Origin of the sequence: Streptomyces sp. MMG1121 (assembly GCF_001280015.1) — a bacterium.
Lineage (GTDB): Bacteria > Actinomycetota > Actinomycetes > Streptomycetales > Streptomycetaceae > Streptomyces.
Genome location: NZ_LGDV01000226.1, coordinates 57,672 through 114,762 on the forward strand (window position 1 = coordinate 57,672; position 57,091 = coordinate 114,762).

At 71.0% G+C, this 57,091-nt stretch carries 50 protein-coding genes, 1 tRNA gene and 1 pseudogene (2 of these 52 only partly in view); 37 read left to right on the plus strand and 15 right to left on the minus strand.

Features of this window, described 5'->3' with window-relative positions; genetic code table 11:
* Both ADK64_RS33370 and ADK64_RS33375 read left to right on the plus strand, forming a co-directional pair.
* A protein-coding gene (locus ADK64_RS33370; protein WP_053665283.1) for a nitrate/nitrite transporter crosses the window boundary here: on the plus strand, positions 1–1,370 show its 3' portion. It extends 1 nt beyond the left edge of the window; the window shows 1,370 of its 1,371 coding nt (coding positions 2–1,371); the start codon is cut by the window's left edge — 2 of its three bases fall inside, at positions 1–2; it ends in the stop codon at positions 1,368–1,370.
* Between the two features lie 124 nt (positions 1,371–1,494).
* On the plus strand, positions 1,495–2,646 hold the full coding sequence (locus tag ADK64_RS33375) for a uroporphyrinogen-III synthase (protein ID WP_053665285.1): 1,152 nt from the start codon (positions 1,495–1,497) through the stop codon (positions 2,644–2,646).
* An 11-nt stretch (positions 2,647–2,657) separates the two neighbouring features.
* On the opposite strand, the gene ADK64_RS48780 is transcribed toward ADK64_RS33375, so the two are convergent.
* Entirely contained in the window at positions 2,658–2,912 is a 255-nt protein-coding gene (locus ADK64_RS48780) for a hypothetical protein (protein ID WP_324614477.1), read from the minus strand.
* 247 nt (positions 2,913–3,159) lie between these two features.
* Here ADK64_RS48780 and ADK64_RS33380 point away from each other — a divergent pair, with 247 nt between their 5' ends.
* From ADK64_RS33380 to ADK64_RS33405, 6 genes are all read left to right on the plus strand, one after another.
* Complete coding sequence (locus tag ADK64_RS33380) at positions 3,160–3,753, plus strand: CGNR zinc finger domain-containing protein (RefSeq protein WP_053665287.1); 594 nt, start codon at positions 3,160–3,162, stop codon at positions 3,751–3,753.
* Between the two features lie 258 nt (positions 3,754–4,011).
* Positions 4,012–4,596 carry a sigma-70 family RNA polymerase sigma factor gene (locus ADK64_RS33385; RefSeq protein WP_030167252.1) on the plus strand — a complete coding sequence of 195 codons (585 nt, stop codon included), beginning with the start codon at positions 4,012–4,014 and terminating at the stop codon, positions 4,594–4,596.
* A gap of 62 nt (positions 4,597–4,658) precedes the next feature.
* Positions 4,659–5,429 carry an anti-sigma factor family protein gene (locus ADK64_RS33390; RefSeq protein WP_234384804.1) on the plus strand — a complete coding sequence of 257 codons (771 nt, stop codon included), beginning with the start codon at positions 4,659–4,661 and terminating at the stop codon, positions 5,427–5,429.
* Positions 5,430–5,489: 60 nt separating this feature from the next.
* Positions 5,490–7,844: a HelD family protein gene (locus tag ADK64_RS33395; protein ID WP_053665290.1), complete on the plus strand. Its 2,355-nt coding sequence runs from the start codon at positions 5,490–5,492 to the stop codon at positions 7,842–7,844.
* 356 nt (positions 7,845–8,200) lie between these two features.
* Entirely contained in the window at positions 8,201–9,616 is a 1,416-nt protein-coding gene (locus ADK64_RS33400; protein WP_053665292.1) for an NAD-dependent malic enzyme, read from the plus strand.
* A gap of 369 nt (positions 9,617–9,985) precedes the next feature.
* Positions 9,986–10,267, plus strand: coding sequence for an HU family DNA-binding protein (locus tag ADK64_RS33405; protein WP_014673024.1), 282 nt, complete (start codon positions 9,986–9,988; stop codon positions 10,265–10,267).
* A gap of 209 nt (positions 10,268–10,476) precedes the next feature.
* Here the strand turns inward: ADK64_RS33405 and murA are convergent, their stop codons facing one another.
* Positions 10,477–11,817 (minus strand): UDP-N-acetylglucosamine 1-carboxyvinyltransferase, encoded by a 1,341-nt coding sequence (murA, locus tag ADK64_RS33410; protein ID WP_053665294.1) that lies wholly within the window; start codon positions 11,815–11,817, stop codon positions 10,477–10,479.
* A 268-nt stretch (positions 11,818–12,085) separates the two neighbouring features.
* Between murA and ADK64_RS33415 the strand changes: the two genes are divergently transcribed.
* The 12 genes from ADK64_RS33415 (at position 12,086) to ADK64_RS33470 (ending at position 26,628) form a co-directional block, all read left to right on the plus strand.
* Positions 12,086–12,658, plus strand: a complete 573-nt coding sequence (locus tag ADK64_RS33415) for a YqgE/AlgH family protein (protein WP_053665297.1) — start codon at positions 12,086–12,088, stop codon at positions 12,656–12,658.
* Between the two features lie 29 nt (positions 12,659–12,687).
* Positions 12,688–12,975, plus strand: coding sequence for a DUF3039 domain-containing protein (locus tag ADK64_RS33420; RefSeq protein WP_053665779.1), 288 nt, complete (start codon positions 12,688–12,690; stop codon positions 12,973–12,975).
* A 180-nt stretch (positions 12,976–13,155) separates the two neighbouring features.
* The gene (locus ADK64_RS33425; protein ID WP_053665298.1) at positions 13,156–14,448 is read left to right on the plus strand and encodes an extracellular solute-binding protein; all 1,293 of its coding nucleotides are present in this window, start codon (positions 13,156–13,158) and stop codon (positions 14,446–14,448) included.
* On the plus strand, positions 14,445–15,335 hold the full coding sequence (locus ADK64_RS33430; protein ID WP_053665300.1) for a carbohydrate ABC transporter permease: 891 nt from the start codon (positions 14,445–14,447) through the stop codon (positions 15,333–15,335). Before ADK64_RS33425 ends, ADK64_RS33430 begins: the two co-directional genes overlap by 4 nt.
* Complete coding sequence (locus ADK64_RS33435; RefSeq protein WP_053665302.1) at positions 15,332–16,156, plus strand: carbohydrate ABC transporter permease; 825 nt, start codon at positions 15,332–15,334, stop codon at positions 16,154–16,156. Before ADK64_RS33430 ends, ADK64_RS33435 begins: the two co-directional genes overlap by 4 nt.
* 1 nt (position 16,157) lies before the next feature.
* The gene (locus ADK64_RS33440) at positions 16,158–17,873 is read left to right on the plus strand and encodes a beta-N-acetylhexosaminidase (RefSeq protein ID WP_107093160.1); all 1,716 of its coding nucleotides are present in this window, start codon (positions 16,158–16,160) and stop codon (positions 17,871–17,873) included.
* Positions 17,874–18,113: 240 nt separating this feature from the next.
* Positions 18,114–19,007: an FAD binding domain-containing protein gene (locus ADK64_RS33445; protein WP_053665304.1), complete on the plus strand. Its 894-nt coding sequence runs from the start codon at positions 18,114–18,116 to the stop codon at positions 19,005–19,007.
* Positions 19,004–20,854 carry a 2Fe-2S iron-sulfur cluster-binding protein gene (locus ADK64_RS33450; protein ID WP_053665306.1) on the plus strand — a complete coding sequence of 617 codons (1,851 nt, stop codon included), beginning with the start codon at positions 19,004–19,006 and terminating at the stop codon, positions 20,852–20,854. The genes ADK64_RS33445 and ADK64_RS33450 overlap by 4 nt, the downstream gene beginning before the upstream one ends.
* Positions 20,851–23,160, plus strand: a complete 2,310-nt coding sequence (locus ADK64_RS33455; protein WP_053665307.1) for a xanthine dehydrogenase family protein molybdopterin-binding subunit — start codon at positions 20,851–20,853, stop codon at positions 23,158–23,160. Before ADK64_RS33450 ends, ADK64_RS33455 begins: the two co-directional genes overlap by 4 nt.
* 270 nt (positions 23,161–23,430) lie before the next feature.
* Positions 23,431–24,591, plus strand: coding sequence for an SUKH-4 family immunity protein (locus ADK64_RS33460; protein WP_053665309.1), 1,161 nt, complete (start codon positions 23,431–23,433; stop codon positions 24,589–24,591).
* A gap of 168 nt (positions 24,592–24,759) precedes the next feature.
* Complete coding sequence (locus tag ADK64_RS43905; protein ID WP_078993003.1) at positions 24,760–25,200, plus strand: biotin/lipoyl-containing protein; 441 nt, start codon at positions 24,760–24,762, stop codon at positions 25,198–25,200.
* A gap of 411 nt (positions 25,201–25,611) precedes the next feature.
* Positions 25,612–26,628 (plus strand): HNH endonuclease, encoded by a 1,017-nt coding sequence (locus ADK64_RS33470; protein WP_078993004.1) that lies wholly within the window; start codon positions 25,612–25,614, stop codon positions 26,626–26,628.
* Between the two features lie 269 nt (positions 26,629–26,897).
* Here ADK64_RS33470 and ADK64_RS33475 read toward each other — a convergent pair whose 3' ends face one another.
* Positions 26,898–27,134 carry a hypothetical protein gene (locus ADK64_RS33475; RefSeq protein ID WP_159046397.1) on the minus strand — a complete coding sequence of 79 codons (237 nt, stop codon included), beginning with the start codon at positions 27,132–27,134 and terminating at the stop codon, positions 26,898–26,900.
* Positions 27,135–27,388: 254 nt separating this feature from the next.
* On the opposite strand from ADK64_RS33475, the gene ADK64_RS33480 reads away from it, so the two are divergent.
* Both ADK64_RS33480 and ADK64_RS33485 read left to right on the plus strand, forming a co-directional pair.
* The gene (locus ADK64_RS33480) at positions 27,389–27,880 is read left to right on the plus strand and encodes an HAD family hydrolase (RefSeq protein WP_234384805.1); all 492 of its coding nucleotides are present in this window, start codon (positions 27,389–27,391) and stop codon (positions 27,878–27,880) included.
* 93 nt (positions 27,881–27,973) lie between these two features.
* Positions 27,974–28,213, plus strand: coding sequence for a hypothetical protein (locus ADK64_RS33485; protein WP_053665315.1), 240 nt, complete (start codon positions 27,974–27,976; stop codon positions 28,211–28,213).
* A gap of 625 nt (positions 28,214–28,838) precedes the next feature.
* Here ADK64_RS33485 and ADK64_RS33490 read toward each other — a convergent pair.
* Positions 28,839–29,345 (minus strand): RICIN domain-containing protein, encoded by a 507-nt coding sequence (locus ADK64_RS33490; protein WP_053665317.1) that lies wholly within the window; start codon positions 29,343–29,345, stop codon positions 28,839–28,841.
* 311 nt (positions 29,346–29,656) lie between these two features.
* Here ADK64_RS33490 and ADK64_RS33500 point away from each other — a divergent pair.
* The 3 genes and pseudogenes from ADK64_RS33500 (at position 29,657) to ADK64_RS33510 (ending at position 32,222) form a co-directional block, all read left to right on the plus strand.
* A protein-coding gene (locus tag ADK64_RS33500) for an IS5 family transposase (RefSeq protein ID WP_107093161.1) occupies positions 29,657–30,465 on the plus strand; the annotation gives its coding sequence in 2 pieces (ribosomal slippage) (positions 29,657–30,004 and positions 30,007–30,465; 807 coding nt in all).
* A gap of 7 nt (positions 30,466–30,472) precedes the next feature.
* A pseudogene (locus tag ADK64_RS33505) lies at positions 30,473–31,564 on the plus strand (tyrosine-type recombinase/integrase); the annotation flags it as partial.
* A 109-nt stretch (positions 31,565–31,673) separates the two neighbouring features.
* On the plus strand, positions 31,674–32,222 hold the full coding sequence (locus ADK64_RS33510) for a hypothetical protein (protein ID WP_053665322.1): 549 nt from the start codon (positions 31,674–31,676) through the stop codon (positions 32,220–32,222).
* Between the two features lie 125 nt (positions 32,223–32,347).
* Here ADK64_RS33510 and ADK64_RS33515 read toward each other — a convergent pair.
* Positions 32,348–32,419 (minus strand) — tRNA-Cys (locus tag ADK64_RS33515).
* A gap of 174 nt (positions 32,420–32,593) precedes the next feature.
* On the opposite strand from ADK64_RS33515, the gene ADK64_RS33520 reads away from it, so the two are divergent.
* The 3 genes from ADK64_RS33520 (at position 32,594) to ADK64_RS33530 (ending at position 37,107) form a co-directional block, all read left to right on the plus strand.
* Entirely contained in the window at positions 32,594–34,033 is a 1,440-nt protein-coding gene (locus ADK64_RS33520) for an MFS transporter (RefSeq protein WP_053665324.1), read from the plus strand.
* Positions 34,034–34,236: 203 nt separating this feature from the next.
* Complete coding sequence (locus ADK64_RS33525) at positions 34,237–36,036, plus strand: DEAD/DEAH box helicase (protein WP_053665326.1); 1,800 nt, start codon at positions 34,237–34,239, stop codon at positions 36,034–36,036.
* 429 nt (positions 36,037–36,465) lie between these two features.
* A complete protein-coding gene (locus tag ADK64_RS33530) occupies positions 36,466–37,107 on the plus strand; it encodes an IclR family transcriptional regulator (RefSeq protein WP_053665329.1) in 642 nt (213 codons plus the stop codon).
* 38 nt (positions 37,108–37,145) lie between these two features.
* Here the strand turns inward: ADK64_RS33530 and ADK64_RS33535 are convergent, their stop codons facing one another.
* On the minus strand, positions 37,146–38,693 hold the full coding sequence (locus ADK64_RS33535; protein ID WP_053665785.1) for a PucR family transcriptional regulator: 1,548 nt from the start codon (positions 38,691–38,693) through the stop codon (positions 37,146–37,148).
* 104 nt (positions 38,694–38,797) lie between these two features.
* Between ADK64_RS33535 and ADK64_RS33540 the strand changes: the two genes are divergently transcribed.
* Genes ADK64_RS33540 through ADK64_RS33550 form a run of 3 tightly spaced genes read left to right on the plus strand, consistent with a single transcriptional unit; the run spans position 38,798 to position 41,483 of the window.
* Positions 38,798–39,553: a chorismate synthase gene (locus tag ADK64_RS33540; protein ID WP_053665331.1), complete on the plus strand. Its 756-nt coding sequence runs from the start codon at positions 38,798–38,800 to the stop codon at positions 39,551–39,553.
* Positions 39,550–40,659 (plus strand): o-succinylbenzoate synthase, encoded by a 1,110-nt coding sequence (gene menC / locus ADK64_RS33545; RefSeq protein WP_053665332.1) that lies wholly within the window; start codon positions 39,550–39,552, stop codon positions 40,657–40,659. The genes ADK64_RS33540 and menC overlap by 4 nt, the downstream gene beginning before the upstream one ends.
* 32 nt (positions 40,660–40,691) lie before the next feature.
* Entirely contained in the window at positions 40,692–41,483 is a 792-nt protein-coding gene (locus ADK64_RS33550) for a S16 family serine protease (protein WP_053665334.1), read from the plus strand.
* Between the two features lie 16 nt (positions 41,484–41,499).
* On the opposite strand, the gene ADK64_RS33555 is transcribed toward ADK64_RS33550, so the two are convergent.
* From ADK64_RS33555 to ADK64_RS33575, 5 genes are read right to left on the minus strand one after another with little or no spacing between them, the layout of a single operon-like run.
* Entirely contained in the window at positions 41,500–42,456 is a 957-nt protein-coding gene (locus tag ADK64_RS33555) for a glycine betaine ABC transporter substrate-binding protein (protein WP_053665336.1), read from the minus strand.
* Positions 42,453–43,301, minus strand: a complete 849-nt coding sequence (locus ADK64_RS33560) for an ABC transporter permease (protein ID WP_053665338.1) — start codon at positions 43,299–43,301, stop codon at positions 42,453–42,455. The genes ADK64_RS33555 and ADK64_RS33560 overlap by 4 nt, the downstream gene beginning before the upstream one ends.
* Positions 43,298–44,545 carry a betaine/proline/choline family ABC transporter ATP-binding protein gene (locus tag ADK64_RS33565; RefSeq protein WP_053665340.1) on the minus strand — a complete coding sequence of 416 codons (1,248 nt, stop codon included), beginning with the start codon at positions 44,543–44,545 and terminating at the stop codon, positions 43,298–43,300. Before ADK64_RS33565 ends, ADK64_RS33560 begins: the two co-directional genes overlap by 4 nt.
* Positions 44,538–45,185 carry an ABC transporter permease gene (locus ADK64_RS33570; RefSeq protein ID WP_053665341.1) on the minus strand — a complete coding sequence of 216 codons (648 nt, stop codon included), beginning with the start codon at positions 45,183–45,185 and terminating at the stop codon, positions 44,538–44,540. Before ADK64_RS33570 ends, ADK64_RS33565 begins: the two co-directional genes overlap by 8 nt.
* A gap of 6 nt (positions 45,186–45,191) precedes the next feature.
* Positions 45,192–45,707, minus strand: coding sequence for an Lrp/AsnC family transcriptional regulator (locus ADK64_RS33575; protein WP_053665343.1), 516 nt, complete (start codon positions 45,705–45,707; stop codon positions 45,192–45,194).
* Positions 45,708–45,830: 123 nt separating this feature from the next.
* Here ADK64_RS33575 and hppD point away from each other — a divergent pair, with 123 nt between their 5' ends.
* Complete coding sequence (hppD, locus tag ADK64_RS33580; protein ID WP_053665345.1) at positions 45,831–46,976, plus strand: 4-hydroxyphenylpyruvate dioxygenase; 1,146 nt, start codon at positions 45,831–45,833, stop codon at positions 46,974–46,976.
* 12 nt (positions 46,977–46,988) lie between these two features.
* On the opposite strand, the gene ADK64_RS33585 is transcribed toward hppD, so the two are convergent.
* Complete coding sequence (locus ADK64_RS33585; RefSeq protein WP_053665347.1) at positions 46,989–48,458, minus strand: tetratricopeptide repeat protein; 1,470 nt, start codon at positions 48,456–48,458, stop codon at positions 46,989–46,991.
* Positions 48,459–48,550: 92 nt separating this feature from the next.
* Here ADK64_RS33585 and ADK64_RS33590 point away from each other — a divergent pair, with 92 nt between their 5' ends.
* Entirely contained in the window at positions 48,551–49,957 is a 1,407-nt protein-coding gene (locus tag ADK64_RS33590) for an FAD-linked oxidase C-terminal domain-containing protein (protein ID WP_053665349.1), read from the plus strand.
* A gap of 26 nt (positions 49,958–49,983) precedes the next feature.
* Here ADK64_RS33590 and ADK64_RS33595 read toward each other — a convergent pair whose 3' ends face one another.
* Complete coding sequence (locus ADK64_RS33595; RefSeq protein ID WP_053665351.1) at positions 49,984–50,397, minus strand: SsgA family sporulation/cell division regulator; 414 nt, start codon at positions 50,395–50,397, stop codon at positions 49,984–49,986.
* A 244-nt stretch (positions 50,398–50,641) separates the two neighbouring features.
* On the opposite strand from ADK64_RS33595, the gene ADK64_RS33600 reads away from it, so the two are divergent.
* Positions 50,642–52,219, plus strand: a complete 1,578-nt coding sequence (locus ADK64_RS33600; protein ID WP_053665353.1) for an RDD family protein — start codon at positions 50,642–50,644, stop codon at positions 52,217–52,219.
* Positions 52,220–52,293: 74 nt separating this feature from the next.
* Positions 52,294–53,055, plus strand: coding sequence for an RDD family protein (locus ADK64_RS43910; protein WP_078993006.1), 762 nt, complete (start codon positions 52,294–52,296; stop codon positions 53,053–53,055).
* Between the two features lie 98 nt (positions 53,056–53,153).
* Here the strand turns inward: ADK64_RS43910 and ADK64_RS33610 are convergent, their stop codons facing one another.
* On the minus strand, positions 53,154–53,399 hold the full coding sequence (locus ADK64_RS33610; RefSeq protein WP_053665357.1) for a hypothetical protein: 246 nt from the start codon (positions 53,397–53,399) through the stop codon (positions 53,154–53,156).
* 300 nt (positions 53,400–53,699) lie between these two features.
* On the opposite strand from ADK64_RS33610, the gene ADK64_RS33615 reads away from it, so the two are divergent.
* Positions 53,700–56,063: an immune inhibitor A domain-containing protein gene (locus ADK64_RS33615; protein ID WP_053665359.1), complete on the plus strand. Its 2,364-nt coding sequence runs from the start codon at positions 53,700–53,702 to the stop codon at positions 56,061–56,063.
* 121 nt (positions 56,064–56,184) lie between these two features.
* Positions 56,185–56,502: a hypothetical protein gene (locus ADK64_RS33620; protein WP_053665361.1), complete on the plus strand. Its 318-nt coding sequence runs from the start codon at positions 56,185–56,187 to the stop codon at positions 56,500–56,502.
* A 19-nt stretch (positions 56,503–56,521) separates the two neighbouring features.
* Here ADK64_RS33620 and ADK64_RS33625 read toward each other — a convergent pair whose 3' ends face one another.
* On the minus strand, positions 56,522–57,091 hold the 3' portion of the coding sequence (locus tag ADK64_RS33625) for a nicotinamidase (protein WP_053665362.1). Its footprint extends 24 nt past the window's final position; only the last 570 of its 594 coding nucleotides appear in the window; its start codon lies beyond the right edge, outside the window; its stop codon occupies positions 56,522–56,524.

Below are 57,091 nucleotides of genomic sequence, written 5' to 3' on the forward strand. Positions count from 1 at the left end.
TGACAGCCCCAGCCGTAACCCGTCGCCGTGGCCGCTGGATCGAGCGGTGGGATCCGGAGGACGAGCGATTCTGGCAGGCGACAGGGGAGGGGATCGCCAACCGGAACCTCTGGTTCTCGGTGCTCTCGGAACACATCGGCTTCTCGGTGTGGACCCTCTGGTCGGTCCTGGTCCTCTTCATGGGCCCGGAGTACGGCCTCACGCCCGCCGACAAGTTCCTGCTGACCTCGATGGTCACGCTGGTCGGCGCCGTGGTCCGGGTCCCGTACACCTTCGCCGTGGCCGTCTTCGGCGGCCGCAACTGGACGATCATCTCGGCGAGCCTGCTGCTGGTGCCGACGGTGGCGGCCTTCGCGGTGATGAGGCCGGGCACGTCCTTCACGACGTTCCTGCTGGTCGGCCTGCTGGCCGGCATCGGCGGCGGCAACTTCGCCTCCTCCATGACCAACATCAACGCCTTCTTCCCGCTGCGGAAGAAGGGCTGGGCGCTCGGGCTGAACGCGGGCGGCGGCAACATCGGCGTGCCGGTCATCCAGCTCGTCGCGCTGGCCATCATCGGCGCGCACGGCGGCCCGCGGCTGCTGCTGGGGATCTACATCCCGCTGATCGTCGTGGCCGCCGCGCTGGCCGCTGTCTTCATGGACAACCTGGCGACGGTGCGGAACGACACCGGCGCGGCGAAGGACGCGGCCAGGGACGCCCACACGTGGATCATGTCCTTCCTCTACGTCGGCACGTTCGGCTCCTTCATCGGCTACAGCTTCGCCTTCGGCCAGGTCCTGACGAACCAGTTCGGCCGCACCCCGCTCCAGGCGGCCTACCTCACCTTCATCGGCCCGCTGCTCGGCTCCCTGATCCGCCCGGTCGGCGGCCGGCTCGCCGACCGCTACGGAGGCGCCCGCATCACCCTGTGGAACTACGTGGGCATGGCGGCGGCGACGGCCGTCCTGGTCATGGCGAGCATGCGGAAGTCGCTGCCGCTGTTCGTGTCGGTCTTCGTGGTGCTGTTCGTGCTGAGCGGTCTGGGCAACGGCTCGACGTACAAGATGATCCCCGGCATCTTCCAGACGAAGGCGCTGGCCAAGGGCCTGACGGGAGAGGAGGCGGTGGCGTACGGCCGCCGCTTGTCCGGAGCCTCGATGGGCCTGATCGGCGCGGTGGGCGCGCTCGGCGGGGTCGGGATCAACCTGGCCTTCCGCCAGTCCTTCCTCTCCTACGGCTCCGGGACGGGCGCGTTCGTGGCCTTCCTCGCCTTCTACGCGGCCTGCTTCGCCCTGACGTGGGCCGTATACCTTCGCCGCCCGGTGCGGCAGGCTGTAACGGAGGCCACGGCCGGGACGAACTCGCAGCTCAGCTATGCCGAGGTGTGACAAGGGACGGTTGGCGAGGTAGGACGTAACACCGGTGACATCACCCCGAACCGAGCCTGTCACGCGCCGTTGACAGGCTCGAACGGCGTACCGGTCAGGGGCGTGCCGGTCAGCGAGGAGAGCCATGTACGACGAAGAGCAGCAACCCGAGCACGGACCGCTCGCGGGATTCACCGTGGGCGTCACCGCCGCGCGCCGGGCCGACGAGCTGGGCGCGCTGCTCCAGCGGCGCGGCGCCGCCGTCCTGCACGCGCCCGCCCTGCGGATCGTGCCGCTCGCCGACGACGGGGAACTCCTCGCTGCGACGAAGGAGATCATCGACCAGGTCCCGGACGTGGTCGTGGCCACGACGGCCATCGGCTTCCGGGGCTGGGTGGAGGCGGCCGAGGGCTGGGGCCTCGGCGATCCTCTCCTCGGCCGGCTCCGGGAGGCGGAACTGCTGGCCAGGGGCCCGAAGGTCAAGGGTGCGATCCGCGCTGCAGGTCTGACGGAAGAGTGGTCCCCCTCCTCGGAGTCCATGGCGGAGGTCCTGGACCGGCTCCTGGAGGAGGGCGTCGAAGGCCGCCGTGTCGCGGTCCAACTGCACGGCGAACCGCTGCCGGGCTTCGTCGAGTCCCTCCGCGCCGGGGGAGCGGACGTGGTCCCGGTGCCGGTGTACCGCTGGATGCCCCCGGAGGACGTCACCCCGCTGGACCGCCTGCTGGACGCGACGATCGCCCGGTCGGTGGACGCGCTGACGTTCACCAGCGCCCCGGCGGCGGCGTCGCTCCTGGCCCGGGCGGAGGACACAGGCGTGCTCCCGGACCTGCTGTCGGCCCTGTCCCACGACGTGCTGCCGGCCTGCGTGGGCCCGGTGACGGCACTTCCGCTCCAGGCCCATGGAGTGGACACGGTCCAGCCGGAACGCTTCCGCCTGGGCCCCCTGGTCCAGCTGCTGTGCCAGGAACTCCCGGCCCGGGCCAGGTCGTTGCCGATCGCCGGGCACCGGGTGGAGATCCGGGGCCATGCGGTCCTGGTGGACGGCGCCCTGAAGCCGATCCCCCCGGCGGGCATGTCCCTGCTGCGGTCCCTGGCCCGTCGCCCGGGCTGGGTGGTACCCCGCTCCGACCTCCTGAGGGCCCTGCCGGGCGCGGGCCGGGACGAACACGCGGTGGAGACGGCGATGGCCCGGCTGCGCACGGCCCTGGGCTCGCCCAAGCTGATCCAGACGGTGGTGAAGAGGGGGTACCGGCTGGCGCTGGACCCGGCGGCCGATTCGAAGTACGCGGACGCGTAGCCGGCGGAGCGTCAGCGGGGCAGGTCACAAGGCGTCCGCTCGTTCTGCCGGACACGGCCGCCGTACACCGTCAGCGCCCGGCACGAGAAGCCCGGCGCCACCGTCGAGCCCACCGCCCGCACCACGTTCCATGCCACCCACGGGCCCTCGAAGTGTTCCCGGAGCGGGGCGGGTTCGCCCCTCGCCGCCAGCGCGTCGTGCAGCGGGATGCTGAACGCCGGCGTGATCAGGAGGACCAGCGCGTACGACAGCAGCGGCGCCCCCAGGAGCCGGCATCACCGCGCAGGCGAAGATGTGGAAGACCCCGGTGTCCAGGCCCGTGGTGATCGTCGCCGCCGCCGGGAACGCGGTCCCCTTGCGGGTACTCGTCGTGTCCGTCGCCGTCATCGCGTTCATCGTCCTCGTCATGTCTCCAGCATGTCTCCAGCCGGTACGAGGGGTTCCGGCCCGGCGTCCGGGAGGGCACTGTGAAGAGAAGAGCCCCACGCTTCCTGCCTAGGCGGTGACAGGCACATGGCACTGGGTACGGCCATACCCGCGTACGAGTCGCGGTTCGATGCCGGACGGATCTGTCTCGATCTCCTCGCCACCTCGCATCCCGGCGAACGGCTGGACGACGTAGGGGCGTTGCGCGCCTGGATCGGAGGAGCCGGACTCGTGCCGGACGGGACCTCGCTCGTCCGGGCCGAGGGTGCGTGGGTGGTCCGCTTCCATGAACTCCGCTCCTTCGTAGGGCAGTTGGTGCGGGATCCGCAGGTGTCGGATGCCTCCTCGTACGCGCGTGCCCTCGGGCGGGTCAACGACGTCGCCCGGGCCGCGCCTCCCGCCCTCCGTGCCGTACCGGGTGAAGGCGGCCGTCTGGTCCGGGAGTTGGCGGAACCGCCCGGCTGTGCGGAACTGCTCGCCCTCGTTGCCCGGGATGCCGTCGAGCTGCTCACCGACCCCGTCGCGCGGGCCGCCGTACGGGAGTGCGAGGGGGACGACTGTCCGCTCGTCTATCTCGACACCTCCCGGGGGCGGCGTCGGCGCTGGTGTTCCAGCGAGGTCTGCGGGAACCGGGAGCGGGTGGCCCGGCATCGGCGGCGGGCGGCTCTCGCCCGGGCCTGAGCGGCCTGTTTCCGCCCCGGCGGCCAGTGATGTGCGTAACACTCCGTTTCCCGGGCGCCCCGGCCGGTCAACTCCGCCGTCTCCGCGTGCCCCCTGGCGATGTGTCGGAAATGCAAAGATCGGGCGGGGGGAATGTGCGCGCATGTCCCTGTCGTCACGCCGCCCCCAAGAAAACTGTCACCCCGGTTTGAACACCTCACCGCTGCTTTCCGTACGGGTGGGCGAGCGACCGACTGGGGGAACCCCCGGACACCGGAGGTGGGCGTGCGCAAGGATGCGGCCGTGGCCAATGAACGTGGATCGAGGGCCCGACATCGCATGTCCTCACAGCCCTCGGAGCCCGATGAGGAGCTGATGCGTGCGCTGTACCGAGAGCACGCCGGACCTCTGCTCGCGTATGTCCTGCGGCTGGTCGCCGGTGATCGGCAGCGCGCCGAGGACGTCGTGCAGGAAACGCTCATCCGTGCCTGGAAGAACGCCGGTCAGCTCAATCGGGCGACCGGATCGGTACGCCCCTGGCTGGTGACGGTCGCGCGCCGCATCGTCATCGACGGCCACCGCAGCCGGCAGGCCCGGCCGCAGGAGGTCGATCCGTCGCCGCTGGAGGTCATCCCCGCGGAGGACGAGATCGACAAGGCGCTGTGGCTGATGACGCTGTCGGACGCGCTCGACGACCTGACCCCGGCCCACCGGGAGGTTCTGGTCGAGACGTACTTCAAGGGGCGTACGGTCAATGAGGCGGCCGAGACGCTGGGCATACCCAGTGGCACGGTGCGTTCCCGGGTGTTCTACGCCCTGCGATCGATGAAGCTGGCACTGGAGGAGCGGGGGGTGACGGCGTGATGAGCAGTGGTTACGGGGGAATGCAGGGATTCGGTGCGGGTGGTCCGGGTATGTCTGGGCCCATGAGCCCCAGTTCGGGATCTTCGGTGCCGAGCGAACACGAGACCGTCGGCGCTTACGCCCTCGGGATTCTCGACGACGCCGAGGCAACCGCTTTCGAAGCACATCTGGCCGGTTGCGAGTGGTGCGCCCAGCAGCTGGACGAGCTGGCCGGGATGGAGCCCATGCTGGCCGCGCTCGCGGATCTGCCGGGCTCCGGCAGCACACCCTCGATCGGCGAGTCGCTGTCCGCCAGGCCCGGCCCGCGGCTGGCGGAGAGGCTCGTCGACGAGGTCGCCGAGCGCCGGGCGCAGAAGCGGCGCCGCAGCTTCTACATGATCGCCGCGGCCGCCGCGCTGATCATCGCCGGGCCGCTGGCCGCCATCGCGGCCAACAGCGGCTCGTCCGGCGGCAGCGGTCAGGTCACCGCCTCGTCCGCGCAGACCACCTTCAACGCGATGCCGGACAAGAAGTCGGCCACGGACCCGTCGTCCGCGGTCAGCGCGACCGTCGGCATGACGCAGAAGGACTGGGGCACCCAGGCGGTCCTGGAGCTGAAGAACGTCAAGGGCCCGCTCAAGTGCTCGCTGGTCGTCGTGGCGAAGAACGGGCAGCGCGTGACGATGTCCTCCTGGTCCGTGCCGGACTGGGGTTACGGCGTCCCGAACGCGAAGACCGAGGAGTCCAAGAAGCCGCTCTACATCGGCGGTGCGGCGGCCTTCAAGCCGAACGAGATCGACCACTTCGAGGTCGTGACCTTCGAGGGCAAGAAGCTGGTGCAAGTGGACGCGTAGCTTCGCAGGGCCCCCTTCGCGTACGGTTGACGGCTGCCCAGCACGTCAGAAGGGGGCCCGGTGGCCGCTCAGGTTCAGCAGTCCGCGGTCGGCTCGGTACACGGCGCACACGATTCCGTCCGTGACCGCGAGATCGGCGTCGAACAGGAACACCTGGACCGGGTGTACCAGCGGCTCGAGGAGAAGATCCACGAGGCCGAGTTCCTGATGAACGACGCGGCCAAGCGCGGTCAGGTCGGCACGCCGGGCGCGCTGGCCGAGCGCGACGCGCAGGTATTCCGCGCAGGTATCCACCTGAACCGGCTCAACAACGAGTTCGAGGACTTCCTCTTCGGGCGGATCGACCTGCTCCTCGGCAAGGACGGGAAGAAGGGCCCGGACGGGGCCTACACCGCCGTCGAGCCGGCGGAGGGTGCCGTGCGGGACGACAACACCGCCGACATCGCCGAGACCCTGCACATCGGCCGTATCGGCGTCCTCGACGCGGACTACGCGCCGCTGGTCATCGACTGGCGGGCGCCCGCGGCCGCGCCGTTCTACCGGGCCACGCCGGTCGACCCCGGCCGGGTCGTACGGCGCCGGGTCATCCGGTCCAAGGGGCGCCGGGTGCTGGGGGTCGAGGACGACCTGATGCGGCCCGAGCTGACCGCCCGCCTGGACGGCCGCACGCTGCCCGTCATCGGCGACGGCGCCCTCATGGCCGCCCTCGGCCAGGCCCGCACCCACACCATGCGGGACATCGTCTCCTCCATCCAGGCCGAGCAGGACCTGGTCATCCGCGCCCCCGCCGCCTCCGTCACCTACGTGGAGGGCGGGCCGGGGACCGGAAAGACCGCCGTCGCCCTGCACCGCGCCGCCTACCTGCTCTACCAGGACCGGCGGCGCTACGCCGGCGGCATCCTCATCGTCTCGCCGACCCCGCTGCTCGTCGCCTACACCGAGGGCGTGCTGCCCTCGCTCGGCGAGGAGGGCCAGGTGGCGATCCGCGCGATCGGTTCGCTCGTCGACGGCGTGGAGGCCACGCTCTACGACTCCCCGTCCGCGGCCCGCGCCAAGGGCTCGTACCGGATGCTGAAGGTGCTGCGCAAGGCGGCCCGAAGCGCTCTGGAACTGGGGCCCACCGCACCGGCGGGCGGGGACGAGGGCACCGGGCGGGAAGTCCTCGACGGTCCGCCGTCCCGCCTCCGCGTCGTCGCCTTCGGCCGCCGGCTGGAGCTGGAGGCCGCCGAGCTGGAACGTATCCGCCGCACCGCCCTCGGCGGCACCGCGCCCGTCAACCTGCTCCGCCCGCGCGCCCGCAGGCTGCTCCTGGACGCCCTGTGGGCCCAGTCCGGCGCGGCCGGCCGGCACACCGACCCGGAGCTGGCAGCCGAGCTGCGCTCCTCCTTCGACGAGGACGTCACCGGTGAGGACACCTTCCTGGCGTTCCTCGACGCCTGGTGGCCCGAGCTGACCCCCGGGCACGTCCTGGCGGCCATGGCGGACGAGAGGCGGCTCGGCCGCTGGGCGCGCCGGGTCCTCAACCCCGGCGAGGTCCGCAAGGTCGCCCGCTCCCTGAAGCGCGACGGGTACTCCGTGCACGACATCGCCATGCTCGACGAACTCCAGGCGATCCTCGGCGTCCCGGCCCGGCCTCGCAAGAAGCGCGAACTGGATCCGCTGGACCAGCTCACCGGGCTGGAGGAGCTGATGCCGGTGCGCGAGGAGAGCCAGCGGGAGCGGGCCGAGCGGCTCGCGCAGGAGCGCACCGAGTACGCGCACGTCATCGTGGACGAGGCGCAGGACCTCACGCCGATGCAGTGGCGCATGGTCGGCCGCCGCGGCCGGCACGCCACGTGGACGGTCGTGGGCGACCCCGCCCAGTCCTCCTGGTCCGACCCGGACGAGGCGGCCGAGGCCCGCGACGAGGCCCTCGGCACCCGCCCGCGGCGCCGCTTCCGGCTCACCGTGAACTACCGCAACCCGGCCGAGATCGCCGAGCTGGCCGCGAAGGTGCTGGCGCTCGCCATGCCCGGTTCCGAGTCCCCGTCCGCCGTACGGTCCACGGGGGTCGAGCCGCGCTTCACGGTCGTGGAGGACTCGCTCGGGCAGGCCGTGCGCGCCGAGGCCGGGCGGCTGCTGGACCTCGTCGACGGCACGGTCGGCGTGGTCGTCGCGATGAACCGGCGCGAGGAGGCCCGGCGCTGGCTGGCCGGGCTCGGCGACCGGGTGGTGGCGCTCGGCAGCCTGGAGGCCAAGGGGCTGGAGTACGACGCGACGGTCGTCGTGTCGCCGGCGGAGATCGCGGACGAGTCCCCGGCCGGGCTGCGGGTGCTGTACGTGGCGCTGACCAGGGCCACCCAGCAGCTGACGGTGGTCTCCGGCGAGCGGGACGAGCCGGACGCGGCCGGGGTGCCGGATCTGCTGAGAGACTGACTTTCCTGTGAACTCCCCGCAGGAGGAATGGCCCTGGGCATCCGTTTGTTAGCCTGGGTACGGCACCGGCCCGATCCAAGCCCCCGGGCCCAACCTTCGTCGCTACGAGCGACCACTTGCCGCGAGGCGAGCATGGCGGGTCGGTGTCATGAACGTGTGGGAGGCCCACGTCACCATGTGACGTGGGCCTCTTTCTTTGTCTGATCGAATCTCGTATGGTGGAAGTGGTTTTCCGAAACCATGCACCGCTCATGAACAAAACGTCCGCAATCCAGGGCGACTACCACGTACTCCGCGGTAGGTGCGACGATCGGACGGCACAACTCGCGACACGGTGAAAGCAGAGGAAGTCGGCCATGGCAACGGCGCCCAGCGTCTCCTACTCGATGACCATCCGGCTGGAGGTGCCCGCGAGCGGAACCGCCGTCTCGCAGCTCACCACCGCGGTGGAGTCCTCCGGAGGCTCGGTGACCGGCCTCGACGTCACCGCGTCCGGGCACGAGAAGCTCCGAATCGACGTCACCATCGCGGCCACCTCCACGGCCCACGCCGAGGAGATCGTCGAGGAGCTGCGCGGCATCGAGGGCGTCACCCTCGGCAAGGTCTCCGACCGTACGTTCCTGATGCACCTCGGCGGCAAGATCGAGATGCAGTCCAAGCACCCCATCCGCAACCGTGACGATCTCTCGATGATCTACACGCCGGGTGTGGCCCGCGTCTGCATGGCGATCGCCCAGAACCCCGAGGACGCCCGCCGCCTCACCATCAAGCGCAACTCCGTTGCGGTCGTGACGGACGGCTCCGCCGTGCTCGGCCTCGGCAATATCGGCCCCAAGGCCGCGCTGCCCGTCATGGAGGGCAAGGCGGCCCTCTTCAAGCGCTTCGCCGGCATCGACGCCTGGCCGCTGTGCCTGGACACCCAGGACACCGACGCGATCGTCGAGATCGTCAAGGCGATCGCCCCCGGCTTCGCCGGCATCAACCTCGAGGACATCTCCGCGCCGCGCTGCTTCGAGATCGAGGCCCGCCTGCGCGAGGCCCTCGACATCCCCGTCTTCCACGACGACCAGCACGGCACCGCCATCGTCGTCCTCGCCGCCCTGACCAACGCCCTGCGCGTCGCGGACAAGGCCATCGAGAACATCCGGGTCGTCATGTCCGGCGCCGGCGCGGCCGGTACGGCGATCCTGAAGCTGCTGCTCGCCGCGGGCGTGAAGAACGCCGTCGTCGCCGACATCCACGGTGTCGTGCACTCCGGCCGCGCGGACCTGGTGGACGCCCCGGCCGACTCGGCGCTGCGCTGGATCGCCGACAACACCAACCCCGAGGGCCTGACCGGCACCCTGAAGGAGGCCGTGCGCGGCGCCGACGTCTTCATCGGCGTCTCCGCCCCGAACGTCCTCGACGGCCACGACGTGGCCGCCATGGCCGACGGCGCCATCGTGTTCGCGCTTGCGAACCCCGACCCCGAGGTGGACCCGGCGATCGCCCGTCAGACGGCCGCCGTCGTGGCCACTGGCCGCTCCGACTTCCCGAACCAGATCAACAACGTGCTGGTCTTTCCGGGTGTCTTCCGCGGCCTGCTGGACGCCCAGTCCCGCACCGTCAACACCGAGATGATGCTCGCCGCCGCGCACGCCCTCGCCGACGTGGTCAGCAAGGACGAGCTGAACCCGAACTACATCATCCCGAGCGTCTTCAACGACAAGGTCGCCGGCGCGGTGGCGGGCGCGGTCCGCGAGGCCGCGAAGGCCGCTAGCGCGACGGCCTGAGGGCCCCAGCGCACCCTGGAGCCGGGCGCCACTGCGCCCGGCCGGGTGAAGGCGGAAAGACGCCCGGGCGTCGGCCCGGTGACGGCGTGTCGTACTGTGCAGGGGCTGTGAGGATCAACACGGCGGCCCCCGCACCGGCGCGTCGTGGAACCACCACATGCCGGGCGCGCTCTAGGGTGACGCCGATCAGGCGCTTTTCGTGTGACTCCCCTGGGTGTTCTCACGACTCCTACGGGTGCCGGATTGGCTTTCCCGCCGCAGGTAGGGGCAGGATGCGTCCCTGGGCGCGAGCGCATCGGCATCGCAGTGCCTCGGGCGGCTCCGCCGCGTGGCACGACCCAACGGCAAGAAAAACACGGGAGTAACAACATGAACCGCAGTGAGCTGGTGGCCGCGCTGGCCGACCGCGCCGAGGTGACCCGCAAGGACGCCGACGCTGTGCTGGCCGCGTTCGCCGAGACCGTCGGCGAGATCGTCGCCAAGGGCGACGAGAAGGTCACCATCCCCGGCTTCCTGACCTTCGAGCGCACCCACCGTGCCGCTCGTACCGCGCGCAACCCGCAGACCGGCGAGCCCATCAACATCCCCGCCGGCTTCAGCGTGAAGGTCACCGCGGGCAGCAAGCTCAAGGAAGCGGCCAAGGGCAAGTAAGCGCTCCGCTTCGAGCGCCGGTCCGCCGGAGCGCCGTTCGACCGGAGCGCCGCGGGTGACCGCCGGCCCGTCGTGGCTGGTCGCGCCCACGCGGCGGGGTCGCAGGTTACTGCGGCCCCGCGCCCCTTTCGGGGTGCGCCCCGGCTGAAGACGTCAGAAAGGGCGGCCCCCCTTCCGAGGGGGGCCGCCCTTTCTGACGTCCGTGGCGTCTAGCCGAGTGCCTTGCCGGGCAGTTCGACCTTCGCGCCCAGTTCCACGAGCTTCTCCATGAAGTTCTCGTAGCCGCGGTTGATGAGGTCGATGCCGTGGACGCGGGACGTGCCCTCGGCCGCCAGGGCCGCGATGAGGTACGAGAAGCCGCCGCGCAGGTCGGGGATGACCAGGTCGGCGCCCTGGAGCTTGGTGGGGCCGGAGACGACCGCGGAGTGCAGGAAGTTGCGCTGGCCGAAGCGGCAGTCCGAGCCGCCCAGGCACTCGCGGTAGAGCTGGATGTGGGCGCCCATCTGGTTGAGGGCCGACGTGAAGCCCAGGCGGGACTCGTAGACCGTCTCGTGGATGATGGACAGGCCCGTGGCCTGCGTCAGGGCCACCACCAGCGGCTGCTGCCAGTCGGTCTGGAAACCGGGGTGCACGTCCGTCTCCAGCGCGATGGACTTCAGCTGGCCGCCCGGGTGCCAGAAGCGGATGCCCTCGTCGTCGATCTCGAAGGCACCGCCCACCTTCCGGTAGGTGTTCAGGAACGTCATCATCGAGCGCTGCTGGGCGCCGCGGATGTAGATGTTGCCGTTGGTCGCGAGCGCCGCCGAGGCCCAGGAGGCGGCCTCCAGGCGGTCCGGCAGGGCCGCGTGGGTGTAACCGCCGAGCTTGTCCACACCGGTGATGCGGATCGTGCGGTCGGTGTCCATCGCGATGATCGCGCCCATCTTCTGCAGTACGCAGATGAGGTCCTCGATCTCCGGCTCGACGGCCGCGTTGGACAACTCGGTGACACCCTCGGCGAGTACGGCCGTCAGCAGCACCTGCTCGGTCGCGCCGACGGACGGGTAGGGAAGGCGGATCTTCGTGCCGCGCAGCCGCTGAGGCGCTTCCAGGTACTGCCCGTCCGCGCGCTTCTCGATGGTCGCGCCGAACTGCCGCAGCACGTCGAAGTGGAAGTCGATGGGCCGGCCGCCGATGTCGCAGCCGCCCAGACCCGGGATGAACGCGTGGCCCAGGCGGTGCAGCAGGGGCCCGCAGAACAGGATCGGGATACGGCTGGAACCGGCGTGCGCGTCGATGTCGGCGACGTTGGCGCTCTCGACGTGCGTCGGGTCCAGGACCAGCTCGCCGGGCTCGTCGCCCGGACGGACCGTCACCCCGTGCAGTTGCAGCAGACCGCGTACGACGCGCACGTCACGGATGTCCGGAACATTGCGCAGTCGGCTCGGGCCGCTGCCCAGCAGGGCGGCGACCATGGCCTTCGGTACGAGGTTCTTCGCACCGCGGACACGGATCTCGCCCTCGAGCGGGGTTCCGCCGTGGACAAGCAGGACATCGTCGTTGACGGTCATGAATCTCGCGTTCCGATGAGTTGGGCAGGGGGCGGCCGGACACTGTTGCGCGGGGGCCGGAGGGACAGCGTAGTCGCCGATCACCCCCCGCCAGTAAGCCCAAGGACCGCCAAGCCGCGTCATAGCTGTGTCACAACACGAACCGTTCCCAATCGGGCACATGGGGTCACCGCACGTGGGCGTGCGCCGGGCTCGCTCCCCTACGCCCTGAGCTGCGTCCCCCCGATTGGCTCCCCACACCGGGGAAAGATGCGGGATCATGTCTGGCATGACCGAGGTGTCCTCGCTCACAGGGCGGCTGCTCGTGGCAACACCGGCCCTGGCGGACCCGAACTTCGACCGTGCGGTGGTGCTCCTTCTCGACCACGACGAGGAGGGCTCCCTCGGTGTCGTCCTCAACCGTCCCACCCCGGTGGACGTCGGCGACATCCTGGAGGGCTGGGCCGACCTCGCCGGCGAGCCGGGGGTGGTCTTCCAGGGGGGTCCGGTCTCGCTGGACTCGGCGCTCGGCGTCGCGGTCGTCCCGGGCGGCGCGCACGGCGACATCGCTCCGCTCGGCTGGCGCCGGGTGCACGGCGCGATCGGCCTGATCGACCTGGAGGCCCCGCCGGAGCTGCTCGCCGCGGCCCTCGGCAGCCTGCGCATCTTCGCCGGATACGCCGGCTGGGGCCCCGGCCAGCTGGAGGACGAGCTGGTCGAGGGCGCGTGGTACGTGGTCGAGTCCGAGCCCGGTGACGTCTCCTCGCCGGCGCCCGAGCGGCTGTGGCGCGAAGTGCTGCGCCGTCAGCGCAACGAGCTGGCGATGGTGGCCACGTATCCGGACGACCCTTCGCTCAACTGATGCGTGTGCGCTTCAGTACCCTGGGCGGTATGAGCACTCTTGAGCCCGAGCGCGGGACTGGTACGGGGACCCTCGTAGAGCCGACGCCACAGGTGTCCCACGGCGACGGCGACCACGAGCGCTTCGCCCACTACGTCCAGAAGGACAAGATCATGGCGAGCGCCCTCGACGGCACCCCCGTCGTGGCGCTGTGCGGCAAGGTCTGGGTGCCGGGCCGCGACCCGAAGAAGTACCCCGTGTGCCCCATGTGCAAGGAGATCTACGAGTCCATGGGCAGCGGCGGCGACGACAAGGGCAAGGGCGGGGACAAGAAGTAGTCCCCTCCGCCTGAGGTCTGCAAGGCCCTCGAGGTGCGTTCCGGCGCGCCGCGAGGGCCTTTCGCATGTCACGAAGTGGTTGAGACCTCTTGTCGGCATGTTCATGTTGTCCATAGCCTCCGTGGTGTTGTGCAGAGTGAAACAGTCATTGCATATGCTGCAACGCAGGAGGAACGCTGCATGAAGCCGTACGTCTCCCTCGCCGCACTGCTCACCCTCGCCGTCGCCACCGGCTGCGCCCCGCAGACCTCCGCCAACTCCGCGTCCGACCGGGACGACAAGAGCGGCACCCTGCGGGTGTGGCTCTTCCAGGAGGTCGGCAACGAGCCGAAGCAGAAGGTCGTCGACTCGGTCGTCGCCGCCTTCGAGAAGGCCCACAAGGGTACGAAGGCCGACGTCGAGTACATCCCCGTCGAGACCCGCGCCCAGCGTGTCAAGGCGGCGTTCAACGACCCGAAGTCCGCGCCGGACGTCATCGAGTACGGCAACACCGACACCGCCGGCTACGTCCACGACGGCGGACTCCTCGACGTCACCCGGGAGTTCTCCGCCTGGAGCGAGACCAAGGACACCGACCCGACCGCCCGGCAGTCGGTCACCGTGGCCGACAAGGTCTACGGCGCACCCTTCTACGTCGGCGTCCGCGCCCTGTACTACCGCACCGACGTCTTCCGTGAACTCGGCCTGAAACCGCCCAGGTCCCTGGCCGAGCTGGCCACCACGGCCCGTACGATCCGCTCCGCGCGCCCCGATCTGTACGGCCTGGCCGTCGGCGGCGCCTACACCTACGGCGCCCTGCCCTTCCTGTGGGCGAACGGCGGCGAACTGGCCACCGGCAAGGACGGTTCGTACGCCGCCGCGATCGACACCGGCGCCGCCCGCAAGGGGATCAAGGCCTACACGGACCTCTTCACCGACGCCAACTGCCCGCCCGCCACCTGCGCGGGCATGGGCGGCAACGACACGGTGACCGCGTTCGCCGCCGGCAAGGCGGGCATGGCCATCGGCGGCGACTTCAGCCACGCGGCCGTCGAGGCCGGGAAGGCCAAGGGCAAGTACGCCGTCGTACCGCTGCCCGGTGCGGCCCCCGGCTCGATCGCCCCGGCGTTCGCGGGCGGCAACAACATCGGTGTGCTGAAGAGCACCACGCACCGCACACTCGCCGTGGACCTCATGGAGCGGCTGGCGTCGAAGAAGACACAGGCGCAGATGTTCGACGCGATGGGCTTCCTGCCGACGTTCTCGGACGTCCGTGACCGGGCGGCCGCGAAGGAGCCGTTCGTGCGGCCCTTCGTGGCGACCCTGGCCGCCGGCACCAAGTTCGTGCCCGCATCGCCCGCGTGGGCGCAGATCGACTCGTCGCTGGTGCTGCCGACGATGTTCCAGGAGGTCGTCAGCGGCAAGAAGAGCGTGGACGCGGCCTCGCGGGAAGCCGCCGGGAAGATGGACGACGCGTTCGGCTCCGCGGGATGAGGACCCCGAGCCGGCGGAACACCGCCGTCCCCTGGCTCTTTCTCGCCCCCGCCCTCGTCGTGCTCGCCGCCCTCCTCGCCTACCCCGTGTACCAACTCGGCCTGATCTCGGTCTTCCGGTACACCCAGGCCCAGGTCAGCGGGGGTGAGCCGACCAGCTTCCGGGGGTTCGGGAACTACGCCGACCTGTTCTCCGACGGGCAGTTCTGGCAGGTGCTGCTGGCCACCGTGGTGTTCGCGGCGGCCTGTGTCGGGTGCACGCTCGCCGTCGGGTGCGCGCTCGCCGTGCTGCTCACACGCGTGCGTGCCGTGCCCCGGCTGGCGCTGATGCTGGCCGCGCTGGGCGCGTGGGCGACACCGGCGGTCACCGGGTCCACGGTGTGGCTGTTCCTGTTCGACCCCGACTCCGGGCCGGTGAACCGGGTCCTCGGGCTCGGGGACCACTCGTGGACCTACGGCCGGTACAGCGCGTTCCTGCTGGTCCTGCTCGAAGTGGTCTGGTGCTCCTTCCCGTTCGTGATGATCACCGTCTACGCCGGGATCCGCGCCGTACCCGCCGAGGTGCTGGAGGCCGCGGCGCTCGACGGCGCCTCGCCGTGGCGGATCTGGCGTTCCGTGCTCGCACCGATGCTGCGGCCGATCCTCACCGTCGTCACCATCCAGTCGGTCATCTGGGACTTCAAGGTGTTCACACAGATCTACGTCATGACGAACGGCGGCGGCATCGCGGGCCAGAACCTGGTGCTGAACGTGTACGCCTACCAGAAGGCGTTCGCCTCCTCGCAGTACGGCCTCGGCTCGGCGATCGGCGTGGTGATGCTGCTGATCCTGCTCGCCGTGACCCTGCTGTATCTGCGCATGCTGCGCCGGCAGGGGGAGGAGCTGTGAGGCGGCCCTGGAGACTGTGTGCGGAGGGGGTGGCGCTGCTCGTCGCCGTCGTCGTGGCGTTCCCCCTGTACTGGATGGTGCTCAGCGCCTTCAAACCGGCCGGGGAGATCCGTTCGGCCGAGCCGCGGCCGTGGACCTGGGCGCCCTCCCTGGACTCGTTCCGGCGGGTGTTCGGACAGCAGGAATTCGGCCGGTACTTCGTCAACAGCCTGGTGGTGGCGTGCAGTGTGGTGATCGCCTCGGCGCTCATCGCGTTTCTCGCCGCGACCGCCGTCACACGATTCCGTTTCCGCTTCCGGACGACCCTGCTGATCATGTTCCTGGTGGCCCAGATGGTGCCCGTGGAAGCCCTCACGATCCCGCTGTTCTTCCTCATGCGGGACTTCGGTCAGTTGAACACGCTCGGCTCGCTGATCCTGCCCCACATCGCCTTCTCGCTGCCCTTCGCGATCTGGATGCTGAGGGGGTTCGTGAAAGCGGTTCCGGAGGCCCTGGAGGAGGCCGCCCACCTCGACGGGGCGAGCCGTGCGCGATTCCTGTGGCAGATCCTTTTCCCGCTCGTCCTGCCCGGTCTGGTGGCCACGAGCGTGTTTTCCTTCATCTCGGCCTGGAACGACTTCCTGTTCGCCAAGTCCTTCATCATCAGCGACACCTCACAGTCGACCCTGCCGATGGCCCTGCTGGTGTTCTACAAACCGGACGACCCGGACTGGGGCGGGGTCATGGCCGCGTCCACGGTGATGACGATTCCGGTGCTGGTCTTCTTCGTACTCGTACAGCGACGTCTGGTCTCCGGACTGGGCGGAGCGGTAAAGGACTGACATGAGCGACGACACGAACGACGACAAGCGGTTCCTCTTCCCGGACCCCGATGTGGCGCTGGTCCCGGCGCCGAGCCGGGTGTCCGCCTCGCTGCCCGGCGGTGGCACCGGGCACGTCATCGACGCCGATACGGAGATCGACGCCGCCGAGGGCACCGAGCGGGTGGCGCAGTGGCTGCGCGCGACCGTCGGCGCGGCGACCGGATTCCCGCTGCGCCCGCACCGCCGCAACGTGAACCGCGTCCTGCTGCGGATCGTGCCCTCGCTCGCCGGGGAACTCGGCAGTCCCGAGGCCTATCGGCTGTGCGCCGACGGCTCCCTCATCGCGATCGACGGCGCGAGCGAGACAGGCCTGTTCTGGGGTGCGCAGACCTTCCGTCAACTGCTGGGCCCGGAGGCCTTCCGGCGCGCCCCGGTCGCCCGCCGGCAGCAGTGGGAGTTCCCCGCGGTCACCATCCACGACGCGCCCCGATTCCGCTGGCGAGGTCTTCTCCTCGACGTCGCCCGGCACTTCATGCCCAAGGAAGACGTGCTGCGCTACCTCGACCTGATGGCCGCGCACAAACTCAACGTCTTCCACTTCCATCTGACCGACGACCAGGGCTGGCGCATCGAGATCAAGCGCTACCCGAAGCTCACCGAGACCGCCTCCTGGCGGGCACGGTCGAAATTCGGTCACCGGGCCTCCCCGCGGTGGGAGGAGAAGCCGCACGGGGGTTACTACACCCAGGACGACATCCGCGAGATCGTCGCCTACGCCGCCGAGCGGCATATCGCCGTCGTCCCGGAAATCGACGTACCGGGCCACTCGCAGGCCGCCATCGCCGCGTACCCGGAACTCGGCAACACCGACGTCATCGACACCACCGCCCTCACCGTCTGGGACAACTGGGGGATCTCCGCCAACGTACTCGCCCCCACCGACACCACCCTGCGTTTCTACGAGGGGGTGTTCGAGGAGGTCCTGGAGCTGTTCCCGGCGGACGCCGTTCAGTCCTCGCCGTTCTCCTCGTTCGTGCACGTCGGCGGTGACGAATGCCGCAAGGAGCAGTGGACCGAGTCGGTGACCGCGAAGACCCGGATCGCGGATCTCGGTCTCACCGACGAGGACGCGTTGCAGTCGTGGTTCATCGGGCACTTCGACGCGTGGCTCTCCGCGCGCGGGCGCCGGCTCATCGGCTGGGACGAGATCCTGGAGGGCGGCCTCGCCGAGGGGGCCGCGGTGTCGTCCTGGCGCGGCTACGGCGGCGGGATCGCGGCCGCGCGGGCCGGTCACGACGTCGTCATGTGCCCGGAGCAGTACGTGTATCTGGACCACCGTCAGGCCCCGGGCGAGGACGAGCCGGTGCCGATCGGCTTCGTGCGCACCCTGGAGGACGTCTACCGGTTCGAACCCGTTCCGGACGGGCTCACCGAGGCGGAGGCCCGGCAGGTGCTGGGCACCCAGGCCAACGTCTGGACCGAGGTGCTGGAGGACACCGCGCGCGTGGACTACCAGACCTTCCCCCGGCTCGCGGCCTTCGCGGAGGTCGCCTGGAGCCGGCTGCCCGCCCCCGCGGAACGGGACTTCGCCGGCTTCGAACGCCGGATGGCCGCCCACTACGGTCGACTTGACGCCCTCGGGGTCGCCTACCGGCCACCCGCCGGACCCCGGCCGTGGCAGCGGCGGCCCGGTGTCCTCGGCCGACCCCTCGAGGGGCCGCCGCCGAACAAGTGACCGCCCCGAACGCGTGGTGAAAAACGCGCCAAGAGTCACCGAAGAGTGTCAATCGGTGCGCACGGGTGATGCCGTATGAAAACGGACCATCTCCGCGATGAAGTGGGCGAATGCCTCCTAGCGGACCCCCGCGTTCGGTCGTTGCGAAGATGTGCCAGAGTTGCCACGTCCGCCCTGTGTGCACGTACCGTACGGCCACACAGGTGGGACCAGGTGGGGCAGCGGGAAGGGGCAGCCGGTTTGACCACGCACGCACCGCAGGCGGCGCAGGCCGTCACGCTGCCCACGACGCTGGACGAGGCGGTGGCGGCCCTCGGCGCCGTGCCCACTGCCGTGCCCGTCGCGGGCGGCACCGATCTGATGGCCGCCGTCAACTCCGGCCAGCTCAGGCCCGCCGCCCTGGTGGGCCTCGGGCGGATCAGCGAGATCCGCGGCTGGCAGTACCAGGACGGCCACGCGCTGCTCGGCGCGGGCCTCACGCATGCGCGCATGGGCCGCCCCGACTTCGCGGCCCTGATCCCGGCGCTCGCCGCCGCCGCGCGTGCCGCGGGCCCGCCGCACATCCGCAACGCGGGCACCCTGGGCGGCAACATCGCCTCGGCCGCGCCGACGGGCGACGCGCTGCCGGTCCTCGCCGCCCTGGAGGCGACACTGATCATCGCGGGCCCGGGCGGAGCCCGCCGGGAGATCCCCGTGTCGCACCTGCTGGCCGGCATGGAGATGCTGCGCGGCGGCGAACTCATCGGCTACGTGCGCGTACCGCTGCTGCACGCCCCGCAGGTCTTCCTGAAGGCGACCGGACGCACCGGCCCGGGCCGCGCGCTGGCCTCCGTGGCCCTCGTCCTCGACCCCGCCCGGCGCGGAGTGCGGTGCGCCGTCGGCGCCATAGCGCCGATGCCGCTCAGGCCCCTGGAGGCCGAGCAGTGGGTCTCGCAGCTGATCGACTGGGACAACGACCGCGCGCTCGTACCGGAGGCGCTGAGCGCCTTCGGCGAGTACGTCGCCGCGGCCTGCATCCCGGACCCGGCACCGGAGCCCGACGGCTCGGTGCCCGCGCTTCCGCCCGCCGTACTGCACCTGCGGCGCAGCGTCGCCGCACTGGCCCGACGAGCACTGGGGAGGGCGCTGTCGTGACCGACGACCAGCACGGAGAGGGTACGTCCCAGGGCGGCGGCCGCTGGGACCCGCTGCCCCAGGGCGACTACGACGACGGCGCCACCGCCTTCGTCAAGCTCCCCGAGGGCGGCATCGACGCCCTGCTGTCCGGCGACAGCCCGCTGGCCGCGCCCGGTCACGGCTATGTGCCGCCGCGCATAACGGTCGCCCCCGGCACCGGCGACCCCGCCGCGACCGGCACCTGGGCCGCGCCCGCGGGCGGCACCGAGTGGCCGGACCCGAACGCGGCGCCCCCGGCGCAGGCCGTGGACGACCGGTTCACCTACCAGCCCGGCGCGACCCAGCAGTGGACCTTCGAGGAGCCCGCCGCCCCGGCCGCCGGGCACGACGTCACCGGACAGTGGTCCATCCCCGTCGCCGGTGGCGATCTTCCGGACGAATCGGGTGAGTTCACCACGTCCGCCCTGGTCGAGCAGTGGGGCGGCACCCCGCCTGCGACCCTGCCGGGCGGCGCGTCCGCACCCTGGGCGCCGCAGGACACCGGCCGGCCCTGGGACCACCCCGAGGAGCAGCGGACCCCGGGGCACCCCCTGCCCGACCACACCGGCGCACACCCGGCGGGCGACCCGGCGGCACAGGCGTACGCGGAGGAGGAGCGGTACGGCCACGAGCCGGTCGGCCAGGAACACGCCGGTCACGAGTCGGCCGGTCAGGGTCCGGCCGAGCACGGTGCCGCCGGTCACCGGGGCACCGGGCACGCGGAGCCCGACCGGGCGGACGCCGGTCACGTGGAGGCCGGTCACACCGGCGAGTTCGGCGAGTTCGGCGACTTGGCCGAGCCCGTCGAACCGGAAGCCGTGCGACCGGCGGACGGCCACGCCCCCGCAAACGCCCCTGAGCGCCTCGCTGACGGCCCTGCGGGCCACGAGGAACCCATGAGCCCGGCGGCGGCCCCGCAGGCCGCCGCACCGCCCGCCACGGCCGACGCGGGGGACGCCACCGCCCCGGACCCGGCCGCCGACGCGCCCGGGGCCGTCGTACCGGCGGCGGACGACACACCCGGGAGCGGCACCGAAGAGGCCGGCGAGGAGCCCGCGCCCGCGCGCGAGTCGGCCGCCGCCGAGGAGCACGCCGCGCCGCTCCCGCCGAACGACGACCACCCCCTCGCCTCCTACGTCCTGCGCGTCAACGGCGCCGACCGCCCGGTCACGGACGCCTGGATCGGCGAGTCGCTGCTGTACGTCCTGCGCGAACGGCTCGGCCTCGCGGGCGCCAAGGACGGCTGCTCGCAGGGCGAGTGCGGCGCCTGCAACGTCCAGGTCGACGGCCGTCTGGTCGCCTCCTGCCTGGTCCCGGCGGTCACCGCGGCCGGCAGCGAGGTGCGCACCGTCGAGGGCCTCGCCGCCGACGGGCAGCCCTCCGACGTGCAGCGCGCGCTCGCCCGGTGCGGTGCCGTGCAGTGCGGCTTCTGCGTGCCGGGCATGGCGATGACCGTGCACGACCTGCTGGAGGGCAACCCCGCGCCGACCGAGCTGGAGACCCGGCAGGCGCTGTGCGGCAACCTGTGCCGCTGCTCCGGCTACCGGGGCGTCGTGGACGCCGTCCAGGAGGTCGTGGCCGAACGCGAGGCCGCGCACGCGGGCGGCGGTGAGACCGGCGCGGACGAGGCACGTATCCCGCACCAGGCGGGCCCCGGCTCCGGCGGCGTCCACCCGTCGGCGTTCGAGGCGCCCGGCGCGTTCGACACCCCGCAGGCCGCCTCCGGCGGCTACGGCGACGCACCGGATCCCTACGGCGCGCCCGACCCGTACGGCACTCCGGGACCGCACGACCAGCACTACGGCCAGGACGGAGGCCAGGCGTGAGCAACGAAGCCGCCACGGCGACGACCGCCGCGGAACCCGCCCCCGAGGCCGAGCCGTTGCCGCACGGCATCGGCTCGGCCCTGACACACGCCGACGCCCGCGCCAAGACCGAGGGCACCTTCCCGTACGCGGCCGACCTGTGGGCCGAGGGCCTGCTGTGGGCGGCCGTCCTGCGCTCCCCGCACGCGCACGCGCGCATCGTGTCCATCGACACCACGCACGCGCGTGAGATGCCCGGCGTCCGCGCGGTCATCACCCACGAGGACGTGCCCGGCACGCCCCGCCACGGCCGCGGCACCCCCGACCGCCCGGTGTTCGCCTCCGAGGTCGTACGCCACCACGGCGAGCCCATCGCCGCCGTCGCCGCCGACCACCCGGACACCGCGCGGATGGCCGCCGCCGCCGTCATCGTCGAGTACGAGGTACTCGATCCGGTCACCGACCCGGAGCAGGCCTTCGAGGCCGAACCCCTGCACCCCGACGGCAACCTGATCCGGCACATCCCGCTGCACCACGGCGACCCGTCGGCGGTCGGCGAGGTCGTGGTGGAGGGCCAGTACCGCATCGGCCGCCAGGACCCGGCCCCCATCGGCGCCGAGGCCGGTCTCGCCGTGCCCCGCCCCGACGGCGGCGTGGAGCTGTACCTGGGCTCCACCGACCCGCACGCCGACCGCAACACGGCCGCCGCCTGCTACGGGCTGTCCCCGGATCGGGTGAAGATCGTCGTCACCGGGGTGCCCGGCGCCACCGCCGACCGCGAGGACCAGGGCTTCCAGCTCCCGCTCGGCCTGCTCGCGCTCAGGACCGGCTGCCCGGTGAAGCTCACGGCCACGCGCGAGGAGTCCTTCCTCGGCCACACCCACCGCCACCCCACCCTGCTGCGCTACCGCCACCACGCGGACGCCGAGGGCAGGCTGGTGAAGGTCGAGGCGCAGATCCTGCTCGACGCGGGCGCGTACGCCGACACCTCCGCCGACGCCCTGGCCGCCGCCGTCTCCTTCGCGTGCGGCCCGTACGTCGTCCCGAACGCCTTCATCGAGGGCTGGGCCGTACGCACCAACAACCCGCCCTCCGGCCATGTGCGCGGTGAGGGCGCCCTCCAGGTGTGCGCGGCCTACGAGGCGCAGATGGACAAGCTGGCGAAGAAGGTCGGCCTGGACCCGGCCGAGCTGCGCCTGCGCAACGCGCTCGCGACGGGCGACGTCCTGCCGATCGGCCAGACGGTGACGTGCCCGGCCCCGGTGGCCGAACTCCTGCAGGCGGTACGGGACTTCCCGCTCCCCGCCCTGCCGAAGGACACCCCCGAGGAGGACTGGCTGCTGCCCGGCGGCCCCGAGGGAGCGGGCGAGCCCGACGCGGTGCGCCGGGGCGTCGGCTACGGCCTGGGCATGGTGCACATGCTCGGCGCGGAGGGCGCCGACGAGGTGTCCACGGCGACGGTGAAGGTCCACGACGGCGTGGCGACGGTGCTCTGCGCGGCCGTCGAGACCGGCCAGGGCTTCACCACCCTCGCCCGGCAGATCGTGCAGGAGACCCTCGGCATCGAGGAAGTCCACGTGGCCCCGGTCGACACCGACCAGCCGCCGGCCGGCGCGGGCTGCCGGGGCCGGCACACCTGGGTGTCGGGCGGCGCGGTGGAGCGCGCGGCGAAGATGGTCCGCACCCAGCTCCTGCAGCCGCTGGCGCACAAGTTCGGCATGTCCACCGAGCTGCTCCAGATCACCGACGGCAAGATCACCTCGTACGACGGCGTCCTGTCGACCACCGTCACGGAGGCGATGGAGGGCAAGGAACTGTGGGCCACCGCGCAGTGCCGCCCGCATCCCACCGAGCCGCTCGACGCCTCCGGCCAGGGTGACGCGTTCGTGGGCCTCGCGTTCTGCGCGATCCGCGCGGTGGTGGACGTCGACATCGAGCTGGGCTCGGTGCGCGTGGTGGAGCTGGCGGTCGCCCAGGACGTCGGAAGGGTGCTGAACCCCGCCCAGCTGGCCGCCCGGATCGAGGCGGGCGTCACGCAGGGCGTCGGCATCGCCCTGACGGAGAACCTCCGTACGCCGCGCGGTCTGGTCCGCCACCCCGACCTGACCGGATACGCCCTGCCGACCGCCCTGGACGCGCCGGACATCCGGATCGTCAAACTGGTCGAGGAACGGGACGTGGTCGCCCCCTTCGGCGCCAAGTCCGTCAGCGCGGTCCCGGTCGTCACGGCACCGGCGGCGATCGCCTCCGCCGTCCGCGCGGCCACCGGCCGCCCCGTCAACCGGCTGCCGATACGGCCACAGGCGGCGGTGGTGACGGGCCAGTGAGCCGCTGTCCCGGGTGAGCGACGGGACGGTCGCCGGCACCGGCGCCAGGACGCCCGGCACGTCACGGGAGCGGGGAGGGCGGGACACGGGACGGCGTGGCCGGTGGCGCAGCCGGACGGGGAACCACGCCGGCGCGGAACGTGCGCGGGTCGTCCGACGTCCTTTCCGGCGGGGGCCGTTGTCAGTGGGGCGGCGTAGTCTGCGGAGCAGTGGGGGCAGTCGCGCTCACGGACGTTCGCGGGCATCGACGGGGAAGATCGCGGGGGAGCGATGAGCACGACCGACACCGGGTTCACGGCGATCACGCTGACCGAGGCGGAGCTGGACCGCTATGTCACGCACGCGCCGACGCGCGGCCTGCTCGGCGGCCCCGGACTGCCCGCGGACACCGACCTGCTGACCTTCTCCCCGCTGCGCACCCACGGTCTGCGCACGCTCGCCGACGCCGCCGACGGCCCCTTCCGGCTGGCGGAGGAGCTGCGCGGCCGTCTGGTCATAGGCGAACTGCTCAACCCGGCCGGCATGGAGCGCGAGTCGATCCTGCTCGACGGAGCCACGGGCGAGGTCACGACGGCCTACCTCTTCGACCCCTCCGTCCCCCGCCCCTTCGCCCCCTCCCTCGCCACGCTCCTGCGCTTCGCCGCGGTGACCGAGGAACTGGCGGGCCTGCGCGGCCGTTTCGCGTCCCTCGCGGGCCGGTACGGCCCCGGGACGGCGGCCGAGGCGACCCGCCGGCTGCTCTCGCTCTTCGCGGAGGGCGCGGACGGCGAGGTCCCGCCGTACTGGAAGGCGGCGGCCCTGATCCGCCCGCTCGCCCTGGTGGCCGGCCCCGGCACGGCGTCCGGCCTCACCCTGGACGTCCCCGCGCGTGTCCTGGACCAGGAGTTCGGGCACGGCCGGGTGACCCGCTTCGAAGAGGTCGACTTCCCCACGACGCTCACGCACGAGCCGACGCGCCGCTTCCTGCGCGAGACGGGCCTGCCCGAGGAGACGGTCCTGTTCAGCGCCGACACGGACGTCCCCCTCCCGACCCTGTGGGAGTACTACGCCGAGGAGTGCCCGGGCGACTTCCCGCCGGACGAACTCCCCGCCCACGCCGACCACTTGATCCGCCTCGGCGCTCTGGTCGAGGACAACAGTCTGGTGGTCGACGGCAGAACGGGCGCGGTGCTGACCTTCAGCGAGCCGGACGCGGCGCTCCACCCTCTGAACACGGACGTCTCCACCCTCGCCTTCACGCTCTGGCTGCTGCACCACGAACGCACCATCAGCAGTCACCTGCACCACGAGCTGACGACCCCGGCCTACGAACAACTGGCCGCCGCCATGATCCACACCCTGGCGGCCGTCGACCCCACGGGCGCATCACCCGGCACCGACTGGCACTACTGGACGGAACTCTTCCAGGACGAAGCGGGCGGAGTGCTCTGAGGCACCCCGCCCGAAGTCCGGCAGGGGCGCCGACATGCGATCACCAGTGGATCAACCTACGGTTGCTTTCGAGGCGTCAGGGGTGGGTTCCGTTGTCGCCCGCTCCTCGAAACAGGGATCTGCTCATTGTCTGTCCTCCCGGGTCTGCCCTCCCGGCAAGGAGTGATCATGTCCAGTGCCGCCCGACGGCGAGTTCCCCGCATCATCGGCGAATCGTGCCTGGTCGCAACGCTTGCTCTTTTCCCGGGTGTTGCTTCTCCCGGTGCGCAGGCGCATTCGCTGGCTCCGGCGAACGACCAAGCCCAGACCCTGGAACGCGGCACGCTCCCGCCCCTGGAACAGGGGCAGAGTACGAACGTCGTGATGCCCTCGCTCGGGGAGTCCGTCACCGAAGCCACTGTTGGTTCCTGGCAGAAGAAGGTGGGCGACACCGTCGTGGCCGGCGAGTCGCTGGGCTCGGTCTACACGGACAAGGCGGAAGTGGAGATCGAAGCGCCGGTCTCCGGTGTCCTGCGCGAGATCGTCGTCGGTGAGAACGAGACCGCCAAGGTCGGTGACACGCTGGCCGTCATAGGCCCTCCAGAAGCCTCCAGCCGCAGCGGAGAATGAAGGTCGAACGACCGGAAGGGCGGCACCCCGCACGGGTGCCGCCCTTCCGTTTCGCCTGGCCAAGGCGTCGGAGGCCGTGGCGGGAATCGAACCCACGTAACTCGCTTTGCAGGTTTGTCTGTGCTGGTCAGGGCATGGTCCGGGGTCGTTCAGAGGGGTTCAATCCCGTGCGGACGGCACGGTCGGCGATGCTGAGTGGACGGTCATGAACGACCGCGTACGGCTGCGAACGAGACGGAAACTGAGACGGGCGCGCGGTGCCAGGCCCGCATGGATGGGCAACCGCGAGACGGGTTGCGGCCGGTCGGATGCCGCGGTAGGTAGCGCAACTCCGAGGACGCTGTCACAGCCGAACCGTAGGCTTCTGCCATGGAAAAGTGAGCCATATCGCGGGACGACGTTCTGAAGACCATGCAGGAGTACGACGCGTTGGGGGGACCAGAGTTCCTCAACTTGTACGGCTTCAAAGCAGCCAGGAAGTTCCTCATCCTGCACGACGGCAAGGAGTACGACTCCAAGGCCATCGCGGCCGTCGCTCACAAGCACCAGCACGGCAGGCCCCTCACCTGGCAGGAGCTAAGTGGAGGCGTAGGCCACGCCGTTGACTGGCTCAAGCGCGAGGGGTTCAAGATCGGTGTATCGCGCAGCCCGAAGTGGACTCGCGACGAACTGATCCTGGCTTGTGACGTCGTCGCGCGGAACGGCTGGCAGGGCTTGTCTGCCTCCGATCCGCGCATTGCGGAGCTGTCCGAACTCCTTCAGCTTCTGGGCGCCTATCCTCCCGAGGAGCGAGCGGCTGAGTACCGCAACCGCAACGGTGCCGCCTTGAAGACGATGAACATCGCCAGCTTTCATCCGGACTACCCGGGCACCCCGACGAACGGCGGGCAGCTGGACCGCGAGGTATTGCAGGATTTTCTTGCACGCCCGGAGGAGATGGCGCGGGCCGCGGTGCTGCTGCGTGAGGGGCTGCGCTCTGGGACTCTTCAGCCCGTGTTGCCCGAGGACGACGGAGCTGATGACGATGACGTCAGCGCACCGGAAGGCCGCGTGCTCTACCGCCGCCACCTCACACGCGAACGGAACAAGAGGCTCCGCCTGAAGAAGATCACTGCTGTCCTGAAAAAGGGCGGCATCCTGGCCTGCGAGGTATGTGCCTTCGACTTCAGCGCGGTCTACGGTGAGCGTGGGCAGGGCTACATCGAGTGCCACCACGTGGTGCCGCTTCACGAGGCAGGAGAGGGCACGACGAGGCTCGCAGACCTTGCCCTGATCTGTTCGAACTGCCACCGCATGATTCACCGCTGCGCGCCGTGGCCCACGCCGGCAGAGCTGCGTGAGTTGGTGCAGGAGCAAGCCCGTGTAGTGGCAGCGGCCGTACCGAAGCCGCGGCTGACGCCGACCGACACGCACCTCCTTGCCACCTGAGCGATGCCCAGTGCGCGTTCCTGTCCCACCCGGAGCACTGAATCCGGCACGGACAGACGGACAAACCCAGAGGGCCGGACCACTCTTGCCGTCCGGCTCTCTGGGCTGGCGGAACTAGTTAGGGGGTGTCCCCCAACACGCTTTCCAACTGTCCGCGTGGCTGTACGGGGGCGTACGCACGGGTTCGCGAGGCAGGTCAGAGGGGGTGCGCGTACGGCGGTGAACGGTGGCGGCCGTCAGCGCACTGGACAAAGACCAGGACAACGAGATCAGGTACGGGCGACTACCCCGACGAACTCGGCCCCTTTGTGGTTGCTCACGACGAAGTCGAAGCCGTGACCTGCCGCGCAGGTCAGTTCCACGCTGAGGTATCCGCCTCTGGTACCGAGCGGGCTTCCGCCGCTGTCGCGGTCGGGATGCACTGTGACCGCCTCGTGGTCGGCGCCGACCTCCCCCTGTTCCACTTCCGCGATCCCGCACGCAGGGCAATTGAGCTGCCACTGCATGCTCCACCTTCCTACGTCCCGCTGCACTGGAACGAGGATTCCGTCGTGACTCTGAGGCACGTTTCCCTCCAAACGGGTGCGGTCCGTTCCATGACAGCTGACCGTTGATCCCCGCGCATGGCTTTTGCTGATCTGGCTCAGTAGTCGTCGCGTAGCGTCCGTTGTGTGCTGGCACTCTTCGACCTCGACAACACCCTGATTGACCGACAGGGCGGCTTGGACGCATGGGCGGGTGCCTTCGCTCGCTCCCGTGGATGCCGGATCAGGCCGCGGCGCTCGTGACTGCCAGGCTGCGAGACCGGGCGTACCCCGAAGACTTCGATTACCTGCGAGACGTCCTACGGCTCGCGGAGGGCACTGAGGACCTGTGGCGTGAGTACGTCGACGGAGTGACTCGGTCGGTGCGCTGCTTTCCCGGGGTCCTGGACGGTCTCCAAGGGCTCCGCCGCGAGGGATGGACACTGGGGATTGCGACAAATGGGGCGGTCGATATCCAGCGCGCCAAGCTTGACGTGACCGGGCTCACCGGGCTCTTCGACGGAGTCACTATCTCGGAAGGCGTCGGAGCACGGAAGCCAGAGCGCGCCCTCTTTGATGCCGCAGCCGCGGCCTGTGGCGTCCCGCTGAGCGCCGGAGGGTGGCTGGTGGGTGACAACCCCACGACGGACATAGCGGGTGCACAGGCGGCCGGACTGCGGGCCGCCTGGGTGGCCGGCGGCCGTGAATGGACCGACGGCCCCCCGTGAGCCCGACCTCATCGTGTCGAGTGCCGCGGAGGCCATCGCGATGTTGCGGAGCTAGGTCGTGCCGCAACCAGGACACTCGCCTAACTTCAGTGCATGGACTTCAACATCACCGCGGAAGAGGAGGCCTTGGTATTCCATGTGGCCTCCCTCCTTCAGTCTGGCCTCTCCCCCACGGATGATGACCTGGTGGAGGAGCTGGGCGATGAGGTCCGCCCTCTCCTCCAGTCCCTCGTGGATAAGGGCTGGCTCGTCATCGACAAGGAGCGAGAGCTGACGTTGTCGGTGATCGCGCGGGCTGCGGTGTCCAGCCGGAAGGATGTGGAGGGACCTTAAGCCGTGCCCGACACCCGCTGTCCGCGCTGCGGCGGCCCGCTCGGTGAACGGCCCGCACGTTCCCGGCTGACCGTTGATCGAGAGGTGTTCATCTGCACCACGTGCGGGACGGAGGAAGCCGTGCGCGAGGCCCAGGGCCAGGCGCCCGTGCCGTTCGGCGAATGGACCCTGAACTCATAGCCACCGGCGGAGAAGCCATACGTCGTACATGGGAAGGTCCCCGCTCCATTCGGAGCGGGGACCTTCCCATGTCACCAGGCACTGACAGGTCGGCAGGGCCCAATCAAGACCGCGCGACCCGACAGCAGAGCGACGGATCTACGACTACCGCCTCTCCGCCGGCCGGGGGCCCGTTCCGCCCCCTGGCCGCCCACCCGCGTCCGGGGGCAGAGACTCATGTCCCAGCCCGGACCGACGTTCCGCGTCGGGCCCGTACGCCGGGAGTTCGAGACCATCCAGTACGGGCCCGACTCTCGGCGACGCCTGAATTCTGGTCGGGTAGTCCGGGGTTGAGATACCCCGGGCTACCCGACCGCTCTTTGGCCGCCACTCGTCACTCTGAGTTAGGCCGCCAGGGGTGGGCGGGCAGGAGTTGTCAACTCGTTCAGGCTGAGCTGCGGCCTGGTTACGCTCCACCCCACGTCTGTATGTTCCAACTCTGGCCGCTCACGCCGGCCATGCTCCACTGCTGGGCGCGGGCGCCGTTCCCAAAGCTGGAGTTCTCGATTTCCAGAACCTTGCCGCTGTTCTTGTTCTGCAGGTACTCGCCGCCGTCAGGAAACGTGATCGTGCGCCAGAGCTGGGTGTCGACGCCTTGGGTGCATTGCCACTGCTGGGCCGGGGCGCCGTTGTCCATGCGGGAGTCGGCGATCTCCAGACATTTGCCGCTGGAATTCACGATCCAGAACCATTCAGAGGACCCTCCGTTCGAGCCGTTCCAGATGAAGGCCCACTTGGCGCCCTGCTGCCCCGAACATCCCCAGCCCTGCGCACGGGCGCCGTTGTCCTGGCTGGAGTTCTCAATTTCCAGGCATTGCGTACCGCGCGAGAGGCTCGCGTTCGTCCAGTTGCTGGCGGCACTGGGCGTAGCCGAGGCCACGACCACCAAGGTGGCAGCGGCGGCGAGTGTCATGGCTTGTGGGACAAAGTTACGCACAGGTTCTCCCCGTTACATTCCGTGTACGGCACACGGTAACGGTCATGATCATAGTTCGCTACCCAGGCAGAGAGCCCGCCAAGGCCTGCTGATCCCTCAAGCCGGGCTGCCGCAGGCCGAATCGTGTGCTGTCGCCCGGCAGCGGCACCGGTCTAACGACCTCACCCGCGATTGACCGTGGCTGCACCGAACTCGTCCTCGTCCGCACCATGGCCTGCTGAATCACCCACCAGCCGAACCCCGCTAAGACATCGTTTCCTTTGGCGTGATCGCTCGTTGAGCCGTGCATGACGGATCTGGTGGAGCGGTTGGTGCCGGACGAGTTGTGGATGCTGTTTCGGCGGGTGGTCCCGCCGACGGAGGTCACACGCCCGCAAGGCGGCGGGCGACGGCGGGCCGGTGACCGCGAATGCCTGGCGGCGATCATCTTCGTGGCCACCTCGGGCTGCACTTGGCGGCAGCTGCCGCCGGTGTTCGGTCCGGCCTGGCCCACGGTCTACCGGCGCTTCGCCCAGTGGAGCCGGAACCGGGTCTGGGCCCGGCTGCACCGCGTCATCCTCGACGAACTCGGAGCCCGAGGCGAGCTGGACTGGTCGCGGTGCGCGATCGACTCCGTCAGCCTGCGGGCGGCAAAAGGGGGCCACTGACCGGACCGAATCCGACCGACCGCGGCAAGCCGGGATCAAAAATCCACCTCATCACCGACCGAAACGGCGTCCCGCTGTCACTGGGCATCTCCGGCGCCAACCTGCACGACAGCCTCGGCCTGCAGCCGCTGGTGCGTGGGATCCCGCCCATCCGCTCCCGCCGCGGACCCCGCCGCCGGCGTCCGGCCAAGCTCCATGCCGACAAGGGCTACGACTACGATCACCTGCGGAAATGGCTCCGCGAGCGTCGCATCCGCCACCGCATCGCCCGCAAGGGCATCGAGTCCTCCACGCGGCTCGGCCGTCACCGCTGGGTCGTCGAGAGGACGGTCTCCTGGCTGGCCGGCTGCCGCCGCCTGCACCGCCGCTACGAGCGAAAGGCCGAGCACTTCCTGGCCTTCGTCGGCATCGTCGCAGCTCTCATCAGCTACCGCCGACTCACCAACTGAAACGACGTCTAAGACCGTGAAGAAGCCCGGCAAGGCGTGGACGGTCAAGGCGTGGCTGACACACTGGGTTGAGAACGTCGCCCCCCTCGCCGTCAACGACAACACGATGGTCGGGTACGGCGTTGCGGTCCGGAAGCACCTCATCCCCGGCTTGGGCGCTCACCGTCTCGACAGGCTCAAGCCCGAGCACATTGAGGCGTTCTACGCCAAGATCCAGGCCAACGGCAGCAAGCCCGCGACTGCTCACCAGGTACATCGAACCTTCCGTACCGCCCTCAATGAGGCCGTACGGCGTGGCCATCTCGGCAAGAACCCCGTTCAGTTGGCCAAGGCCCCGAAGACGGGGGAGTACGAGGTGGAGCCCTACAGCGTCCAAGAGGTGCAGCGATTGCTGAAGGCCGCTGACCAGCATCGCAACTCCGCACGGTGGGCCGTCGCGCTCGCCCTCGGATTGCGTCAAGGGGAGGTGCTGGGGCTGAAGTGGGACGACGTGGACCTTGAGGGTGGATTCCTCGTTGTCCGCCGTAGTCGCCACCGGCCGCAGTACGCCCACGGGTGCGCGGAGCCTTGCGGACGCAAGGCCGCCGGGTACTGCCCGCAGAGGCGACGAACCAACCCTGAGTTGTCCACCACCAAGTCGCGTGCCGGCCGTCGCGCGGTCGGTCTCCCCGAACAGCTCGTTGACCTACTCCGTGCGCACCTCAAGGCGCAGGAAGCGGAGCGAACGGAGGCCGGGAAGTGCTGGGAGGGCAACGGTTTGGTCTTCCCGGATGAGCACGGCCGTAGCCCGTCCCACCGCCGGGACTGGGCTGTGTGGAAGGCTCTTCTGACAGAGGCGAAGGTCCGCGACGCGCGGTTGCACGACGCGCGCCACACGGCTGCGACGGTTCTTCTGATCCTTGGTGTCCCTGAGCGGGCCGTCATGGGCCTCATGGGTTGGTCGACCACGGCTATGGCCGCGAGGTATCAGCACATGGTCGACGCGGTGCGGACCGACATCGCGAGGCAGGTGGACGGTCTGATCTGGAAGACCGAGACGGACAGGCCGGATGATGACGGCGACGGCGACGGCGCGGGTGCGCTCGTGTCGGCTGAGTGATCCAGAAAGTGAACCAAAGCAGTGAGTGGTGAATCACGGGTCCACTGCTCACTGTCTTGCCCAGCACCTGTCGTGCTGCAACGCCCTGCGTCCAGGTTGGGGGGAGGGCATGATCGCACTCATGGATCAGGGGATAGCAGCCGTACTGGGGGCGGGAGTTGGCATCGCAGGGACCCTCGGGTCGGCGTTGCTTGGCTACGCCACGGCTAGGCACCAGGCACGAGACCAGGGGCGTGTTGACCACGGGTTCAGGCTGCGTGACGAGCGTAAGGAGGCGTACCTGGCGTTCCTAGAAGTAGAGGAGAGATTGGCAATCCTGTTTCGCGAGATCAGGTTCGCTCTCTGCGCAGACGAAGACTCGATACCGGATTGGCTCTACATAGAGACGCGTGAGGACGCTGTTTCCGCAGATCTAGTGGAGCTGTCGCGACGTCGCACGCGCGTCACCCTCGCTGGCCCAAGGGGCGTCGATGCAGGTGCGGCAGCCCTATGTGCCGTGTTCTCTTCTGCGGCGCGTTACGTAGGTGGGTTGTCCGGTGACGATGAACTGATCGCTCGCAGTCAGCCGCGGTTGGATGCCCTCTCGTGTGAGATCGAAACCGCCCGACAGGAGTTCGCGGATGCGGTGCAACTGGTTCTAGCGAAGCCACCCCTGTAATCGGTTAAGGGTGCCCTTGCAGAGCCTCTACTTGGCCGACTGAGACGGCAACTGAGACGGATAGCCGAAAGGGAGGCACCCCGTTTGGGGCGCCTCCCTTTCGTTTTGCCTGGTCAGGCAGTCAGAGGCCGTGGCGGGAATCGAACCCACGTAACTCGCTTTGCAGGCGAGTCCCTAAACCACTCGGGCACACGGCCGTGTGCGTGGGAATGAACCTACGGGCGGTCGTGGAGCGGGTTCAAGGGAAACGCCGGGGCTGCAACGGTACTGCCACACCGCGTTCATGAAACGGGGGCGTACGACCAAGGTCGCAGGCCGGACGGGACTCGCGACAGGGGTCAAAGTGGGTTGCGGACCTTACTCTGGCGGGCATGACCGCCCTGGAGCCCCGCGACGCCGACGCCGTGACCGAAGCCGCCGACACCGCAGCCGGGGGCGTGCTGAGCCGGTCCTATCGGGCGCTCAGCGTCGGGATCGTCTCCGTCGTGCTGCTCATCGCCTTCGAGGCGACCGCCGTGGGGACCGCGATGCCGGTCGCCGCGCGGGAGCTGGACGGGGTGGCGCTGTACGCGTTCGCGTTCTCCGGGTACTTCACCACCAGCCTCTTCGGCATGGTGCTGTCCGGCCAGTGGTCCGACCGGCGCGGCCCCCTCGGCCCGTTGAGCACCGGCATCGCGGGCTTCGCCGCCGGACTTCTCATAGCCGGCACCGCCCGGACGATGTGGATGTTCATCCTGGGGCGGGCCGTGCAGGGGCTGGGGGGCGGGCTGGTCATCGTCGCGCTGTACGTCGTCGTCGGCCGCGCCTACCCCGAGCGGCTGCGCCCCGCGATCATGGCGGCCTTCGCGGCGGGCTGGGTGGTCCCCTCCATCGTCGGCCCCCTCGCCTCCGGCGCCGTCACCGAGCACCTCGGCTGGCGCTGGGTCTTCCTCGGCATCCCCGCCCTCGTCGTCCTCCCGCTCGGCCTCGCCCTGCCGCAGATACGGCGCCGGGCGGCCGGACCGGTCCAGGCCGGCACGGGCAACGGCTCCTTCGACCGGCGGCGCATCCGGCTCGCCCTCGGCATCTCCCTCGGCGCCGGACTCCTCCAGTACGCCGCCCAGGACCTGCGCCCACTCGCCGTGCTCCCCGCGCTGGCCGGTACCGCCCTCCTCGTGCCCGCCGTCCTCGGGCTCCTCCCGCGCGGCACCTACCGGGCGGCCCGCGGTCTGCCCTCCGTCGTCCTGCTGCGCGGACTGTCCGCCGGTTCCTTCATCGCCGCCGAGTCCTTCGTCCCCCTGATGCTCGTCACCCAGCGCGGGCTGTCGCCGACGCTCGCCGGGTTCTCGCTGGCGGCGGGCGGCCTGACCTGGGCACTGGGCTCGTTCGTGCAGTCCCGGCCGCGCCTGGCGCCGTACCGGGCACGGCTGATGACCGTCGGGATGGTGCTGGTCGCCGCCGCCATCGCCACCGCGCCCACGGTGCTCGTGCACTCCGTGCCCGTCTGGATCGTCGCCGTCGCCTGGGCCTTCGGCAGCCTCGGCATGGGCCTGGTGGTCTCCTCCACCAGCGTCCTGCTGCTCCAGCTGTCCGCCCCGCAGGAGGCCGGCGCCAACTCGGCCGCGCTGCAGATCTCCGACGCCCTCTCCAACGTCGTCCTGCTCGCCACCACCGGCGCCGCCTTCGCGGCACTCGGCGGCGGCAGCACGGCGGCCACCACGGCCACTGCCGACGGCGGCACCCATCCCACCGCCTTCGCGGCCGTCTTCCTGCCCATGGCGGGCGTGGCACTGGCGGGGGCGTGGGTGACCCGGCGGCTGCGGGAGCGGTGAATCGCCGGCCGCCGGCATACGTCCTGCTCATCGACGGGACCCCCGGCGCGGAGGGTCACCCGGCGGTGATCGCGGAGGCTGTGACGTGGATCCCACCCACGGGTTGCCCGGCCTTGTCCGGGCGTTGACGGAGGCGCGGCGCCGGTAGGGTGGCCCGGTTGTCATACGTAGCCGAGCCCCCTACCCCTTGATCCACGGAGACCGTGACTACCACCGCCGCTTCCTCCACCCAGTCCCACCACCTCTCGCCCGCCTTCCCCGGCCGGGCCCCCTGGGGTACCGCCAGCAAGCTGCGTGCCTGGCAGCAGGGGGCGATGGAGAGGTACGTCCAGGAGCAGCCGCGCGACTTCCTCGCCGTCGCCACGCCCGGCGCCGGCAAGACGACCTTCGCGCTGACGCTCGCCTCCTGGCTGCTGCACCACCACGTCGTGCAGCAGGTGACCGTGGTCGCGCCGACCGAGCACCTGAAGAAGCAGTGGGCCGAGGCCGCCGCCCGGGTGGGGATCAAGCTCGACCCGGAGTACAGCGCCGGGCCGCTCGGCAGGGAGTACGACGGCGTCGCCGTCACCTACGCCGGTGTGGGCGTGCGGCCCATGCTGCACCGCAACCGTGTGGAGCAGCGCAAGACCCTCGTCATCCTCGACGAGATCCACCACGCCGGTGACTCCAAGTCGTGGGGCGAGGCGTGCCTGGAGGCCTTCGAGCCCGCCACCCGACGGCTCGCCCTGACCGGTACGCCGTTCCGGTCCGACACCAACCCCATCCCCTTCGTGACGTACGAGGAGGGGCAGGACGGCATCCGCCGCTCGGCCGCCGACTACACCTACGGCTACGGCAACGCCCTCGCCGACCACGTCGTGCGGCCCGTCATCTTCCTCTCCTACAGCGGCAACATGCGCTGGCGTACGAAGGCCGGGGACGAGATCGCCGCCCGGCTCGGGGAGCCGATGACCAAGGACGCGGTCAGCCAGGCCTGGCGGACCGCGCTCGACCCGCGCGGTGAGTGGATGCCCAGCGTGCTGCGCGCCGCGGACCAGCGGCTGACCGAGGTCAGGAAGGCCATCCCGGACGCCGGCGCGCTCGTCATCGCCTCCGACCAGGACTCCGCCCGCGCCTACGCCAAGCTGATCCGCGAGATCACGGGGACGAAGGCCACGCTGGTGCTGTCCGACGACACCGGCGCCTCGAAGCGGATCGACGACTTCAGCGAGAGCAACGATCGCTGGATGGTCGCGGTGCGCATGGTGTCCGAGGGCGTCGACGTGCCGCGACTGGCGGTGGGTGTCTACGCCACCACCATCTCCACGCCGCTCTTCTTCGCGCAGGCCGTCGGGCGTTTCGTGCGGTCCCGGCGGCGCGGCGAGACCGCGTCCGTGTTCCTGCCGACCGTGCCCGATCTGCTGACCTTCGCCAACGAGATGGAGAAGGAGCGGGACCACGCCCTCGACAAGCCGAAGAAGGAGGGCGAGGAGGACCCGTACGCCGAATCCGAGAAGGAGATGGAGGAGGCGAACAAGCAGCAGGACGAGGACACCGGCGAGCAGGAGCAGTTCTCGTTCGAGGCGCTGGAGTCCGAGGCCGTCTTCGACCGGGTTCTCTACGACGGTGCCGAGTTCGGTATGCAGGCGCACCCCGGGAGCGAGGAGGAGCAGGACTACCTCGGCATCCCGGGTCTGCTCGAACCCGACCAGGTCCAGCTCCTGCTGCAGAAGCGGCAGGCCCGGCAGATCGCGCACAGCAAGAAGAAGCCGGACACCGAGGCCGACCTGCTCGAACTGCCCGCCGAGCGGCGGCCGGTGGTCTCGCACAAGGAGATGATGGAGCTGCGCAAGCGGCTCAACACCCTGGTCAGCGCGTACGTCCACCAGAGCGGCAAGCCGCACGGGGTGATCCACACCGAGCTGCGCCGGGTCTGCGGCGGACCGCCCAGCGCGGAGGCCACGGCCGGACAGCTGCGCCAGCGCATCGCCAAGGTGCAGGAGTGGGCGACGCGGATGAAATGACCCCCGCCCGCTCGACTGGACTCGCCGGACCAAGAGGTCGCTGTCACAGGGCTCTGCCCCGTGCACCGTGGGTGGAGTGGCCTGGGTGGGGGCGGGTGGTCGGCGCAGGTCCGTTCCGGTCGGATCTGTCCAGGGGGGCGAGCGGAGCCCCTGCGCGTGTGTGCGTATCCGGACGAATCCAGGCAGGCCGGATACGGTCTTGCCCGGATTCTGGACGGAGACTTCCGCTCAGCGAACTTGCTTCGCTACTGTCCCGCTACGCACACGCCCCGTGGCAGCGTCGCCGCGGAGCGCAGCCGTGAAGCGACTGGCCCGGAGCCGCCGAGCCGTCCTGTCGATCGGCGGCCTCTGAACGCGTCGCCGACGGGACTCGGCCACGCATCCGTCGCTCAGGGGCCTGCCGGCCTCACCACCGAAGGAGTGGGCGTCGTGACCGCGGAGACCTCTCAGACGCTCGACCGGGGACTGCGTGTCCTGAAGCTGCTGGCCGACACCGACCACGGGCTGACCGTCACCGAGTTGTCCACCAAACTGGGCGTGAACCGTACCGTGGTGTACCGGTTGCTCGCCACCCTCGAACAGCACGCCCTCGTACGGCGTGACCTGGGCGGGCGAGCCCGGGTCGGCCTCGGGGTGCTGCGGCTCGGCCGGCAGGTGCACCCGCTGGTACGGGAGGCGGCGCTGCCCGCGCTGCGCTCGCTCGCCGAGGACATAGGGGCGACGGCCCATCTGACGCTGGTGGACGGGACCGAAGCGCTCGCCGTCGCCGTGGTCGAGCCGACGTGGACCGACTACCACGTGGCCTACCGGGCCGGTTTCCGCCACCCGCTGGACCGGGGGGCCGCGGGCAGGGCGATCCTCGCCGCCCGCCAGTCGCCCACCGTCGACCCCGGATACACGCTCACGCACGGCGAGTTGGAGGCCGGCGCCAGCGGGGCGGCGGCGCCGCTGGTCGGGGTCACGGGGGTCGAGGGCAGCGTGGGCGTGGTGATGCTGGCGGACTCCGTACCGGAGCGGGTGGGGCCGCGGGTGGTGGAGGCCGCGCGGGAGGTGGCCGAGGCGTTGCGCTGAGCCGTGACCGCGGTGACCGCCGTGATGGCCGGCGGCCGCTAGGCCCGTTCGGCCAGCACCCTCAACTGCAGCCACAGCACCAGCCGTTCGTCCGGATCGGCCAGGTCCACCCCCGTGTGCTGCTGGAGTTGCCGCAGGCGGTAGCGGACGGTGTTGGGGTGTACGGCCAGCAGGTGCGCCGCGCCCGCCATGTCGCAGCCCGCCGTGAACCAGGAGACCAGCGTACGGGCGTACTCCGTGCCGTGCCCGGCGTCGTACGCCAGCACCCTGCGCCACGCGCCCGCGTTCAACTCCCGGCGTTCGCCCATCGCTTCGGCCAGTGCGAGCAGGGTCACCCGGGCCCGTACCTCGTCCGCCGTGGCCACCGGCAGTGCCGCGTCCAGGACCCGGAGCACCAGGTCCGCGTCGGCCCGTGAGTCCGCGAGCCCGGCCGCGTCCGCCGCGACCTCGCCGAGCGCTGCCCGTACCGGCACCCGCAGCGCCTGCCCGGCCCGCGCCACGACGTCCTCGGCGAGGCGCTTGTGCCGCTCGCCGGGGCCGGGCAGCACCGCGTACACCACCCCGTCGACCAGCACGCCCGCGTGCCGCCCGTAGCGGGCCTCGCAGTGCAGGCGTACCGCGTCCAGCAGCCGCAGTGCCGTGCGTTCGGCGTCCGGGACGCTTCCGGCGCGGTCCAGGTCCAGGACGAACGCCGCCACCCGCGCCCGACCGACGACTCCCAGGCGATGTGCGGCCGTTGCCGGGTCCGGCGTCGTGCCGTCGAGCAGCCGGCGCAGCAGTTCGCCGCCCCGGTGCCGGGCCAGCTCACGGGCCGCGCGCGCCCGCAGCAGGAGGAGGGCCGCCGTGGACGCGCCCTGGGCGAGACTTTCCTCGGCGTCCGGGGCGAGCCCGCCACCGTCGATCACCCACACCGAGCCGAGCGTCTCGCCGCCGGCCCGCACCGGCATCGCCAGCCGGGGCAGGTCGGCGTCCGACAGCGGGGCAAGCCTGAGCGGCCGGTCCGCGGCGAAGAGGCGCCGGTACTGCTCCGTGTTCTCCGCGCTCCCCGGCACCTGCCGGCCCAGGATGCCCTGCCTGCGGTCCTCGTCCACCGGCTGGCCGGACACGGCCGAGTAGGCGAGGATCCGCTGCCGGGTGTCCTCGATGGCCGTGGCCCCGCCGGTCGCCGTGGCGATCGCGTCGGCCAGCGCGAACAGGTCGCCGAGTCCGGTGTCGGCGGCGACGGCGGCGGGCCGGACGGCGATGGCCGAGGCCAGCAGGAGATGCACGTGGTGCCAGGCGGCGTCCTCGGGGACCGACAGCAGCGCCACGCCCTGTGCCTCCGCCTCCGCGACCGGGCCGTCCGGACCCCGCACCACCACCCCGGTCAGCCCGGCCTGCGCCGCCGCCCGCAGCAGCGGCCCCGTCCGCGCCGCCGGCACGCCCACCGCCAGCAGCAGCGCGCCGGGCAGCCGGGGGAGCGGGGTACCACCGTCGTGCAGTACCGCCTCGGTGACCGGCACCCCGGGCCCGGCGGGGGCGGTGTGCAGATGCAGGGCGGCGTCGCCGACGGCGTCCAGGAGATCGCCGAGTGTGCACGCGTCCATCAGCACCTCACCAGCACCTGCTTTGTCCGATCGTGAAACGAACCTATGTCCGTCTTGGCCGTGGGGACAACACACGGTGGCCCGCCCGCTCCGACACTCGTGGCATGACAGCAGGAGTCACCCTCCGTACCGTCCACGACGTCGCCGGGCTCGCGGCCGTGGCCGACTACTTCAGCGACGTCTGGCGCACCCCGCGCACCGCCCCGCCCTATCCGGCCGAGGTCCTGCACAGCCTGGTGCACGCCGGCGGTGCCGTGCACGCCGCGTACGACGGGCCGCGGCTGGCCGGGGCGGCCGTCGCCGTGCTCGGCGCCGGGGACAGCACGTACTCGCTGGTGGCCGCCGCCGACCGGGGTCTCGGGCACGAGGTGAAGCTGGCCCAGCGCGCGTGGGCGCAGGGGCGCGGCGCCCGCACCATGCGCTGGACCTTCGACCCGCTGGTCGGCCGCAACGCCCGCTTCAACCTGGCCAAGCTGGGCGCCGCCGGCACGGAGTACCTGGTCGACTTCTACGGCCCCATGGCCGACGGCGTGAACGACGGCGACGAGAGCGACCGGCTGACGGTGACCTGGGAGCTGGGGGCGCCGCGACGGTCGTACGGCACCACGGATCACCAGGGGGCTCCGGTGGCCGGCCCCGCCCCCGACGGCGGCCCCCTCGTCCGGCGCGACGACCGCCGTCTCTGGTGCCGGGTGCCCGATGACGTCGTCGCGCTGCGGGCGGCCGACCCGGCACTGGCGCTGCGCTGGCGACACGCGGTGCGCGAGGTGTTCGTGGCGGCGTTCGCGGACGGGTTCCGGGCGACCGGGATGTCCCGCGACGGCTGGTACACGCTGAGCCGGGCCGAGGAGGGCGCGTGAAGCTGGAGCGCGTCGAGATCGTGCACATCGCGATCCCGCTGGTCACCCCGTTCCGTACGTCCTTCGGGACGATGACCACGAAGGACACCTTCCTCCTGCACGTCGTCACCGACACGGCCGAGGGCTGGTCGGAGTTCGCCGCCGACCCCGAGCCGCTGTACTGCTCGGAGTTCGTGGCCGGCGCCGAGCTGGTGCTGCGCGACTTCCTGGTCCCGCGTGCGGCCGCCCTGCCGCAGCTCGGCACCGCCGCGCTGGCTCCCGCGCTCGCGAGGACCAAGGGTCACGAGCTGGCGAAGGCGGCCCTGGAGACGGCCGTACTGGACGCCGAGCTGCGGGCGTACGGCATGCCGCTCGCCACGTATCTGGGGGCGGTACGCGACCGGGTGCCCGCCGGGGTGTCGGTCGGGATCAGGAACTCGCTGCCCGAGCTGCTGGACGACGTCGAGCGCCACCTCGCCGAGGGCTACGTCCGGATCAAGCTGAAGATCGAGCCCGGCTGGGACGTCGAGCCGGTCCGCGCGGTCCGTGAGCGCTTCGGCGCCGAGCTGCCGCTCCAGGTCGACGCGAACACCGCCTACACCCTCGCGGACGCGGAGCATCTGCGGCGGCTGGACGCGTTCGGGCTGTTGCTGATCGAGGAGCCGCTGGAGGAGAACAACCTGTACGCCCACGCCCGGCTCCAGCAGCGGCTCACCACCCCCGTCTGCCTGGACGAGTCCCTGCACCACGCCCGGGACACCGCCGCCGCGATCGCCATGGACGCCTGCCGGGTGGTGAACGTCAAGCCCGCCCGGGTCGGCGGCTACCTCGAGGCCCGCCGGGTGCACGACGTGGCGCGGGCGCACGGGGTGCCGGTGTGGTGCGGGGGCATGCTGGAGACGGGCATCGGCCGCGCCCCGAACCTCGCCCTGGCCGCCCTGCCCGGCTGCACGCTCCCCGGGGACACCTCCGCCTCCGCCCGCTATTTCGCCGAGGACATCACCGAGCCCTTCGTCCTCGAGGACGGCCACCTCCCGGTCCCGACCGGCCCCGGAATCGGCGTCGAACCGCTGCCGGAGGCGCTGCGCCGGTTCACGCGGGGGCGACGGGACCTGTACGCGGCATAAGGCACAGGTCGTAGTCGCGTTAGATTGATCCCGTGTTCTCACGTCTCACGCGTCCCCAGGCCGTAGCCGTCTGCGCTGTGCCCGTCGTGGCCCTGCTCGCCACGGCGGCGTTCGCGCCGCTGCCGTTCTCGGTGGCCCAGCCCGGGATGACCGCGAACGTGCTCGGTGAGAACCAGGGCACCCCGGTGATCACCGTCTCCGGCGCGCCGGTCCGCAAGAGCACCGGCCAGCTGCGGATGGTCACCATCGAGGCGACCGGTCCGGACGCCCAGGTCTCCCTCGGTGACGTGATCGGCAACTGGTTCCGCACCGACCGGGCCGTGATGCCGCGCGACGCCGTCTACCCGAGCGGTGACACCGTCAAGGAGATCGAGCAGCACAACGCGGCGCAGATGCAGCAGTCCCAGGACGCGGCGACACAGGCGGCGCTGAAGTACCTCGGGCTGAGCGCCGACAAGGTCAAGGTCACGCTGAAGCTCGCCGACGTGGGCGGGCCGAGCGCGGGCCTGCTGTTCACGCTGGGGATCATCGACAAGCTGGACGGCGACGGCAGCGGCGGCGAGCTCACCGGCGGGCGGACCATCGCCGGCACGGGCACGATCGACGCCGACGGCACGGTCGGCGCGGTCGGCGGGGTGGCCCTGAAGACGCAGGCCGCCCGGCGGGACGGGGCCACCGTCTTCCTGGTGCCGAAGGCCGAGTGCACCGATGCCAAGGCGGAACTGCCGAAGGGCCTCAGGCTGGTCCCGGTCACCACGCTGAAGAGCGCGGTGAACTCCCTGACGGCCCTGGACACGGGCAAGGGATCGGTCCCGAGCTGCTAGCCCGGCCCCCGCGCCGCTACTTCACGAACCCCTCCTTCTTCATCCAGTCCAGCGCCACCTGGTGCGGATCCTGGCCGTCGACGTCCACCTCGGCGTTGAGGGTCTGCGCCACCGAGTTGTCCAGCTTCTTCGTGACGGGCTCGATGACCTTCGCGATCGCCGGCCACTTCTCCAGCGCCTTGGAGTTGATCTCGGGGGCCGCGTTGTAGTTCGGGAAGAACTTCTTGTCGTCTCGCATCACCGCCAGGTTCATGGACCTGATCCGTCCGTCGGTGGTGAACACCTCCCCGTAGACGCACTTCCCCTTGGCCACCTGCGTGTAGATGATCCCGGTGTCCATCTGCGTGACGTTCTGCGCCGGCACGCTCATCCCGTACGCCTTCTCCATGCCGGGCAGCCCGTCGGCCCGGTTGGCGAACTCGCTCTCCACGCACAGGGTCACCGCGCCCGGGTCCTTCTTCGCCAGCGCGGCCACGTCGGACAGCGTCGTCGTGCCGTACTTCTTGAAGTTGGCCTGGTTCATGGCCAGGGCGTAGGTGTTGTTCAGCCGCGCGGGCGGCAGCCAGGTCAGCCCGTTCTTCAGGTCGGCGTCCCGCACCGCCCGCCACTGCTGCTCCGGGTCGGGGATCGGATGGCTGTTGCCCAGATACGTGATCCAGGCCGTGCCGGTGTACTCGTACATGGCGTCGGCGGACCCGCGCTTGACCGCTTCCCGCGCCCCGACGGATCCCTGGATGCCGGTGCGGTCCAGCACGTCCGCGCCGGCGGCCTGGAAGGCGATCCCCATGATCGCGCCGAGGACGAGCTGCTCGGTGAACTCCTTGGAGGTGACGGTGAGACGGGCGCCCTTGAGCGGCTCGCCCGTCCCGATCGTGCCGGGCCGCACGTCGTCGGTCATGGGGGAGCCGCTCGTCAGGCCGCAGCCGGACGCCAGCACCAGCCCCGCCAGTGTCAGACGCGCGCCGCGGCTCATGTCCCCACCTCCAGTCCGCGCGGTCGCAGCAGCACCTCGGCCAGCGAGGCCAGCCAGTCCACCAGCAGGGCGAGCGCCACGGTGAGCACCGAGCCCAGCACCAGCACCGGCATCCGCTGGTTGGTGATGCCGGTGGTGATCAGCACGCCCAGGCCGCCGCCCCCGCCGAAGGTCGCCAGGGTCGCCGTACCGACGTTGAGGACCAGGGCCGTCCGCACGCCCGCGAGGATCAGCGGGACGGCGAGCGGGAGTTCGACCCGGCCCAGCACGCCGAGCGGGGACATCCCGATGCCCCGGGCCGCCTCCAGCAGGGTGGGGTCGTTGGCCTTCAGACCGGCGATCGTGTTGGACAGGACCGGCAGGATCGCGTAGATGATGATGCCGATCAGGGCGGCCTTCGTACCGGTGCCGAGCCAGATCACCAGCAGCGCCAGCAGGCCGATCGCCGGGGTCGCCTGGCCCATGTTGGCGAAGGCCATCGCCACCGGGGCGGCCTTGCGGAAGGTCCGCCGGGTGAGCACGATGCCCAGCGGGATCGCGATGATCAGCACGAAGAACGTGGAGATCGCCGTCAGCTTCACGTGCTGCCAGAGCGCCTTGGAGACCTGGCCGCCCGCCAGTGCGTTCTGCGAGATCGTGTCCAGGCTCGCCTGCCGGAACCACAGCCAGGTCGCCAGCAGTACGGCGACGAGGAACGCGGGCAGGACCGTCAGCCGCTGCCAGGACAGGCGGCGCGCGGGCGGGCGCTGCGCCGGGGGCGGGGCCTCCTGCTCCGCCTCGCCCTCGTCGCGGAAGGCGAGCCCCTTGACCTCGTGCTCGCCCTCGGGGCGGGGGTCGGTGCTCATGCCTTCGTCACCCCTCCGGGTCCCTCCTGCTCCTGGTGGGTCTGCTGGGCGCGGGCCTCCTCCAGTTCGTGCTGGTGCTCCATGGCCTCCAGCCGGTCGGCCTCCAGCAGTTCGTGCACGGAGTTCATCAGCGTCTCCATGTCGACCACGCCGAGGTACGCGCCGCGCCGCCCGGTCACCGCGACCCGGCCGGCGTTGTCCGTGAGCACGGCCTCCAGCGCGTCGCGCAGGGTCGCGTCCCGGGTCACCGTGTCGTGCACGAGGGTGCCCGCGCGGGCCAGTGAGCCCCGGGCCCGCATCAGGTCGCCGCGGCGCAGCCACTTGTAGGGGCGGCGGCGTTTGTCGAGGAGCAGGATCTCGTTGGTGCCGCTCGCCCGGATCACGGTGAAGATCTCCTGGAGCGGGGTCTCCACGGTCACCGTCGGGTAGTCCCGCATCTCCACGTCCCGTACCCGGGTCAGGTTCAGCCGCTTCAGGGCCGCGCCCGCGCCGACGAAGCCGGAGACGAAGTCGTCGGCCGGGTTGGTGAGGATCGCCTCGGGGGTGTCGAACTGGGCGATGTGCGAGCGTTCGCGCAGCACCGCGATCCGGTCGCCCAGTTTGATCGCCTCGTCGAAGTCGTGGGTGACGAACACGATCGTCTTGTGCAGTTCGCGCTGGAGCCGGATCAGCTCGTCCTGGAGGTGGTCGCGGGTGATCGGGTCGACCGCGCCGAACGGCTCGTCCATGAGCAGCACGGGCGGGTCCGCCGCCAGCGCCCGTGCCACGCCGACCCGCTGCTGCTGGCCGCCGGAGAGCTGGCGCGGATAGCGGCCGTGGAACTCGCCCGGGTCGAGCCCGACGAGATCGAGCAGCTCCTCGACCCGGGACCGGATCCGCGCCCTCGGCCAGCCGATCATCTTCGGCACCAGGGCGATGTTCTGGGCGACGGTCATGTGCGGGAAGAGACCGGCCGACTGGATGGCGTACCCGACCTTGCGGCGCAGTTTCACCGGGTCGATGTCGGTGACGTCCTCGCCGCCGATGCGGATACGGCCGCCGGTCGGCTCGATCAGCCGGTTGATCATCTTGAGCGTCGTGGACTTCCCGCAGCCGGACGGGCCGACGAAGATGACCGTCTCGCCCGCCTTGATCTCCATGCTCACGTTGTCCACGGCCGGCTGCGGACTGCCCGGATAACGCTTGGACAGGTTCTCCAGCTCGATGGAGGCACCGTGGCTCTCGGCGGTGGAGGTCTCAGACACGGATCCCCCTGGGAATGGTCAGCCGCCCGACCAGGACGTACACAGAATCGAACAGAAGTGCGAGGATGATGATCCCGAGAGTGCCCGCGAGGACCTGGTTCAGTGCGTTCTTGCTGCCCAGGGAGGCGAGCCCACGGAAGATCTCGTTGCCGAGCCCGGGCCCGGAGGCGTAGGCGGCGATCGCGGCGATGCCCATCAGCATCTGCGTGGAGACCCGGATCCCGGTCAGGATCGGCGGCCAGGCCAGCGGCAGCTCCACCCGCACCAGCCGCATCGCCCGGGACATGCCGATGCCCCGGGCCGCGTCCACCAGCGTCGGATCCACCCCGCGCAGACCCACGATCGCGTTCCGCACGATCGGCAGCAGCCCGTACAGGGTCAGCGAGATCACCGTGGGCGGCACGCCCAGGCCGACGATCGGGACGAGCAGACCGATCATCGCGAGGGAGGGGATGGTGAGGATGGTGGAGGTGGCGGTGGTGGCCAGGTTGCCCGCCCAGTCGGAGCGGTAGGTGACCACCCCGATCAGCACCCCGATGAGGGTCGCCAGCACCATGCACTGGAACACCGCGCTGGCGTGCTGGTAGGCGTCGGTGAGCAACTGCTGGTGACGATTGCCCAGGTACTCCCAGAAGTTCACCCGCGCTCACCCCGACGTCGGCCCGTGTCCCTGTGTCTCCCGCCATGTCCCTTCGCTGTCCCGGGCCGCCTGCTCCACCAGCGGGATGATCCGCAGCGGAACGGGGTTCTCCATGACGATCGTCGTGGAGGCCCGGACGATGCCATCAAAACCGACGACCCGGTCGATCACCCGTTGAAGATCGGCGTTCGAACGGGCCACCAGCCGGCACAGCATGTCCCCGCTGCCGGTCGTGGTCAGCAGCTCCAGCACCTCCGGCACGCCCGCCAAGTGCGCCCGGACGTCGGGTCCTTGGCCCTGCCGGATCTGGAGTGTGGCGAACGCGGTGACCGGGTAGCCGAGGGCCGCCGGATCCACCTGCGGACCGAATCCGCGGATGACTCCATTCGACTGAAGCCGGTCCAGGCGCGCCTGCACGGTCCCGCGTGCCACGCCGAGCCGCCGGGACATCTCCAGCACACCGATGCGCGGCTCCTCGGCCAGCAGCACGATGATCCGCCCGTCCAGCCGGTCGAACGCCATCCGAGCCTCCCGAGGTGGTCATCCTGTACAGAAAGTCCGCCGATACGGCCGCACCACTGAGCAGATTGCCCTGTGGATACGCAAACTATTGCGCACCTTGCAGGCCAGGGCCACCCTTCGGCTATGACGCAGACCACACACCACACTCCCGACACCGCCCGGCAGGCCGACCCCTTCCCGGTCAAGGGAATGGACGCGGTCGTCTTCGCCGTGGGCAACGCCAAGCAGGCCGCGCACTACTACTCCACCGCCTTCGGCATGAAGCTGGTCGCCTATTGCGGACCGGAGACCGGCAGCCGCGAAACCGCCAGTTACGTGCTCGAGAACGGCTCCGCCCGTTTCGTGTTCACCTCGGTGATCAAGGCGAGCAGCGACTGGGGCCGGTTCCTCGGCCGGCACGTGGCCGAGCACGGCGACGGCGTCATCGACCTGGCCATCGAGGTCCCGGACGCCCGCGCCGCCCACGCCTACGCCGTCGAGCACGGCGCCCGCTCGCTCGCCGAGCCGCACGAGGTGAAGGACGAGCACGGCACCGTCGTCCTGGCCGTCATCGCCACCTACGGCGAGACCCGCCACACCCTGGTCGAGCGCACCGGCTACGACGGCCCCTACCTGCCCGGGTTCGTCACCGCCGAGCCGATGGTCGCGCAGCCCGCCCAGCGCACCTTCCAGGCCATCGACCACTGCGTCGGCAACGTCGAACTCGGCAAGATGGACGAGTGGGTGGCCTTCTACAACAAGGTCATGGGCTTCACGAACATGAAGGAGTTCGTGGGCGACGACATCGCCACCGAGTACAGCGCGCTGATGTCGAAGGTCGTCGCGGACGGCACCCTGAAGGTCAAGTTCCCGCTCAACGAGCCCGCGATCGCCAAGAAGAAGTCCCAGATCGACGAGTACCTGGAGTTCTACGGCGGCCCCGGCGTCCAGCACATCGCGCTGAACACCAACGACATCGTGCAGACGGTGCGCACCATGCGCGCGGCCGGTGTCGAGTTCCTCAACACCCCCGACTCGTACTACGACACCCTCGGCGAGTGGGTCGGCGACACCCGCGTGCCCGTCGACACCCTGCGCGAGCTGAAGATCCTCGCCGACCGCGACGAGGACGGCTATCTGCTGCAGATCTTCACCAAGCCGGTCCAGGACCGTCCGACCGTCTTCTTCGAGATCATCGAGCGGCACGGCTCCATGGGCTTCGGCAAGGGCAACTTCAAGGCCCTGTTCGAGGCCATCGAGCGCGAGCAGGAGAAGCGGGGCAACCTGTAGGGCCTCCAGGGGCTAGCTGGGCGCCGGCCCGACGGGGACGTCGCCCAGCGCCCGCAGCGCCGCCTGCGCCGCCGGCACCCCGAGGGGCGAGAAGTACGGGTTGGTCCGCAGCGCCTCCTGCAGGTGCCGGCGGGCCGGCGCGTACAGCTGCCGCCCCTGCTCGATCACGCCCCGGTGGTACGCGTACAGCGCGTTGAGCACCCCGCCGCCCTTCGACCTGTCCGTCGCCGCGGCCGCGTACGGCAGCGCCTCCGCGTCGTCGCCGGTGCGGTGCAGCGCCCAGCCGAGCGCATCGGCCACCTCGGTCCCCGGCTGGCGCCGCCACTCCGCCCGCAACCGCCCCACGGCGTCCGGCGCGTTCCCGTGGTCCGCCTCGAACTGCCCGACCAGCAGTTCCTCGTCGACCCCGGCCGCCACCCGCCGCCGCACCAGCACCTCCGCCCGCGCGTACTGCGCCGCGGCCTCGCGCGCCATCCCGTTCGCCTCGTACAGCTCGCCCAGCTCATAGGCGTCCTGCGGATCCGGCCGTCCGGCGAGCGCCGCCCGGTACGCGGTGAACGCCTCCGCCGTGCGGCCCAGCGCGGCCAGCGTCCGGCCCCGCCCGGTCAGCGCCGCCTGCTGCCCCGGGTCGAGGCGCAGGGCCGCCTCGCAGTGCCGCAGCGCGTCCGGCAGGTCCCCGCGCTCCCAGGCCAGCTGCCCGAGCCCGGCCAGCAACGCGGCCCGCTGCACCGGAGTGCCGGCGGCCGCCGCCGCGTCGGTCAGCTGGGCCACCGCGTCCTCGCGCCAGCCCTGGTCCCGGTACACCGCCGCGGCCCGCGCCATCACCGCGGGCCGTGCCGCCGCGCCGGTGCGCAGTTCCAGCAGCTTGTCCAGGGACGCCCGGGCCGCCTTGTAGTCGCCGAGCCCGGTGTAGGCGTCGATCAGCGGCGGATACGCCGTCCACCGCTTCGGCGACTCCTCCAGCGCCCGTTCGCCGTACCCCTCGGCCGCCCCGAAGTCCCGGCGCGCCAGCGCCAGCGCGGTCAGGCCCTCGAACGCCTCGGCGTTCTTCGCCGCCCGCACCCGCAGCGAGGTCCACAGCGCCCGCTCGGCCCGCGGATAGTCGGCCGGGTCGGCCGTCCGGCGCCCCCGCTCCACGTACGCGCCGCCCAGCACGGCCCACGCCCGCGCGTCCCGGGGGCGCAACCGCACCCGCTGCTCCTGCTGTCCGATCAGCGCCGCCAGCTGGGGCAGCGCGGCAGGCGCCCCCGAGGCCAGCGCCGTCAGTGCTGTCCGCGCCCCGGCCGGCGCCTGCGGACCGGCGGCCGGCGCCCGGACCACCCTCTTCCCTGCCTCCGCGGGCAGCAGCGTCAGCACCGCGCCCGCGACGACCCCGCCCGCCAACGCGGTGAGCAGCACCCGGCGCGGCCACCGCCGGGCGCGGCGCGGCGGGGGCGCGGCGGACAGCGGGGCCGTACCCGGCACGGTCAGCAGGTTGTCCATGACGCTCACTCTGCGTCAGTACGACGACGTGGTCCGGGCGGCCCAGGCGGCGGGCGGACGGGGTTCACACCGATGGCTGTGAGTGCGAACCTGTGATCATGAGCCGCATCCAAGCCCCCCGAGTCGAAGAGACGAGCAATCTCACCGACCGGCTCCTGGCCGGCCTGCCCGCCGAGGCCGTCCTGACCGACCCCGATGTCACCGCGTCCTACGCCAACGACATGGCGAGCTTCTGCCCGGCCGGCGCTCCCGCCGTGGTCGTGCTGCCCCGCACGGTCGAGCAGGTCCAGCACGTCATGCGCACCGCCACCGAGCTGCGCGTCCCGGTCGTCCCGCAGGGCGCCCGCACGGGCCTGTCCGGCGGCGCCAACGCCACCGACGGCTGTATCGCGCTGTCCCTCACCAAGATGGACCGCATCCTGGAGATCAGCCCCGTCGACCGGATCGCCGTCGTCGAACCGGGCGTCGTCAACGCCACCCTCTCCCACGCGGTCGAGGAACACGGCCTGTACTACCCGCCGGACCCCTCCAGCTGGGAGACGTGCACCATCGGCGGCAACATCGGCACGGCGTCGGGCGGCCTGTGCTGTGTGAAGTACGGGGTGACGGCCGAGTACGTGCTGGGCCTGGACGTGGTGCTGGCCGACGGCCGTCTGATGTCCACCGGACGCCGTACGGCGAAGGGCGTCGCCGGCTACGACCTCACCCGGCTCTTCGTCGGCTCCGAGGGCTCGCTCGGCATCGTCGTCCGGGCCGTCCTCGCCCTGAAGCCGAAGCCGCCGCAGCAACTCGTGCTGGCCGCCGAGTTCCCCTCCGCGGCGGCCGCCTGCGACGCCGTCTGCCGGATCATGGAGGGCGGTCACGCCCCCTCCCTCCTCGAACTGATGGACCGTACGACCGTCAAGGCGGTCAACGACCTCGCCCACATGGGTCTGCCGGAGACCACCGAGGCACTGCTGCTGGCCGCCTTCGACACCCCGGACCCCGCCTCCGACCTCGCCGCCGTCGGCGCCCTGTGCGAGGCCGCCGGCGCCACCGAGGTCGTCCCGGCCGAGGACGCCGCCGAGTCCGAACTGCTCCTGAAGGCCCGGCGGCTCTCGCTGACCGCGCTGGAGGCGGTCAAGGGCACGACGATGATCGACGACGTGTGCGTACCCCGCTCCCGGCTCGGCGAGATGCTCGACGGCGTGGAGCGGATCGCCGCGAAGTACGACCTGACCATCGGCGTCTGCGCACACGCCGGCGACGGCAACACCCACCCCACCGTTTGCTTCGACGCCCAGGACACCGACGAGTCCCGGCGGGCCCGCGAGTCCTTCGACGAGATCATGGCCCTCGGCCTGGAGCTGGGCGGCACCATCACCGGCGAACACGGCGTCGGCGTACTGAAGAAGGAGTGGCTGGCCCGGGAGATCGGCCCGGTCGGGGTGGAGATGCAGCGCGCGGTGAAGCAGGCCTTCGACCCGCTGGGCATCCTCAACCCGGGCAAGCTGTTCTGAACCGTCGACGCGGGTGCCGTCCGGGCTCACCGGGCGAGCAACTGGTCGAGGGCGTCGTCGATGCCGAGCTGTGCGCCCTCCGTCCCCGGCGGCACCGCCATCAGCGTCCGCTCCAGCCAGGCCGACACCTGCGGGACCGGCGCCTCCAGCAGCGCGTCCCCGTCCGGCGAGCTGAGCGCGATCAGCACGACGCTGCGCCCGTCGACCTTCGTCGGCCACACCCGCACGTCCCCGTGCCCGCACGGCCGGAACACCCCCTCCACCATCAGGTCGCGGGCGAACGTCCAGTTGACGGGGGACTCGGAGTTGATGTGGAAGCTGATGTGGACGGCGTAGGGGTCGTCGGAGCGGTAGCCGAGCCGGGCCGGGACCGCAATGCTGCGCTCCGGCGACAGGACGAGCTTCAGTTCCAGCTCCCGCTCCACCACGGTGTGATGCATGACGTCGCCTTTCTCTCTCCTGCGGGCCGCTGGGACGGGCCCGCACCAGGAGAGAGCGGGCAGGCGCCGGGCCATTACGCGGGTTCTGGGATTTTTTTCGCGGACCCGTGCGCGGACCGGTGAGAGCCGGGCACGGCGATACCCGGAAAGGAGTGGGTCCGACGGGACTGGCGCTGCGGGGTGCCCCGGTCTGATAGATGTGGAGGCCCCCATCCCACCCCCGAGCAGATACGGGACGACGGACATGAGCGCCCCAACCCCGGCCCCAGGCGACGACCGGCCCCGCGAGGGCTACTACCCGGACCCGTCCATCCCCGGCTACGTCCGGTACTGGAACGGCGCCTCCTGGGTGCCCGGCACCAGCCGCCCGGCGCCGAAGGACGGCGAACCGCTCGCCCCGCCCCCGGGCGTCCACCCGGCGGCCCCGGCCGTGGAGGAGACGGGACCGCACTTCTTCGACGAGGACCCCCGGCAGGGGCCTGCCGGCCAGGAGCAGGGGCACCCGGGTGGCGCCGGTGGTGACGGACGGACCGCCTGGGGTGCCGACCCGAGGATTGCCGCGGCGGGGCCGAGCGGGCAGGCCGCCCGCACCGACGGCACGGCCTCGGTCCCGCCGGCCGGGAGCGAGGCCCCGGACCCCGGCGGCACGTTCATCTTCCGCCGCCCGGTCCCGGGTCCGGCGGCCGTCACGGACGACGGCACGATGACGTTCCGCCCGGTACCGGGCCAGGGACGCCCGGGGCAGCCGCGTGACACCGGGACCCCCGGGCAGCGTGCGGGAGCGGCGGACGCGGGTTACGGCCCGCAGCCTTCCGTCCCGGGCTTCGGCCCCCACACCCCCGGCGCTGACGCGGCGGGCCCGGGAGCCGGCGCGGGTGGTCACGGCGGCGGCGCGGCCGGTGGCTACGGCCCCCAGGCCCCCGGTGCCGAGGCAGGCGCGGTCGGCACCGGCGGTGGCGTCGGGGCCGGTGGCGGTTTCGGGCCGCAGGGGCCCATCGGGGCGCCCACCCCGCCCTCCGCCGTGACTCCGTCGGCCTCCTCCCCGGCCGCCGGAGGCCCCGGGTTCGGTGCCGGCAAGGCCGCTGCCGCCGCGCGTGCCGCGGCCGCCCAGCCGGCTCCTGCGGCCCGCCCTGCTCCGCCCGCGCCCGCCGCCGTCGCACCCTCGGTGCCGGCGCAGGGCGGGGCGCCCGCGACCCCGCTGACCAGTGGGCCCGGCGGCGGGCAGGCGTCCTGGGCGCAGCAGGTGCACCAGCTGGCCGGTGGCGGTGACGAGCAGCCCGTGGCGCCGTGGAAGCCGCCGGTGGAAGACCTCTTCCAGGCGGCCGCGCGCCGGCAGGCGGCCGCCCGGCCCGCCGGACTCGGCAAGCGGTTCGCCGCCCGGCTGATCGACAGCCTGGTCGTGGGCGCCGTGACGGCCGCCGCGGCCGTACCGCTCGGCACCAGGGCCGTCGACCACATCCAGCAGAAGATCGACGCGGCCAAGCTGTCCGGCCGCGAGGTCACCGTGTGGCTGCTCGACGGCTCGACCGCCACCAGCCTCGGCATCGTGCTCGCCGTCCTGCTGCTCGTCGGCGTCGGCTACGAGGTCCTGCCGACCGCCAAGTGGGGCCGCACCCTCGGCAAGAAGCTGCTGGGTCTCGAGGTGCGGGACATCGAGGCGCACGAGCCGCCGGCCTTCGGCCGGGCACTGCGCCGCTGGCTGGTCTACAGCGTGCCCGGTCTGCTGGGCATCGGGATCGTGGGCATGCTGTGGTGCCTGTTCGACCGGCCCTGGCACCAGTGCTGGCACGACAAGGCGGCGCACACCTTCGTCGCCGGCTGACGGAGCCGGCCCCGGGTACTCCGTACGGCCGTCTGCCGGATGCGGGGCCGGGGCGTTCGCGATCCACTCGGGCCATGAGCAGCGAACCGCCCCCCGGGTCCGGAGAGCAGCCCCCCGAGGACGACCCGTTCAGGAAACGGCCCCCGTCGGAGCAGGGGTCGGGTTCGCCGTACGACACTCCGTACGGCGACGCCCAGCAGCCCTCGCCGCCCGGCGGCGGCCGGCAGCCGCCCCCCGGCGGAGGGCAACCGCCCCCGTGGGGCGGCCAGCAGCCTCCCCCTTACGGAGGCCAGCAGCCTCCGCCCTACGGGGGCGGCCAGCCCCCTCCCTACGGCGGTGACCCCTACGGCTCCGGTCCCGGTGGCTACCCCGGTGACCCGCTGGCCGGTATGCCCCCGTTGGCGGACAGCGCCCGGCGGACGCTCGCGCGGATCGTCGACATGATCCTCGTCGGCATCGTCGTCTGGCTGCTCACCTGGGCGTTCGGTGTGCGCGAGTACAACGTCAACGGCGACCACGTCGAGGTCAGCAAGTCCGTGGGACAGTCCCTCATCGCGGCCGTGCTCTACGTCGCCTACGACACCTTCATGATCTCCAAGTCCGGGCAGACCCTCGGCAAGAAGTGGCTCAACATGCGGGTGGCGAACCTGGACAACGGCGCCACCCCCTCCGGACAGACCACGCTGATCCGCTCCCTGGTGCTCTGGGTGCCGTTCGCGTTCTGCTGCGCCTGCATCTGGACGGCGATCTGCGGCGGCTGGAGCTTCTTCGACAAGCCGTACAAGCAGGGCCTGCACGACAAGGCCGCCAAGACGGTGGTGGTCAGCACCCGCTGACGGACGACGGCCGGCAGACGCGGCGTACACGAAGGCGGCCGGGCCCCGTACCTCACGGGCCCCGCCGCCTTCGTGTACGCCGCCTTCGTATGCGCCGCTCAGAGTGCCGTGGAGACCGGCTGCTCCTGGGGTGCGGGCTCGACGGGCTGGGCCGGTGCCACGGCCGCGAGGGCCTTCGGCACCGGCACCGTCATCGCGACGAGCAGCCCCAGGGCCAGTGCCGCGAGGGCGATGACGGTGATCCCGGTGCCCGAACTCGTCTGGGACAGCAGCAGCATGGCGAGTGTCGAGAAGATCACGGTGCACGAACCGTAGGCGAGCTGTGCAGCAGTCGGACGAGGCATGGCAATCGTGTCCTCGGAAGTCTTCGGGGGATCGTCGGGGGATGGGGTGCCGTTCGACTCTCTTCGCGTGCATGCCCGAGTCGGAGGGTTGGTAAGCGTGACCTAACCCACGGTACCGGTGCACAGGGGGCGCACGGAGTCATGGGGTGGAGGCATAGACCGCGTGCAGGTTCGTAAAGGGCGCGTCGGCTGTACCTAGTGCACTTGACCAGAGCAAGTCAAGGTCTGTCTTTTCTTCTAAACCTCTAGTCAAATTGCGTCACTTGAAACGCGTCGACCAGACGCGGGGGAGGAACTCAAGTGACCAGCAGATCCTGGACGTTCAGAGCGGCCGCGATCGGTGTGACGCTCGCGGCGGCCTCCGCCGCCTTCGCCACCTTCGCCGTAGCGGAGGCGAGTACCCAGCCCACCCGCTCCGCCGCTGCCCATCGGCACGACCCGGCGCCGGTGAATCAGCGGGCGCACGATCTCGACGGCCCGCTCAGCAAGACCCAGAAGGCCCAGCGCCAGGAGGCGCTGAACCAGCTCATATCCGGCAAGGCCAAGGCGCAGGACCGCAGCGGCTCCAAGGTCGTGGCGCTGAAGAGCCGTAAGGGCAAGAGCAAGTACGTCGAGCTGAGCCGCGAGAAGACCGACAAGATCTTCACGATCCTGGTGGAGTTCGGGGACAAGACCGACCCCAAGTCCGGCGGCACGCCCGGCCCGCTGCACAACACCATCGCCGCGCCGGACCGCGCGAAGGATAACTCGACGGCCTGGCAGAAGGACTACAACCAGAAGCACTACCAGGACCTCTACTTCGGCACCGGCAAGAAGACCGAGTCGCTGAAGAAGTACTACGAGAAGCAGTCCTCGGGCCGCTACTCGGTCGACGGCGAGGTCTCCGACTGGGTCAAGGTCCCCTACAACGAGGCCCGTTACGGCAACAACGCCTGCGGCTCCACCAACTGCACCAGCGTGTGGAACGTGGTCAGCGACGGTCTGAACGCCTGGGTCGCACAGCAGAAGGCGGCGGGCAAGAGCGACGCCGACATCAAGAAGGACCTCGCCCAGTACGACCAGTGGGACCGCTACGACTACGACGGCGACGGCAACTTCAACGAACCGGACGGCTACGTCGACCACTTCCAGATCGTGCACGCCGGTGAGGACGAGTCCGCGGGCGGCGGCGCCCAGGGCACCGACGCGATCTGGGCCCACCGCTGGTACGCCTTCGGCACCGACGCCGGCGCCACCGGTCCCGCGAACAACAAGCTCGGCGGCGCTCCGGTCGGCGACACCGGCATCTGGGTCGGCGACTACACCATCCAGCCGGAGAACGGCGGCCTCGGTGTCTTCGCCCACGAGTACGGCCACGACCTCGGTCTGCCGGACGAGTACGACACCGACGGCGGCGACAACTCCACCGGTTTCTGGACCCTGATGTCCTCCGGCTCCTGGCTCGGCACCGGCAAGGAGTCCATCGGCGACCTGCCCGGCGACATGAACGCCTGGGACAAGCTCCAGCTCGGCTGGCTGAACTACGACACCGCCAAGGCCGGTACGCAGTCGACGCACAAGCTGGGTGTCGCCGAGTACAACACCTGGGACAAGCAGGCCCTCGTGGTCACCCTGCCCGACAAGGCGGTCACCACCACCATCACCGAGCCGGCCCAGGGTTCGTACCAGTGGTGGAGCGGCAGCGGCAACGACCTGAAGAACACGCTGACCCGGTCCGTGGACCTGACCGGCAAGTCCTCGGCGAAGCTGGACCTGGACGGCTGGTGGGCCATCGAGGACGGCTACGACTACCTGTACGCCGAGGCGTCGACCGACGGCGGCGCCAACTGGACCGCCCTGGACGGCACGGCGGACGGCCAGGCGATCCCGCGTGACGGCAGCGGAAAGCCGGCGCTGACCGGCTTCTCCGAGGCGCACAAGAAGCTGTCGTACCCGCTCGACGCCTACGCGGGCAAGAAGGTCGACCTGCGCTTCCGTTACGCCACCGACGGCGGTGTCGCGGAGAGCGGCTTCACCGCCGACGAGATCACCGTGAGCGCCGACGGCACGCCGGTCTTCTCGGACAACGCCGAGACGCAGGACGCCGGTTGGACCCCGAACGGCTTCTCCCGCATCGGCGCGTCCTTCACCAAGGACTACAAGCAGTACTACATCGCCGAGAACCGGCAGTACGTGTCGTACGACAAGACCCTGAGGACCGGCCCGTACAACTTCGGTTACCTGAACACGAGCCGGCCGGACTGGGTGGAGCACTACCGGTACCAGAACGGCCTGTTGATCTGGAAGTGGGACACCTCGCAGGCGGACAACAACACCAACGCGAAGGCCCACCCGGGCACCGGTCTGATCCTGCCGGTCGACGCCCACCCGAAGGCGCTGCGCTGGTCCGACGGCACGCTGCTGCGCAACCGGATGCAGGCCTACGACTCCCCGTTCACGCTGGAGCCGACGGACGCGATCACGCTGCACCAGGCGGGCGTCGCGACCAGGATCACGTCGCAGAAGGGGGTGTCGGTCTTCGACGACCACGCCAGCACCTACTACGACCCGGCGAACCCCACCGGCGGTGTGAAGGTCACTGACACCAACACCAGGATAACGATCGTCAAGGCGGCGAAGAACGGCTCGACGATCTCGCTCAAGGTCGGTCCCGCGGTGAAGTAGTCATCATTTCCGCAGGTCAGACGCGTATCGGCGGCAACCCCTTGGCGGGCTGCCGCCGATCGTGTTTAGGTGCGTCATGTGACTCGCTTATTGACACCGACCGAAACGGGGATGTGACGGCATGGCCGCTGGAGGCTTCTGCAAGCTGCCGAACGGCACGGTCGTGGTGGCGCTGAACCTGCCCTACGGCTCCGCCGCGGTGCGGGTGCTGGTGCACGCCCAGAACCGGGCGCGCGCCCTGACCAGGCTGCGCAACCTGGGGTTGCGTGCGATCTACCTCCGGGGGAACGCGGCGCCTCCCACGCCGGACGAGATCACGGCGGTGCTGCACCATCCGGACGGCCTGATATGGCGCACGGCACCGGCCGACAACGGTGTCATGGCGAATGAGCTGTGGCATCCCATCCGGGCGCTTCTTCGCAGGTCAGCGGTGGTGTAGTCGTCGTGGGGGCGGTTGCCTAGCCGCTTACCACCGGCTTGCCGGTGAGCTCCACGCCCGCCTCCCGCAGCTCCTCCAGCGCCCGCTCCGTCGTCTGCGCCATCACGCCCGCCGTCAGGTCCAGCAGGACCTGGGTGCGAAACCCCTCGCGGGCGGCGTCCAGCGCGGTGGCGCGCACGCAGTGGTCCGTGGCTATGCCGACCACGTCGACCTCGTCGATGTGGCGGTCGCGGAGCCAGTCGGCCAGCGGGACGTCGTTCTCGTCCTTGCCCTCGAAGCCGCTGTAGGCGCCGGCGTACGCCCCCTTGTCGAAGACCGCGTCGACCGCGCCGGAGGCGACGGCCGGGGCGAAGTTCGGGTGGAAGCCGACGCCCTCCGTGCCCGCGAGACAGTGCGCGGGCCAGGTGCGGACGTAGTCGGGGTTGTCGGCGAAGTGGCCGCCGGGTGCGATGTGCAGGTCGCGGGTGGCGACCACGTGCCGGTATCCGGTGCCCGCCGCCTGGCCGATCAGCTCCGTGATGGCTGCGGCCACGTCGGCGCCCCCGGACACCGCGAGGCTGCCCCCCTCGCAGAAGTCGTTCTGCACGTC

Bases quoted from the DNA above. Each gene is read 5' to 3' on its own strand.
- ADK64_RS33415 (WP_053665297.1), top strand. From the start codon at position 12,086: ATGACCGAGGTGTCCTCGCTCACAGGGCGGCTGCTCGTGGCAACACCG.
- ADK64_RS33470 (WP_078993004.1), top strand. From the start codon at position 25,612: ATGCAGGAGTACGACGCGTTGGGGGGACCAGAGTTCCTCAACTTGTAC.
- ADK64_RS33610 (WP_053665357.1), bottom strand. From the start codon at position 53,399: ATGCCTCGTCCGACTGCTGCACAGCTCGCCTACGGTTCGTGCACCGTG.
- ADK64_RS33555 (WP_053665336.1), bottom strand. From the start codon at position 42,456: ATGAGCCGCGGCGCGCGTCTGACACTGGCGGGGCTGGTGCTGGCGTCC.
- ADK64_RS33430 (WP_053665300.1), top strand. From the start codon at position 14,445: ATGAGGACCCCGAGCCGGCGGAACACCGCCGTCCCCTGGCTCTTTCTC.
- ADK64_RS33420 (WP_053665779.1), top strand. From the start codon at position 12,688: ATGAGCACTCTTGAGCCCGAGCGCGGGACTGGTACGGGGACCCTCGTA.
- ADK64_RS33520 (WP_053665324.1), top strand. From the start codon at position 32,594: ATGACCGCCCTGGAGCCCCGCGACGCCGACGCCGTGACCGAAGCCGCC.
- ADK64_RS43910 (WP_078993006.1), top strand. From the start codon at position 52,294: ATGAGCAGCGAACCGCCCCCCGGGTCCGGAGAGCAGCCCCCCGAGGAC.
- ADK64_RS33460 (WP_053665309.1), top strand. From the start codon at position 23,431: ATGAGCACGACCGACACCGGGTTCACGGCGATCACGCTGACCGAGGCG.
- ADK64_RS33425 (WP_053665298.1), top strand. From the start codon at position 13,156: ATGAAGCCGTACGTCTCCCTCGCCGCACTGCTCACCCTCGCCGTCGCC.
- ADK64_RS33475 (WP_159046397.1), bottom strand. From the start codon at position 27,134: ATGCAGTGGCAGCTCAATTGCCCTGCGTGCGGGATCGCGGAAGTGGAA.
- ADK64_RS33510 (WP_053665322.1), top strand. From the start codon at position 31,674: ATGATCGCACTCATGGATCAGGGGATAGCAGCCGTACTGGGGGCGGGA.
- ADK64_RS33595 (WP_053665351.1), bottom strand. From the start codon at position 50,397: ATGCATCACACCGTGGTGGAGCGGGAGCTGGAACTGAAGCTCGTCCTG.
- ADK64_RS43905 (WP_078993003.1), top strand. From the start codon at position 24,760: ATGTCCAGTGCCGCCCGACGGCGAGTTCCCCGCATCATCGGCGAATCG.
- hppD (WP_053665345.1), top strand. From the start codon at position 45,831: ATGACGCAGACCACACACCACACTCCCGACACCGCCCGGCAGGCCGAC.
- ADK64_RS33400 (WP_053665292.1), top strand. From the start codon at position 8,201: ATGGCAACGGCGCCCAGCGTCTCCTACTCGATGACCATCCGGCTGGAG.
- ADK64_RS33600 (WP_053665353.1), top strand. From the start codon at position 50,642: ATGAGCGCCCCAACCCCGGCCCCAGGCGACGACCGGCCCCGCGAGGGC.
- ADK64_RS33480 (WP_234384805.1), top strand. From the start codon at position 27,389: ATGCCGGATCAGGCCGCGGCGCTCGTGACTGCCAGGCTGCGAGACCGG.
- ADK64_RS33535 (WP_053665785.1), bottom strand. From the start codon at position 38,693: ATGGACGCGTGCACACTCGGCGATCTCCTGGACGCCGTCGGCGACGCC.
- ADK64_RS33380 (WP_053665287.1), top strand. From the start codon at position 3,160: ATGGCACTGGGTACGGCCATACCCGCGTACGAGTCGCGGTTCGATGCC.
- ADK64_RS33620 (WP_053665361.1), top strand. From the start codon at position 56,185: ATGGCCGCTGGAGGCTTCTGCAAGCTGCCGAACGGCACGGTCGTGGTG.
- ADK64_RS33575 (WP_053665343.1), bottom strand. From the start codon at position 45,707: ATGGCGTTCGACCGGCTGGACGGGCGGATCATCGTGCTGCTGGCCGAG.
- ADK64_RS33440 (WP_107093160.1), top strand. From the start codon at position 16,158: ATGAGCGACGACACGAACGACGACAAGCGGTTCCTCTTCCCGGACCCC.
- ADK64_RS33485 (WP_053665315.1), top strand. From the start codon at position 27,974: ATGGACTTCAACATCACCGCGGAAGAGGAGGCCTTGGTATTCCATGTG.
- ADK64_RS33490 (WP_053665317.1), bottom strand. From the start codon at position 29,345: ATGACACTCGCCGCCGCTGCCACCTTGGTGGTCGTGGCCTCGGCTACG.
- ADK64_RS33375 (WP_053665285.1), top strand. From the start codon at position 1,495: ATGTACGACGAAGAGCAGCAACCCGAGCACGGACCGCTCGCGGGATTC.
- ADK64_RS33540 (WP_053665331.1), top strand. From the start codon at position 38,798: ATGACAGCAGGAGTCACCCTCCGTACCGTCCACGACGTCGCCGGGCTC.
- ADK64_RS33585 (WP_053665347.1), bottom strand. From the start codon at position 48,458: ATGGACAACCTGCTGACCGTGCCGGGTACGGCCCCGCTGTCCGCCGCG.
- ADK64_RS33390 (WP_234384804.1), top strand. From the start codon at position 4,659: ATGAGCCCCAGTTCGGGATCTTCGGTGCCGAGCGAACACGAGACCGTC.
- ADK64_RS33405 (WP_014673024.1), top strand. From the start codon at position 9,986: ATGAACCGCAGTGAGCTGGTGGCCGCGCTGGCCGACCGCGCCGAGGTG.
- ADK64_RS33560 (WP_053665338.1), bottom strand. From the start codon at position 43,301: ATGAGCACCGACCCCCGCCCCGAGGGCGAGCACGAGGTCAAGGGGCTC.
- murA (WP_053665294.1), bottom strand. From the start codon at position 11,817: ATGACCGTCAACGACGATGTCCTGCTTGTCCACGGCGGAACCCCGCTC.